The 53574-nt window shown below is 68.4% G+C and carries 61 protein-coding genes and 1 other RNA gene (1 of these 62 only partly in view); 34 read left to right on the top strand and 28 right to left on the bottom strand.

What is annotated here, in order from left to right; all coding sequences use genetic code 11:
• On the bottom strand, positions 1-376 hold the 5' portion of the coding sequence (locus tag ACOJTB_RS07405) for a BMP family lipoprotein (RefSeq protein ID WP_420101883.1). The gene continues 626 nt to the left of window position 1, outside the view; 376 of the gene's 1002 nt are visible here — the first part of the coding sequence; it begins with the start codon at positions 374-376; its stop codon lies off the left edge, out of view.
• Positions 377-512: 136 nt separating this feature from the next.
• On the opposite strand from ACOJTB_RS07405, the gene ACOJTB_RS07400 reads away from it, so the two are divergent.
• Complete coding sequence (locus ACOJTB_RS07400) at positions 513-1301, top strand: HesA/MoeB/ThiF family protein (RefSeq protein WP_420101882.1); 789 nt, start codon at positions 513-515, stop codon at positions 1299-1301.
• 9 nt (positions 1302-1310) lie between these two features.
• Entirely contained in the window at positions 1311-1901 is a 591-nt protein-coding gene (locus ACOJTB_RS07395) for a histidine phosphatase family protein (protein ID WP_420101881.1), read from the top strand.
• 146 nt (positions 1902-2047) lie between these two features.
• On the opposite strand, the gene gshB is transcribed toward ACOJTB_RS07395, so the two are convergent.
• From gshB to rsmI, 3 genes are all read right to left on the bottom strand, one after another.
• Entirely contained in the window at positions 2048-2992 is a 945-nt protein-coding gene (gene gshB, locus ACOJTB_RS07390) for a glutathione synthase (RefSeq protein ID WP_420101880.1), read from the bottom strand.
• A 72-nt stretch (positions 2993-3064) separates the two neighbouring features.
• The gene (locus ACOJTB_RS07385; protein WP_420101879.1) at positions 3065-3460 is read right to left on the bottom strand and encodes a YraN family protein; all 396 of its coding nucleotides are present in this window, start codon (positions 3458-3460) and stop codon (positions 3065-3067) included.
• On the bottom strand, positions 3457-4365 hold the full coding sequence (gene rsmI, locus ACOJTB_RS07380) for a 16S rRNA (cytidine(1402)-2'-O)-methyltransferase (protein ID WP_420101878.1): 909 nt from the start codon (positions 4363-4365) through the stop codon (positions 3457-3459). Before rsmI ends, ACOJTB_RS07385 begins: the two co-directional genes overlap by 4 nt.
• Positions 4366-4555: 190 nt before the next feature.
• On the opposite strand from rsmI, the gene ACOJTB_RS07375 reads away from it, so the two are divergent.
• Entirely contained in the window at positions 4556-5758 is a 1203-nt protein-coding gene (locus tag ACOJTB_RS07375) for a penicillin-binding protein activator (protein ID WP_420101877.1), read from the top strand.
• Positions 5759-5791: 33 nt separating this feature from the next.
• Here ACOJTB_RS07375 and ACOJTB_RS07370 read toward each other — a convergent pair whose 3' ends face one another.
• On the bottom strand, positions 5792-7996 hold the full coding sequence (locus ACOJTB_RS07370; RefSeq protein WP_420101876.1) for a protein-disulfide reductase DsbD family protein: 2205 nt from the start codon (positions 7994-7996) through the stop codon (positions 5792-5794).
• Positions 7997-8160: 164 nt separating this feature from the next.
• Between ACOJTB_RS07370 and ACOJTB_RS07365 the strand changes: the two genes are divergently transcribed.
• Positions 8161-9009 (top strand): SDR family NAD(P)-dependent oxidoreductase, encoded by an 849-nt coding sequence (locus ACOJTB_RS07365; protein WP_420101875.1) that lies wholly within the window; start codon positions 8161-8163, stop codon positions 9007-9009.
• Between the two features lie 56 nt (positions 9010-9065).
• Here ACOJTB_RS07365 and ACOJTB_RS07360 read toward each other — a convergent pair whose 3' ends face one another.
• Positions 9066-9443 (bottom strand): response regulator, encoded by a 378-nt coding sequence (locus ACOJTB_RS07360; protein WP_420101874.1) that lies wholly within the window; start codon positions 9441-9443, stop codon positions 9066-9068.
• A gap of 146 nt (positions 9444-9589) precedes the next feature.
• Entirely contained in the window at positions 9590-10090 is a 501-nt protein-coding gene (locus ACOJTB_RS07355; protein ID WP_420101873.1) for a DUF992 domain-containing protein, read from the bottom strand.
• 114 nt (positions 10091-10204) lie between these two features.
• Between ACOJTB_RS07355 and ACOJTB_RS07350 the strand changes: the two genes are divergently transcribed.
• The gene (locus ACOJTB_RS07350) at positions 10205-10447 is read left to right on the top strand and encodes a hypothetical protein (RefSeq protein ID WP_420101872.1); all 243 of its coding nucleotides are present in this window, start codon (positions 10205-10207) and stop codon (positions 10445-10447) included.
• A 21-nt stretch (positions 10448-10468) separates the two neighbouring features.
• Here the strand turns inward: ACOJTB_RS07350 and ACOJTB_RS07345 are convergent, their stop codons facing one another.
• A complete protein-coding gene (locus tag ACOJTB_RS07345; RefSeq protein WP_420101886.1) occupies positions 10469-11257 on the bottom strand; it encodes an extensin-like domain-containing protein in 789 nt (262 codons plus the stop codon).
• 332 nt (positions 11258-11589) lie between these two features.
• Positions 11590-12384: a response regulator gene (locus ACOJTB_RS07340; protein WP_420101871.1), complete on the bottom strand. Its 795-nt coding sequence runs from the start codon at positions 12382-12384 to the stop codon at positions 11590-11592.
• Between the two features lie 205 nt (positions 12385-12589).
• Between ACOJTB_RS07340 and ACOJTB_RS07335 the strand changes: the two genes are divergently transcribed.
• The 3 genes from ACOJTB_RS07335 to ACOJTB_RS07325 are packed head-to-tail and all read left to right on the top strand — an operon-like array spanning position 12590 to position 15010.
• Entirely contained in the window at positions 12590-12814 is a 225-nt protein-coding gene (locus ACOJTB_RS07335; protein ID WP_420101870.1) for a NepR family anti-sigma factor, read from the top strand.
• Positions 12801-13361, top strand: a complete 561-nt coding sequence (locus ACOJTB_RS07330; protein WP_420101869.1) for a sigma-70 family RNA polymerase sigma factor — start codon at positions 12801-12803, stop codon at positions 13359-13361. Before ACOJTB_RS07335 ends, ACOJTB_RS07330 begins: the two co-directional genes overlap by 14 nt.
• A complete protein-coding gene (locus ACOJTB_RS07325) occupies positions 13361-15010 on the top strand; it encodes a histidine kinase dimerization/phosphoacceptor domain -containing protein (RefSeq protein WP_420101868.1) in 1650 nt (549 codons plus the stop codon). The genes ACOJTB_RS07330 and ACOJTB_RS07325 overlap by 1 nt, the downstream gene beginning before the upstream one ends.
• A gap of 49 nt (positions 15011-15059) precedes the next feature.
• On the opposite strand, the gene ACOJTB_RS07320 is transcribed toward ACOJTB_RS07325, so the two are convergent.
• Together ACOJTB_RS07320 and ACOJTB_RS07315 are read right to left on the bottom strand one after the other, a co-directional pair.
• Entirely contained in the window at positions 15060-15971 is a 912-nt protein-coding gene (locus tag ACOJTB_RS07320) for a transglutaminase family protein (protein WP_420101867.1), read from the bottom strand.
• A gap of 126 nt (positions 15972-16097) precedes the next feature.
• A complete protein-coding gene (locus ACOJTB_RS07315) occupies positions 16098-16517 on the bottom strand; it encodes a hypothetical protein (RefSeq protein ID WP_420101866.1) in 420 nt (139 codons plus the stop codon).
• A 10-nt stretch (positions 16518-16527) separates the two neighbouring features.
• On the opposite strand from ACOJTB_RS07315, the gene ACOJTB_RS07310 reads away from it, so the two are divergent.
• The 3 genes from ACOJTB_RS07310 to ACOJTB_RS07300 all read left to right on the top strand — a co-directional run bounded on the left by ACOJTB_RS07310 (position 16528) and on the right by ACOJTB_RS07300 (position 19275).
• The gene (locus ACOJTB_RS07310) at positions 16528-17370 is read left to right on the top strand and encodes a Crp/Fnr family transcriptional regulator (protein ID WP_420101865.1); all 843 of its coding nucleotides are present in this window, start codon (positions 16528-16530) and stop codon (positions 17368-17370) included.
• Positions 17371-17487: 117 nt separating this feature from the next.
• Positions 17488-18282: a class I SAM-dependent methyltransferase gene (locus ACOJTB_RS07305; protein ID WP_420101864.1), complete on the top strand. Its 795-nt coding sequence runs from the start codon at positions 17488-17490 to the stop codon at positions 18280-18282.
• A 63-nt stretch (positions 18283-18345) separates the two neighbouring features.
• Complete coding sequence (locus ACOJTB_RS07300; protein WP_420101863.1) at positions 18346-19275, top strand: glutaminase; 930 nt, start codon at positions 18346-18348, stop codon at positions 19273-19275.
• 44 nt (positions 19276-19319) lie between these two features.
• Here the strand turns inward: ACOJTB_RS07300 and hemW are convergent, their stop codons facing one another.
• The 3 genes from hemW to rph form a co-directional block, all read right to left on the bottom strand.
• Complete coding sequence (gene hemW / locus ACOJTB_RS07295; RefSeq protein ID WP_420101862.1) at positions 19320-20519, bottom strand: radical SAM family heme chaperone HemW; 1200 nt, start codon at positions 20517-20519, stop codon at positions 19320-19322.
• Positions 20516-21166 carry an RdgB/HAM1 family non-canonical purine NTP pyrophosphatase gene (gene rdgB / locus ACOJTB_RS07290; protein WP_420101861.1) on the bottom strand — a complete coding sequence of 217 codons (651 nt, stop codon included), beginning with the start codon at positions 21164-21166 and terminating at the stop codon, positions 20516-20518. Before rdgB ends, hemW begins: the two co-directional genes overlap by 4 nt.
• A gap of 161 nt (positions 21167-21327) precedes the next feature.
• The gene (gene rph / locus ACOJTB_RS07285; protein WP_420101860.1) at positions 21328-22044 is read right to left on the bottom strand and encodes a ribonuclease PH; all 717 of its coding nucleotides are present in this window, start codon (positions 22042-22044) and stop codon (positions 21328-21330) included.
• Positions 22045-22188: 144 nt separating this feature from the next.
• On the opposite strand from rph, the gene hrcA reads away from it, so the two are divergent.
• The 3 genes from hrcA to ACOJTB_RS07270 all read left to right on the top strand — a co-directional run bounded on the left by hrcA (position 22189) and on the right by ACOJTB_RS07270 (position 24245).
• A complete protein-coding gene (hrcA, locus tag ACOJTB_RS07280) occupies positions 22189-23274 on the top strand; it encodes a heat-inducible transcriptional repressor HrcA (protein WP_420101859.1) in 1086 nt (361 codons plus the stop codon).
• Positions 23275-23309: 35 nt separating this feature from the next.
• Entirely contained in the window at positions 23310-23930 is a 621-nt protein-coding gene (locus ACOJTB_RS07275; RefSeq protein ID WP_420101858.1) for an ankyrin repeat domain-containing protein, read from the top strand.
• A 63-nt stretch (positions 23931-23993) separates the two neighbouring features.
• A complete protein-coding gene (locus ACOJTB_RS07270) occupies positions 23994-24245 on the top strand; it encodes a DUF3297 family protein (RefSeq protein ID WP_420101857.1) in 252 nt (83 codons plus the stop codon).
• 144 nt (positions 24246-24389) lie between these two features.
• Here the strand turns inward: ACOJTB_RS07270 and ACOJTB_RS07265 are convergent, their stop codons facing one another.
• Both ACOJTB_RS07265 and ACOJTB_RS07260 read right to left on the bottom strand, forming a co-directional pair.
• A complete protein-coding gene (locus ACOJTB_RS07265) occupies positions 24390-24914 on the bottom strand; it encodes a GNAT family N-acetyltransferase (RefSeq protein ID WP_420101856.1) in 525 nt (174 codons plus the stop codon).
• Positions 24911-25507 carry a helix-turn-helix domain-containing protein gene (locus ACOJTB_RS07260; RefSeq protein WP_420101855.1) on the bottom strand — a complete coding sequence of 199 codons (597 nt, stop codon included), beginning with the start codon at positions 25505-25507 and terminating at the stop codon, positions 24911-24913. The genes ACOJTB_RS07265 and ACOJTB_RS07260 overlap by 4 nt, the downstream gene beginning before the upstream one ends.
• 102 nt (positions 25508-25609) lie before the next feature.
• On the opposite strand from ACOJTB_RS07260, the gene lepA reads away from it, so the two are divergent.
• The 3 genes from lepA (at position 25610) to tam (ending at position 29099) form a co-directional block, all read left to right on the top strand.
• Complete coding sequence (gene lepA, locus ACOJTB_RS07255; RefSeq protein WP_420101854.1) at positions 25610-27415, top strand: translation elongation factor 4; 1806 nt, start codon at positions 25610-25612, stop codon at positions 27413-27415.
• Positions 27416-27481: 66 nt separating this feature from the next.
• Positions 27482-28240 carry an SDR family NAD(P)-dependent oxidoreductase gene (locus ACOJTB_RS07250; protein WP_420101853.1) on the top strand — a complete coding sequence of 253 codons (759 nt, stop codon included), beginning with the start codon at positions 27482-27484 and terminating at the stop codon, positions 28238-28240.
• 76 nt (positions 28241-28316) lie between these two features.
• Positions 28317-29099 carry a trans-aconitate 2-methyltransferase gene (gene tam, locus ACOJTB_RS07245; RefSeq protein ID WP_420101852.1) on the top strand — a complete coding sequence of 261 codons (783 nt, stop codon included), beginning with the start codon at positions 28317-28319 and terminating at the stop codon, positions 29097-29099.
• Here tam and ACOJTB_RS07240 read toward each other — a convergent pair.
• From ACOJTB_RS07240 to ACOJTB_RS07230, 3 genes are all read right to left on the bottom strand, one after another.
• Positions 29096-29872, bottom strand: a complete 777-nt coding sequence (locus tag ACOJTB_RS07240) for an ABC transporter ATP-binding protein (RefSeq protein ID WP_420101851.1) — start codon at positions 29870-29872, stop codon at positions 29096-29098. The genes tam and ACOJTB_RS07240 overlap by 4 nt on opposite strands.
• Positions 29848-30606, bottom strand: coding sequence for an ABC transporter permease (locus ACOJTB_RS07235; protein WP_420101850.1), 759 nt, complete (start codon positions 30604-30606; stop codon positions 29848-29850). Before ACOJTB_RS07235 ends, ACOJTB_RS07240 begins: the two co-directional genes overlap by 25 nt.
• Positions 30607-30773: 167 nt before the next feature.
• Positions 30774-31799 carry an ABC transporter substrate-binding protein gene (locus ACOJTB_RS07230; protein WP_420101849.1) on the bottom strand — a complete coding sequence of 342 codons (1026 nt, stop codon included), beginning with the start codon at positions 31797-31799 and terminating at the stop codon, positions 30774-30776.
• A gap of 161 nt (positions 31800-31960) precedes the next feature.
• On the opposite strand from ACOJTB_RS07230, the gene ACOJTB_RS07225 reads away from it, so the two are divergent.
• From ACOJTB_RS07225 to ACOJTB_RS07200, 6 genes are all read left to right on the top strand, one after another.
• Positions 31961-32428 (top strand): Lrp/AsnC family transcriptional regulator, encoded by a 468-nt coding sequence (locus ACOJTB_RS07225; protein ID WP_420101848.1) that lies wholly within the window; start codon positions 31961-31963, stop codon positions 32426-32428.
• Between the two features lie 71 nt (positions 32429-32499).
• Positions 32500-33786 carry a phosphopantothenoylcysteine decarboxylase domain-containing protein gene (locus ACOJTB_RS07220; protein WP_420101847.1) on the top strand — a complete coding sequence of 429 codons (1287 nt, stop codon included), beginning with the start codon at positions 32500-32502 and terminating at the stop codon, positions 33784-33786.
• Between the two features lie 4 nt (positions 33787-33790).
• Positions 33791-34264, top strand: a complete 474-nt coding sequence (gene dut / locus ACOJTB_RS07215) for a dUTP diphosphatase (protein WP_420101846.1) — start codon at positions 33791-33793, stop codon at positions 34262-34264.
• Complete coding sequence (locus ACOJTB_RS07210) at positions 34261-34707, top strand: RrF2 family transcriptional regulator (RefSeq protein ID WP_420101845.1); 447 nt, start codon at positions 34261-34263, stop codon at positions 34705-34707. Before dut ends, ACOJTB_RS07210 begins: the two co-directional genes overlap by 4 nt.
• Before the next feature lie 81 nt (positions 34708-34788).
• Positions 34789-35760 (top strand): cysteine synthase A, encoded by a 972-nt coding sequence (cysK, locus tag ACOJTB_RS07205; protein WP_420101844.1) that lies wholly within the window; start codon positions 34789-34791, stop codon positions 35758-35760.
• Positions 35757-36209 (top strand): GNAT family N-acetyltransferase, encoded by a 453-nt coding sequence (locus tag ACOJTB_RS07200; RefSeq protein ID WP_420101843.1) that lies wholly within the window; start codon positions 35757-35759, stop codon positions 36207-36209. Before cysK ends, ACOJTB_RS07200 begins: the two co-directional genes overlap by 4 nt.
• A 7-nt stretch (positions 36210-36216) precedes the next feature.
• Here the strand turns inward: ACOJTB_RS07200 and ACOJTB_RS07195 are convergent, their stop codons facing one another.
• The 3 genes from ACOJTB_RS07195 to ACOJTB_RS07185 all read right to left on the bottom strand — a co-directional run bounded on the left by ACOJTB_RS07195 (position 36217) and on the right by ACOJTB_RS07185 (position 39492).
• On the bottom strand, positions 36217-37083 hold the full coding sequence (locus tag ACOJTB_RS07195) for a VOC family protein (RefSeq protein ID WP_420101842.1): 867 nt from the start codon (positions 37081-37083) through the stop codon (positions 36217-36219).
• Between the two features lie 124 nt (positions 37084-37207).
• Positions 37208-38443, bottom strand: coding sequence for an NAD(P)/FAD-dependent oxidoreductase (locus ACOJTB_RS07190; protein ID WP_420101841.1), 1236 nt, complete (start codon positions 38441-38443; stop codon positions 37208-37210).
• Positions 38443-39492 carry a YihY/virulence factor BrkB family protein gene (locus ACOJTB_RS07185; RefSeq protein ID WP_420101840.1) on the bottom strand — a complete coding sequence of 350 codons (1050 nt, stop codon included), beginning with the start codon at positions 39490-39492 and terminating at the stop codon, positions 38443-38445. The genes ACOJTB_RS07190 and ACOJTB_RS07185 overlap by 1 nt, the downstream gene beginning before the upstream one ends.
• A 171-nt stretch (positions 39493-39663) precedes the next feature.
• Here ACOJTB_RS07185 and ACOJTB_RS07180 point away from each other — a divergent pair, with 171 nt between their 5' ends.
• Positions 39664-40365 carry an outer membrane protein gene (locus tag ACOJTB_RS07180; protein ID WP_420101839.1) on the top strand — a complete coding sequence of 234 codons (702 nt, stop codon included), beginning with the start codon at positions 39664-39666 and terminating at the stop codon, positions 40363-40365.
• Positions 40366-40484: 119 nt separating this feature from the next.
• Here the strand turns inward: ACOJTB_RS07180 and recR are convergent, their stop codons facing one another.
• The 6 genes from recR to ffs all read right to left on the bottom strand — a co-directional run bounded on the left by recR (position 40485) and on the right by ffs (position 44687).
• Entirely contained in the window at positions 40485-41090 is a 606-nt protein-coding gene (recR, locus tag ACOJTB_RS07175) for a recombination mediator RecR (protein WP_420101838.1), read from the bottom strand.
• Between the two features lie 152 nt (positions 41091-41242).
• Positions 41243-41563 carry a YbaB/EbfC family nucleoid-associated protein gene (locus tag ACOJTB_RS07170; RefSeq protein ID WP_420101837.1) on the bottom strand — a complete coding sequence of 107 codons (321 nt, stop codon included), beginning with the start codon at positions 41561-41563 and terminating at the stop codon, positions 41243-41245.
• An 18-nt stretch (positions 41564-41581) separates the two neighbouring features.
• Positions 41582-43453 (bottom strand): DNA polymerase III subunit gamma/tau, encoded by a 1872-nt coding sequence (locus ACOJTB_RS07165; RefSeq protein ID WP_420101836.1) that lies wholly within the window; start codon positions 43451-43453, stop codon positions 41582-41584.
• Positions 43454-43553: 100 nt separating this feature from the next.
• A complete protein-coding gene (locus tag ACOJTB_RS07160; RefSeq protein ID WP_420101835.1) occupies positions 43554-44024 on the bottom strand; it encodes a hypothetical protein in 471 nt (156 codons plus the stop codon).
• A 46-nt stretch (positions 44025-44070) separates the two neighbouring features.
• Positions 44071-44532: a hypothetical protein gene (locus ACOJTB_RS07155; protein WP_420101834.1), complete on the bottom strand. Its 462-nt coding sequence runs from the start codon at positions 44530-44532 to the stop codon at positions 44071-44073.
• A 58-nt stretch (positions 44533-44590) separates the two neighbouring features.
• An RNA gene (ffs, locus tag ACOJTB_RS07150) (signal recognition particle sRNA small type) lies at positions 44591-44687 on the bottom strand.
• Between the two features lie 244 nt (positions 44688-44931).
• Here ffs and rpmH point away from each other — a divergent pair.
• The 10 genes from rpmH to ACOJTB_RS07100 form a co-directional block, all read left to right on the top strand.
• Positions 44932-45066 (top strand): 50S ribosomal protein L34, encoded by a 135-nt coding sequence (gene rpmH, locus ACOJTB_RS07145; protein WP_038364779.1) that lies wholly within the window; start codon positions 44932-44934, stop codon positions 45064-45066.
• 54 nt (positions 45067-45120) lie between these two features.
• The gene (rnpA, locus tag ACOJTB_RS07140) at positions 45121-45552 is read left to right on the top strand and encodes a ribonuclease P protein component (RefSeq protein ID WP_420101833.1); all 432 of its coding nucleotides are present in this window, start codon (positions 45121-45123) and stop codon (positions 45550-45552) included.
• A 37-nt stretch (positions 45553-45589) separates the two neighbouring features.
• Entirely contained in the window at positions 45590-47500 is a 1911-nt protein-coding gene (yidC, locus tag ACOJTB_RS07135) for a membrane protein insertase YidC (RefSeq protein ID WP_420101885.1), read from the top strand.
• Between the two features lie 47 nt (positions 47501-47547).
• Positions 47548-48180, top strand: coding sequence for a CatB-related O-acetyltransferase (locus ACOJTB_RS07130; RefSeq protein WP_420101832.1), 633 nt, complete (start codon positions 47548-47550; stop codon positions 48178-48180).
• Between the two features lie 93 nt (positions 48181-48273).
• Positions 48274-48939 carry a ribosome biogenesis GTP-binding protein YihA/YsxC gene (gene yihA, locus ACOJTB_RS07125; RefSeq protein ID WP_420101831.1) on the top strand — a complete coding sequence of 222 codons (666 nt, stop codon included), beginning with the start codon at positions 48274-48276 and terminating at the stop codon, positions 48937-48939.
• Between the two features lie 59 nt (positions 48940-48998).
• Complete coding sequence (locus ACOJTB_RS07120) at positions 48999-50195, top strand: alpha/beta hydrolase family protein (protein WP_420101830.1); 1197 nt, start codon at positions 48999-49001, stop codon at positions 50193-50195.
• Positions 50196-50266: 71 nt separating this feature from the next.
• Positions 50267-50635, top strand: coding sequence for a DUF423 domain-containing protein (locus ACOJTB_RS07115; protein ID WP_420101829.1), 369 nt, complete (start codon positions 50267-50269; stop codon positions 50633-50635).
• Positions 50636-50741: 106 nt separating this feature from the next.
• Entirely contained in the window at positions 50742-51638 is an 897-nt protein-coding gene (argB, locus tag ACOJTB_RS07110) for an acetylglutamate kinase (protein WP_420101828.1), read from the top strand.
• A gap of 173 nt (positions 51639-51811) precedes the next feature.
• Positions 51812-52567: a pyrimidine 5'-nucleotidase gene (locus ACOJTB_RS07105; protein ID WP_420101827.1), complete on the top strand. Its 756-nt coding sequence runs from the start codon at positions 51812-51814 to the stop codon at positions 52565-52567.
• Positions 52568-52686: 119 nt separating this feature from the next.
• The coding region (locus ACOJTB_RS07100; RefSeq protein WP_420101826.1) for an aminotransferase class I/II-fold pyridoxal phosphate-dependent enzyme at positions 52687-53574 on the top strand (888 nt) is incomplete at its 3' end.

Raw genomic sequence — 53574 nt, 5'->3', positions numbered from 1 at the left:
CCACCGACTGCACGTTGGGCAGATCGACGACCATGTCGATGATCGTGAATTTCAGATTGGGAAATTCGGCCGCCACCTTCTGCAGCGCCGTCGCCTGGCTGAAGCCGACGGCGATGATCGGCGAGTTTCCGTCCCGCGCGAAGCGGCGCAGCGCCTGCTCGATCTGCGCGTCGTTGGTCGGCTCGAAATCGCGGAAATCGACGCCGGTTTCCTTCTTGAACTTCTCGGCGCCGATGAAGACGCCCTCGTTGAAGGATTTGTCGAATTTACCGCCCTTGTCATAGACGATCGCAGGCTTGATCGCCTGCTGGGCCAAGGCGCCCATGGCCGAGAGCGCCACGCCGGCGAGCGCCGCCGCAAAAGAAGCCAACCGCATGAAACCATTCCCCTGTTGCAGCGGGCGCCTGTTGCCGGCGCCTCCATGCCTTACGATGGCACGGGCGCGCGGCGCGGCCAAGACGTCGCGTCATGCTGCGATTGCCGCGCCCGCGGCGGGGGGCTAAACCCAGGTCATGAGCCTCAGCGATGACGAGATCGAGCGCTATGCCCGCCATATCGTCCTGCCCGAGATCGGCGGGCCGGGGCAGCAGAAGCTGAAGAACGCCCGCGTGCTGGTGGTCGGCGCCGGCGGGCTGGGGGCCCCGCTGATCCAGTATCTGGCGGCCGCCGGCATCGGCAAGATCGGCATCGTCGACGACGACGTGGTGTCGCTCTCCAATCTCCAGCGCCAGACGATCTTCACCACGCAGGATATCGGCGCGCACAAGGCGGTGGCGGCGGCGCGCTTCGTTCGCGATCTCAACCCCGAGGTGATCGTCGAGGAGCACGTCACCCGCATCGACGCGCATAATGCGCGGGCGATGGTCGCATTCTACGATGTGGTCGTGGAAGGGTCGGACAATTTCGAGACGCGCTATGCGGTTTCCGACGCCTGCTTCCACGAGAAAAAACCGGTGGTGATGGGAGCGCTCGGCCGCTTCGACGGCTCGCTCACCACGATCCGCGCCCATGAGACCGCCGCCGATGGCCGCCCCAACCCGAGCTGGCGCTGCCTGTTCCCGGAGGCTCCGCCGCCCGGCGCGATCCCCACCTGCGCGCAGGCTGGCGTGCTCGGCGCGCTGCCGGGGGTCGTCGGCTCGCTGATGGCGCTGGAGACGATCCGCGCGGTCACGGGCTTCGGCGAGCCGCTGGTCGGCAAGCTGCTGCTGATCGACGCGCTGACCCTTCGCTTCGAGACCCTGCGCTATGGCTGGGACGAGGAGAATCCGCTGAGCGGGCACGCCGCTCCCGCACCGACCTGAGAGCACGCGATGCGCGCGCTCTTCATCACCCATCCCGAAGTCGTCATCGACCCGCAGGTCCCGGTGCCGCAATGGCCGCTCTCGCCGCGCGGGCGCGAGCGGGTGGCGTTGATGGCGGGCAAGCTCGCCGCGGCCGGGGCGAGCGCCGTCTGGTCGAGCGACGAGCGCAAGGCGATGGACGGGGCCGAGATCCTGGCGGCGCAGCTGCGGCTGCCGCATCATGTCCTGCCCGAATTGGGCGAAAACGACCGCTCCGCGACGGGCTATATTCCGGAGCCCGAATTCAGCCGCGTCGCCGCGGAATTCTTCGCCAACCCGACCCGGAGTGTGCGCGGCTGGGCGACGGCGGCGGCCGAGCAGGAGCGGATCGTCGCGGCGATCCAGGCGGTGGCCGCGCGGGCCGATGAGGGGCTGCAGCTCATCGTCTCGCATGGCGGCGTCGGCCGGCTGCTCAGGGCGCGGCTGGAGGGCGTGCCGATCGGCGCGGAATCGAAGCCCGGCAATCCGCGCGGGGGCTGCTGCATGCTGCTGAGCGCGCCGCCTTTCGCCGCGCTCTCGCGCTGGATCGACATCGAGGAGTGGCCAGCGACGGCTAAATGAACGCCCGTCAAGGACGCACGGACCCGGCCCGTCATCCCGGGCTTGCCCCGGGATCCATCGAAGGGCACGGGAGCTTTACGATGGATCCCTGATCAGCGCGGCTTCGCCGCTCGTCCGAGATGACGGCGTGGCGGTGTGAAGAGCGTTCAACCCGCGCGCTTGGCCTCGATCACGTCGAAGAGCTGCGCCGCCAGATCCGGCCCGCCGAGCTTCTTGATCGCGCGCACGCCGGTGGGGGCGGTGACGTTGATCTCGGTCAGCTTGCCGTGGATCACGTCGATGCCGACGAGCAGCAGGCCGCGGCGGCTGAGCTCGGGGCCGATCGCCTCGCAAATTTCCAGCTCCTTCTTCGACAAATCGGTCGGGCGGGCCGCGCCGCCGCGCACCATATTGGCGCGCAGATCGCCCGCCGCCGGGACGCGGTTGACCGCGCCGGCCGCCTTGCCGTCGATCAGGATGATGCGCTTGTCGCCCTCCGAAACCTCCTTGATGAAGCCCTGCACCACCCAGGGCTCGCGGAAGAGGTTCGAGAACAGGTCGAACAGCGAGCCGAAATTCGGGTCGTCCTTGCCGGTCTTGAACACCGTCGCGCCGCCATGGCCGTAGAGCGGCTTCATCACGATCTCGCCGAACTCGTCGCGGAAGGCCTCGATCTCGGCCCGGTCGCGGGTGATCAGCGTCGGCGGCATCAGCTCCGGGAAATGGGTGACGAAGATCTTTTCGGGCGCGTTGCGCACCTCGGTGGGGTTGTTCACCACCAGCGTCTTGGGGTGGACCCGCTCCAGCATATGGGTGGTGGTGACATAGGCCATGTCGAAGGGCGGGTCCTGCCGCAGCAGCACGACATCGAGCGTCGAGAGGTCCACCTTCTCCTCGGTCCCGAGCGTGAAATGGTCGCCCTCGACATCGCGGACCGTCACCGGGCGCATGCGGGCCGTGACGGTGCCGTCGCGCAGCGAAAGCTTCTCGGGCGTATAGGTGTAGAGCGTATGGCCACGCTCCTGCGCCTCCAGCATCAGGGCGAAGCCGGTATCGCCGGCGATCCGGATGCGCTCGATCGGGTCCATCTGGATGGCGACGGAAAGGGTCATCGGCAGTCTTCCTGTTGCGGCCGGGCTCTTATCGGCCGGCCGGTGCGGACCCCGCAAGTGGGTGGCCCTGCGTCACAGGACAAGGTCGAAGGCGGCGGGCACATGGCGTGGCGCGCGCCAGGGGGCGAGGAACACCGCATCGGCCCGCAGATCATGGCCGACGGCCCAGGGATTGCGGGCGAGCCATTGCCGGACCCGCCGCTCGACCAGCCGCCGCTTTTCGGCGGTGACGGCCGCCATCGCATCCTCGATGCGGCTGCGCGCCTTGACCTCGACGAAGGCGATGGTGCGCCCGCGCCGCATCACGAGGTCGATCTCGCCGCCCTTGCCGCCGAAACGCCGGTCGAGCAGCCGGTAGCCCTTCGCCGAAAGCCAGAGAATCGCGAGCCATTCCGCCCGCCGGCCGGCGAGGCCGGAGCGCCGGGCCTGCCGGCTGCGGCGCGCCGAACGCTCGCCCGCCTCGCTCAAGGGGTCTCGCGGGTCAGCTCGAGCGCGCGGGCATACACCTTGCGGCGCGGCTGGCCGGTCTGGGCCGCGACCTGCGCCACCGCCTCCTTCAGCGACAGCCGGGCCATCGCATCCTTCAGCCGCTCGTCGATGACGTCACCGGCCGGCAGCAGCTCCTGCGCCCCCGGCGGGCCGATGATCACGACGATCTCGCCGCGCGGATCCTCCTCGCCGTCGTAATGGGCCGCGAGGTCCGGCAGTGTGCCGCGCTGGACCGTCTCGTGGAACTTGGTCAGTTCGCGCGCTACCGCCGCGGCGCGCGGTCCCAGCACGGCGGCGGCATCGGCCAGCATTTCGGCGAGGCGGCGCGGGGATTCGAAGAAGACCAGCGTGCCGGGGATCGCCGCCAGCTCCGTCAGCCGGGTCTTCCGCCCGGCCGATTTGGGCGGCAGGAAGCCCTCGAAGAAGAAGCGATCGGTCGGCAACCCCGCCAGCACCAAAGCCGCCAGCACAGCGGAGGGGCCGGGAATGCCGGTCACCGGCAGGCCTTCCGCCACCAGCTCGGCGACGAGCTTGTAGCCGGGGTCGGAGACGAGCGGCGTGCCGGCATCCGAGATCAAGGCGAGCTTGCCGCCCTCGCGCAGTTTGGCCAGCACCTTCGGCCGCATCTGCTCGGCGTTGTGCTCGTGATAGGGGTAGAGCGGCGTGGCGATGCCGTAATGCGCCAGAAGCGTCTTCGAGGTGCGGGTGTCCTCGGCCAGGATCGCGTCGGCCGCCGCCAGCGTCGCCAGGGCGCGGAAGGAGATGTCGCGCAGATTGCCGATGGGGGTCGCGACGATATGCAGCCCCGGCGCCAGCGGCTCGGCCTCGGCCTTGAGGCCGAAGGCGGTGTAGCTGGGCGCGCGGGTCGGGGCGTCGGTCGTCATGGTGCCACGCTGCCACAGGGCCGGGCGAAGCGCCACGCCGGGCGGCGTGCGACGCGGTTCAACCCATAGTTAACAACTTGAAAATACACTCCGGCACTGGCACGAGTCCCCCGGGGGGACGGCACTGGCCCGGCGAGGGCCGACATGCCGGCAGGCTGCGTCGCCCGCCGGCCAGAGTGGAGATGAGCCCGTGTTCGAGAATCGGACCGTCGCATCCTTCCGGCGCTACCGGGCGCATCTGCTCGCCGCCTCGGTGGCTCTGCTGCTGAGTGCCTGCGGCGGCGGTCCCGCCGGCGTGCCTGGCTTCGACAGTGGCAGCGCCGAGCCGGCGGCACCCTCCGGCCAGACCCTCGGCACCGGCAAGGTCAAGGTCGGTCTCATCCTGCCGCTCGGCGCCGAGGGGCAAGGCGGCGTGGTCGGCAACTCGCTGAAGAACGCCGCCGAGCTGGCGCTGGCCGAATTCCCCAATGCCGACCTCACCATCCTCGTCAAGGACGATCGCGGCACGGCCGAGGGCGCCCGCGCCGCCGCCCAGCAGGCCATCGGCGAAGGGGCGGAGCTGATCATCGGGCCGCTGTTCGCGCCCTCCGTCCAGGCGGTGGGGCAGGTCGCGAAAGCCGCCAACCGGCCGGTCATGGCCTTCTCCAGCGATTCCAACGTCGCCTCGCGCGGCGTCTATCTGCTCTCCTTCCCGCCCGAGAACGATGTCGAGCGCGTCATCGCCTTCGCGGCGCAGCAGGGCCGCAAATCCTTCGCCGCCCTTGTGCCGGACACCGCCTATGGCAAGGTGGTGGAGGCTGCGTTCCAGCAGACGGCGGCGGCGCGCGGCGTGCGCGTCGTCATCATCGAGCGCTTCGGCGCGGATGCTGCGGCGATGCAGGCCTCGGTGCAGCGGCTGATGCCGGCGCTGGCACAGGCCGATGCGCTGTTCGTGCCGGCCGGAGCCGACACCATGCCGGCCCTCGCGCAGGCGCTGCAGCAGGCCGGCTTCGATCCGCGCAAGGTCAAGCCGCTCGGCACCGGCGTATGGAACGACCAGAGCATGGCGCAGATCCCCGCGCTGAACGGCGGTTGGTTCGCCTCCCCCGACACGGCGGGGTTCAACGCCTTCGCGGCGCGCTACCAGCAGCGCTTCAACGCCACGCCGACGCGCACGGCCACGCTGGCCTATGACGCCGTCTCGCTGGCGGCGGCGCTGGCCCGCACGCAGGGCTCGCAGCGCTTCTCCGAAGCCGTGCTGACCAACGCCTCCGGCTTTGCCGGCGCGGATGGCGTCTTCCGCTTCCGCCCGGACGGGCAGGTCGAGCGCGGCCTCGCCGTCCTCGAAATGCGCAACGGCCAGATCGTCACCGTCAACGCCGCCCCGCGCGATCTCGGCGCGCGCACGCCGTAACCTCGACCGAGCCTCGCATACGGCGGCTGTGCGTCAGCGGGCCGAGGCCGCCCTTTCGGCCGCGGCGACGATCGTGTCGGGCGTCAGCAATTGCGGCAGGGTCTCGGGGGCGGCGTCCTTGCGGCCCGGATAGACCAGATAGAGCGGCACGCCCGCCCGTCCCTGCTCGGCCAGGGCCTGGGCGATGCGGGCGTCGCGATTGGTCCAGTCGCCCTTCAGATAGGTCACGCCGAGCCGGGCGAAGGCATCCTTCACCTCCTGCCGGGACAGCGCCACCCGCTCATTGGCGAGGCAGGTGATGCACCAGGCCGCGGTGAAATTGACGAAGACCGGCTTGCCCTGCGCCTGCAGCGCGGCGACGCGCTCGGGCGACCAGGGCTGCGTGTCGCCGGCCCGCGCCTCTCCGGCCGGGCCGGGCACGGCCGTCTCGACCGTGAACCAGCCCGCCGCCGAGAGCGCCGCGGCGGCGAGGGCCAGGCCTGCCAGGCGCCGGCCGGCAGGGCCGCGCGTGACACCCAGGATCCAGACGGCGAACCCCGCCGCCAGCACGGCGACGAGCGCGGCCAGCACGCCCTGTGGGCCTGTCTGCACCGCGGCGACCCAGATCAGCCAGATCGCGGTCGCGAACATCGGGAAGGCGAAGGCCTGTTTCAGCACCAGCATCCAGCGGCCCGGCTTCGGCAGCAGCCGTAACAGGCCCGGCGCGAAGGCGAGCGCGACCACCGGCAAGGCGAAGCCGAGGCCGAGCGCGAGGAAGACGGCGAGCGCGACCGGCGCGGCCTGCGTCACCGCATAGCCCATCGCCGCGCCCATGAAGGGCGCCGTGCAGGGCGTCGCCACCAGCACGGCGAGCACGCCGGTCATGAGCGCGCCGAGCCGCCCGCCGCGTCTGGCGAGGCCGTCGCCCGCTCCGGTGACCGAGCCGCCGATCTCATAAGCGCCCATCAGGTTGAGCCCGATCAGCACCATCACCACCGCGAGCGCGATCACCAGCGGCGGCGATTGCAGCTGAAAGCCCCAGCCGACCTGCGTGCCCAGCGCGCCGAGGCCGATGACGAGGGCGGCCAGCAGACAGAAGCTCGCCAGCACGCCGAGGAGGAACAGCAGGCCCTGCTCGCGGGTCTCGCTCCGGCTGCGATGCGCCAGCTGCGCGAAGCCCAGCGCCTTGATGAACAGCACGGGCAGCACGCAAGGCATCAGATTGAGCACCAGCCCCCCGGCGAAGGCGAGCGCGAGCGCCGCCAGCAGAGTCAGGTCGGAGCCCGGCGCCGGCAGCGGGATCGCGACCGGCTGCGGTGCCGGCGCTGATCCAGCGGCTGCGGCAGGGGCGCTCGCCGCCAAAGCCGGGTCGATCTCCGCCACCAGTTCCAGCGCGCGCGGCGTGCCGTTGTCGTCATAGGTCAGCACGCCATTCACCTCCGCCCCCGCCAGGGCGAAGGAGCCGGAGCGCGCCAGCGTGAGGGTCGGAACGGGCCCCGGCACCAGGCTCTGCCCGGCCGCGTGCTCGATCAGCGAATCGGAAACGGGGAAGAACCGCACATCGCGCGCCCCGGCCGGCAGGCCCGGCAGGGCGAGCTCGAGCTGCGCGCCCTCGCCCGAAAGGCGGCCCCGGAAGCCGGCCGGCTTGGGAAGCGCGGCGAGCGCCGCGTCGATGGTGCGGGTCGCCGCCTCGTCGCCGATGCCGCTGGCGGCGACCGGCAGGTCGAGCGCGAAGAACCCTTCCTCCGGAATGCAGACCTTCTCGCAGACCAGCCAGGTCGCGCGCGCGGAGATGGGGAAGCGGTCGCCCGGCCTCGCATTGCGCGGGACCGTGATTTCCACCGGCAGGACGACCGTGCCCTCGAAACCGAAATTGACCAGCGGCTCAACGCGGATGGCCTTCGGCACGGGCCAGGCGATGGGGCCGGCCTCGGCGCCCGGCGGCAAGGTCCATTCGATCCGGGTCGGCTCGCCCGAATCGCCGGGGTTCTGCCAATAGCTGTGCCAGTGCGGGGCCAGCTTCTGCACCAGCGCGACGCGGACGGTCTCGCCGGGAGCGACGGCATCGCGGTTCGCGATCAGCGTCGCGGTGACGCGCGGGGACCCCACCGGCGCGCTTTCCGCAGCCGCCGCGAGCGAGGGCAGCAGCGCCAGCCCCAGCCCGGCCGCGAGCCCCGTCGCGGCAGGACGGAGGCGGCGCGACTTGCGCATCCATGCGGCTGCGGCAGCCGCCATGAGGCTCGTCAGGGTCGTCGGCATGGCGTCCTCATGCCGCATGCGCGCCGCCAAGGCCAATGACAAGGCGGTGACCCTGACGAGCGCCGGATGCGGGGAGCGGCCCGGCCGCCGGGGCCGGCAGCGCCATCATCTCGCCGCGAGGCGCGGTTCATCTCCGCCGCGTCCCACAGCCAGACGAGATTTCCATGACGCCTCATCCCGCTCTCATCGCCGCCCATGTCGCCGTCGTGACCGGCGGGGCCTCCGGCATCGGCTTCGCCGCGGCCCGTGCCTTCGCCGAACTCGGCCTCAAGGTGGTGATCGCCGACCATGACGGCGAGGCGCTGAAGGCCGCAGGTCAGGTGCTGGCGACGCTGGCTGGTCACGACAACGTGCTGGCGCAGCAGGTGGACGTGGCCCGCCGCGAGGAGGTCGCGGCCTTGCAGGAGGCGGTGCTCGCCCGCTTCGGCCGGGTGCATGTGCTGATGAACAATGCCGGCATTCAGCGCGAAAGCAGCATCTTCGGCTCCGACCCCGTCTGGCGGGACACGCTCGCCATCAATCTAGGCGGTGTCGTCAACGGCACGCAGCTCTTCGGGCCCGGCATGGTCGCCCATGGCGAGCCGGCGGTGATCATCAATACCGGGTCGAAGCAGGGAATCACCACGCCGCCGGGCAACCCGGCCTACAACGTTGCTAAAGCCGGCGTGAAGGTGTTCACCGAGGCGCTGCAGCACGAATTGCGCAACACGCCCGGCTGCAGGGTTTCGGCGCATCTGCTCATCCCAGGCTTCGTCTTCACGCCCCTGACCGCGCGAGGGCGGATCGAGAAGCCAGACGGCGCATGGACGCCGGAGCAGACCGTCGACTTCATGCTGGAGAGGGTCGCCGCCGGAGATTTCTACATTCTCTGCCCGGACGGCGAGACCAGCCGCGCGACCGATGAAAAGCGCATGGAATGGGCGATGGGCGATATCATCGAGAACCGCCCGCCCTTGTCGCGCTGGCATGAGGGCTATGGCGAAGCGTTCAAGCGCTTCGTGGCGGGCGCATAGGGTCAAGAGGTCGCCCAGGCGAGGGCGCCCGGCTGCAGCCGGCGCCACCCGCCCGGTCAGACCGGGCTCTTGGCCAAAGGACCGCCGATCGCGGCGACCACGAAGGCCGCGACCTCTCGGGTCGAGAACGGCTTGCGCAGAAAATGGGCGGAGCGCAGGGGCGTCGGCACCTCGTGCGGGGCCGAGCCGGAGACGAAGGCGAAGGGCGTGCCGGTCTGCTGCAGCTCCGTGGCCACCTCAAAGGTCTTGCCGTCGATCACGTCGATGTCCAGCAGCGCGCAGGCGAGACGGTCCGCCGCCGCCTTGCGCGCGGCCGCCACCGACTCCACCACAATCAGCTCCACCCCATCGCCGAGCTGCTCAGCCACCGCGGACTCGATGTCCATGGCGATGAACGGATCGTCTTCGACGATGAGAACGCGGATATCAGCCATGACGACAGATTTCCCACTCACCAAGCACGGGTCCGCCACGAGAACGCGGCAGCAATCGCTATGTTCCTCGCCAGCCGAGGGGCGATCGCATCGATTTGAGTCAAGTGTGCGCCGAGGGTCTTAGGAAATGGTAACGCGCGGCGTCCTCAGCGCCGGCGCCGCGGCGGGTTGAGCGCGAGCTCCAGCTCCGAAACGCCGATCGCGATATTGACGCCGCGCAGGCTCTGCACCGCGAGCGAGCGCAGCGAGACCCGTCCGGACTTGCCGCCGACCAGAATCGGGGCGCCGACAGATCCGTCGGGGCCCGGCCGGCCACCGCCCGCCTGATAAGGCCCGCTCAGCGCACCCAGCGGCGCGCGCGCATAGGGACCGAAGACGCGCCAGCTCATCCGCGTGCCGCGCATGGCGCCGAGATCCATGCCGAATTTGCGCACGGTCGCGGTGTAGTACTGGATGGGGCCGCGGCGCGGGTGGTAGCGGCACGCCATCGGCCGCTGTCCTGCGGTGACCGCGGCCGCATTGGGGCCGATGGTGCAGGAGAGCCGGCCCGAGGGCGGGCCGGACTGCGCGAAAGCCGTCGTCGCCGAGGCCAGGAGCCAGGCCAGCGCCGCCACCGCAAGCCCGCCGCGGACATGCCCAATGCTCATTTCGATGCTCCTGACGAAAACGGGAGTGAACGCCCTAACTTGCCCACAGTTCCTCCCCATTGGAACCACGGATTCCCTATTGCGTTGAACCCGCATCTTGGCATGGGGAAGGCAATGTCGGGGAATTCACTGCAATCGACGAGCAGGATCGTCGCTTCCGGCGATGTGGCCGATAAGCCTGTGCCGCCCTTCTGGGAACTGGAAGACCTCCTGACGGCCGGCGTGGACCGCGAGGCGGCGCTGGTCGTGATGGCGAGCCGCCGCCGGCGCCCGACCCTCGCCCCCAATGGCAAGGGACGGCCAGCCGGGCGTATAGGCCCGCGTTTCGGAGCATCGCTGCGCATCGTCAGGGCCTGACCGCCGATTGCGGCGGCTGCCTTACTGGCAGAAGCGAGAAGCCGCTTGGCGACGCTGCTGAATATCGACATGCAGATGGTCGGCATGCGCCGCATCCGACCCCGGGCCGAGAGCGGTCGCAAAGGCGCCGCAGGCCGATTGTCGGATCCCCTCCAAAAAGCGCGATTCGGCAGCCGATCTGGGGGCGGCGACGCTGATCTCGCGGCTATCCGTGCCGCTGCCGATGCGGAAGCCCGCGATATCGAGCGCCTTGCCGGTGGCGTGCTCGCTGAGCGGGCCGGTAGCAGCACGGTTGCGGCGGCGGCATTCCAGGCCTCCGCCGACACGCAGACTGGTCAGCTCGACGCCGAAAGAGCCCCGCGCCAGCGGCGCGGCACTGGCATCCAGCCAATGCGCGACCGCCCTCGCCATGGCGCAGGCGAGCACGGGAGGCGGATCGAGGCGGACGGAGGTTCCCGGCGTACCCTGCAGGCCGAGCGCCTCGACGACGACAGGCTGCTCGACCTGGCAGGCGGCGTCGGCCTGCGCGCCGATGGGAGCCGGTTTCACGCGAGTGCCCGTGACGGCGCCGAGGGCGGCGAGGCAGTTATCCGAGGCACGCGACGCGGCGGTGGGCGGGTTTTGGACCGGTGTGCCCGGCGACGTGGAAGCTGGCGGGACGGGCTCGTCCGAAGGCTTGGCCGGAGCCTCTCGCGCGCCGGGCAGATCGAGCGGCCTCGCCGGCGGCAGCGGCGTCGCGGTTTGGGCTTCCCGCGAGCCCGCGTCACCGGGGCCGGCGAAGGACGGCGTCGCGGCCAGTGCGAATGCCACACCGGCCGACAGGGCGATCAGGAGGCGCCTCAGCTGTCGAGCGCCACGGCGCTGACCACGGCGAGCGCCGTCAGGCCCGCCAGAACGAGAGACAGCATCTGCCCGCCCATGGCGTCCACCGGGACCGCCCCTGTCACAAGGGCGGCCGCTATCGAGCTCGCGCCGATGATCGCTGCGATACATGTCGCCGCCATTGTCCATACCCTCCCCGGTTGCGAAAGCCGTCGCTGACACGCGAACGTCTCCGGAGCTCTCGGGTTCCGGCCCTGAACGTGCGAAACCCGCGGAGATCCGCGGGTTTCGGGAAGGGTCCAAAACGGACGCTGGATCGGTCAGGCGGCCTTGCGGCCGGCGCGCCGATCGAAGAAGAGCGCTTGGCTGATGGCGGCCTTCACGGCCTCGGGCTGGAACGGCTTGGTGATCAGGAAGGCCGGCTCCGGCCGGTCGCCCGTGAGCAGACGCTCCGGATAGGCGGTGATGAAGATCACCGGCACGTCGATCGAGGAGAGGATCTCGTTGACCGCATCGAGGCCGGAGCTGCCATCGGCGAGCTGGATATCGGCGAGCACGAGACCCGGGCGCTTCTTCGCCACCAGGGCGATCGCCTCGCGCTGGGTGCGGGCGACGCCGGTGACCGAATGGCCGAGCTCTTCCACCATCGTCTCGATATCGAGGGCGATGATCGGCTCGTCCTCGATGATGAGGACATCCGTCGCCACCTGCTCGGCGATCTCCTGACCCGCAGTCTGGATCAGCGCGGCGGCATCCGCCGACGAGACGTTCATGATCGCGCCGACCTCGTCGATCGAAAAGCCCTCGACCGTGCGCAGCAGGAAGGCCTGGCGCGGGCGCGGCGTCAGCGCCTCCAGATTGCGCTCGGCGGGGGCGCGCCCCAGTTCGACCACCGGCTCGCTGGCGTCGATCCCGGTCGAAGACCAGAGCTTCAGGAAGATGCGGTAAAGGCCGATGCGCGGATCGAGGTCGCGCGGAAAGCCGGAGGGATCGGCGACGAGCGCCTCGAGCATCGCGACGACATGCGCGTCCCCGCTCGCCTGGGTTCCGCTGAGCGCGCGCGCGAAGCGGCGCAGATAGGGCAGATGCGGCGCAATTTCCTTGGCAATCGACATGAATGCGTCCTTTTTATCGTTCTGCGATAATGGCTTGCACGCAGCGAGAGACAAGGAATTTATTTTTTCTTTCGGCCGGAACCTTTTGGCGAAACCCCTGTTAATAGGGCGCATTGGTGTTGCCATCCGCGCCTTCGATCGGCTGCATCATGGAAGGCTGTCCGAGACCCGCTGAATAAGGCGGGCGCGGCGTGCGAGGGCTGTGATGACGAATACGGATTCAGCAATGTCGGAACCCGGAGCGGGCGATAATGACGATCTCGACATGATTCTGGATCCGAAAGTTCAGGAATCCATCGGTCGCTCCCTGAAGGCCCATTACGACGACATCATCAACGCGCCGGTGCCGGACAAATTCCTCGTGCTGCTGGCGCAGCTGGAAGCGACCGAGCAGCGCGCATCGGGAGTGTCGTCCGATGAGCGCGAATGACTTCAAGGACGGCCTCATCAAGGAGATCCCGAATCTGCGCGCCTTCGCCGCGTCGCTGTCGGGCTCGATGCAGCTCGCCGACGATCTGGTGCAGGACACCCTGCTGAAGGCCTGGGGGAATTCGGACAAGTTCGAGCCCGGCACCAGCCTGCGCGCCTGGCTCTTCACCATTCTGCGCAACACCTATTATTCGCTCTACCGCAAGCGCGGCCGTGAGGTGCAGGACAGCGAGGGCACCTATGCCGAGCGGATGGCGACGCATGGCAACCAGGAAAGCCATCTCGACCTCGCCGATTTCCGCAAGGCGCTCGCCAAGCTGCCGGAGGAGCAGCGCGAAGTGCTGATCATGGTCGGCGCGACCGGTCTTTCCTACGAGGAAGCGGCCGAGATCTGCGGCGTCGCGATCGGCACCATCAAGAGCCGCGTCAACCGCGCCCGCACCAAGCTCGCCGAGCTGCTGTCGATCGGCAGCGTGGACGATCTCGGGCCCGACCGCACCAGCGCCGCCGCCATGCAGAGAATGGGCTCCGAAACCATCGGATCTTGATGCGCCTTGCTCGCTTCAGCACCGTCAGGGGCCGGCTTCTCGCGCTCCTGATCGCCATCGCGCTGCCGATTGCATGCGTGACGGCTCTGGCTGCGGCGACCGCCTATCGTTCCATCACCGATGCGATCGCTGCCTCTCAGGTCCAGGCGGCGGATGATTTCGCGGTTCGCACCCGCATCTGGTATCGCGGAGCGCTGCGTTCGCTCCTGTCCTTCGGGGCGGGCATGCCGGCTGCCCAGATCCAGCCCGAGCTCTGCCGGCGCGCCGCTCTGGCCATGCTGGCGGAGGTCCGCGGCTACGAGGCGGTGCTGCTGCGAACCGCAGATGGCCGCAGTTGCGCCGCCAGCCGCGACGGCTCGATCCCGACCGAATCTCTGCAGCAGACCGCGGATCGGCTGCGACAGGCTCCGCCGGTCGCCAACTGGGGCGGGGTCGAGCTCGCCCAGGCGCATTACGGCGACGTTTCGGTGGGCGGACGGCGCCTTCTGGCCGTCCACGCCATGAATGCCGATCCGGAGCCGGGGGAATTGCGCGACGGGCTGCTGCTGGTCGATCCGCAGATTCTCGACAGCGTCTTCGATCTCGGCCATGCCGGGGCCGGGATGAGCGTCGCGCTGCTCTCGCGGGGCGGGGGCGTGGTCGCCAGCCGGGGCGAGTTCAAGCCGGGCTGGCTGCCGGCCGACGAAGCGATCCCGGATCAGGGGGGCCGCTGGACGGGGCGCAGCCGCGACGGCACCGAGCGGGTCTTCGCGGCCCGGCTGGTGGCCGAACCCGGATTCTACGTCATCGCCGGCTTCGACGACACGCGCGGCCGGGCCGCGCGCCTGCAATTCGCCGTGCTTCTGCTCGCGCCGCTGCTGACGCTCGCTTTGCTCGGCGCGGTCTATCTGCGCGCGCTCGACAAGCATTGCCTGCGCTGGCTGCGCGGCATCGAGAGCGCGGCCCGCTCGCGCGGCTCGAGCCGCGAGGCGCGGGCGGCCGTGGGAGACGACATGCCCAGCGACATCCGGAGCGTGGCCGAAGCCTTCAACACGATGGTCTCCGAGCAGGAGGTGCGCCAGCGCCGCCTGCAGACGGCGCTGGACGACAACCGCTTCCTCGTCCGAGAGCTGCACCACCGGGTGAAAAATAGCCTGCAGGTGGTGCAGAGCTATATCGGGCTGAGCAAGCGCGACTATCACAGCGAGGCGAGGCTGGCCCTGGCTGATGCCGAGTGCCGCGTGCATGTGCTCTCGGCCGCTTATCGCTTCACTCTCGCCGATGGCGAGATGCAGCCGGTCCGCGTCGACCTGTTCCTGGAAGACGTCGTGACGATGATCTCGAACCTGATCGCGACCCGCGAGCAATCGGTCACGGTGCGGATCGAGACAGAGGCGGTGCTGTCGGTCGACCGCATCATTCCGCTGGGATTCGTCGTGGCGGATGTGGCCTCGCGCGTGCTGCGCAGCAGCCCGATCGTCGCCATCAGCGTGTCGGTCGTCGATATCGACGCCGAGACGATCGACATTCACCTGGAAGCCGATCGCGAGATCGCGCATCGCGAGCCGCCGCGTCTCTTCGCGGGGCTGCTGTCGCAGATCCAGGCTGTGCAGAGTGCCAGGCCGCAGGGCCGCGATCTCGGCCGCTGGCGCGTGCGGCACGACGCCTGAGTCCGGCAAACGCGGAGGCGGCGCCGATCGTCCGGAATGACCGAGAGGCTCAGGCGGCCGTGGGCGCGGCGAGAAGCGGCTGCTCGTCGGGCGCCGGGACGGGGTCGATGGTGACGCCGACGCTGAGGCCGATGAAGGACCCGGTCAGCCCGATGAAGCTGCCGGAGATCGGCGAGGCGTCCTCCGGCACGCGCGCCACCGCAACCCGCAGCAACTGCCGATCGGCCACCAGATCATTGGTGGGATCGAACTCGATCCAGCCATCGCCCGGGATGAACACATCGGCCCAGGCATGAGTCAGACCGACGGGGGAGACGAGCCCCGCCGCATCGGGCGTGACGTCCTGGATATAGCCGGTGACGAAGCGCGCGGCGAAGCCGAGTCGCCGCGCCAGCTCGATGAAGAGCCAGGCATAGTCGCGGCAGGACCCATGGCCGAGCAGCAGCGTATCGGCCGGGTGCTGGGTGCCCTCGTCATAGCGAACGGCATAGCTCAGCCCGGCATAGATGGCGTGAGAGAGGTCGCGCAGGGGATGGCCGGTGTCCGCCTGCGGCCGCGCATGGAAATCGGCGAGCCAGCGCTCGAGCACCCCATCGGCATCGGCGGCGGCAGGCTCGAAATAGGGCGAGAGCACCGCCCGCTCACTGTCGCTATAGGCGATGCCGGAGAACACCGCTTCCGGGGCGAGCCGGCTGTGAGGCACAGCCGGGCCGAATCGTTCCAGCGTCAATTCGCTGACGATGTCCAACGTGTCCGACATCTCGCTGAATTCCGCGATCGCAACCGGATTGCCATAGGCGTCGTGCAGCCAGCGCAGATCCGCCTGCGGGGTGATCGTCAGCGCCGTGTCGACGACGCGCAGATCGAAGCTGTCGCGCGGGCGTAGCATCAGCCGATGCGGGCCGAACTGGACGGGCTGCGTGTAGCGATAGGTCGTGGCGTGGCGGATGCGCAGATACATCGGGTTTCCGCGGGTTTGGCTGTCGCAGGCGCTGGAAAAAAACAAGCCGCCTTTCAGGCGGCTTAGAAGTTTAGCGCGAGGGTGCGCACCGTGATAACGCGGCAGGAGGCCGCCGGTTCCATGCCGTCAGCGCAAAAACGTCGCGCTGTCGGCGGTCTGCCTGTCGGCCTGGGCCAACGCCTGGCGCGTCGAGGACTGGATGGCGCGCTGCGCCGCGTTCTCGCTGCGCTCGGAGCGGTCGACCGCGGCCATGCGGGTCTTGCCCGCCGGCTCGGCGCCACGCATCGCGGCGATGGTCGTCGAACTCTGATCGCTCGGAATCTGCAGGCCGGACCCGAAGGTAAGACCGCCGACGACGAGGCCCATGCAACCGAAGAAGACCAGGGCACGCTTGGCGGGGGCGAAGCTGTCCTTCAGCATCTTGATCTCCCAAAGCCCACCGGCCTCCTGGCCGGCCTTTCTGGCAGGGAAAACGCAGGAAATCCTGCGAAGGTTCCCGAAAGCGGTGATCCCCCCGAAAGTTGCAAGCCACCGGCGAGCGGCCACAGACCCTCTCGTGGACGAAAACGGGACGTGGTATGCGTCACCCTCGCACCGCTTCGCGCTTCGTCTGCGCCTGCGGATGGAGGAATTGCGCGACGTGATCAGCCAGACCATGAGGCCGGGGCGTATGGGCACGCCCTGTCTGGCCTGCCCCTTGCGCCTGAAACCTGCCTTCAAAGACAAGACGGACGACGAGATCCGCTTCATCCAGGGCATGAAGGTCGATCACCGCGTGGTGCCGGCCGGGAGCGACATCATCCATCCCGGCCAGGAGGATGCCGAGCTCTACACGCTCTTTTCAGGCTGGGCCTTCCGCTACAAATCGCTGCCGGACGGGCGCAGGCAGATTCTCAACATCCTCCTGCCGGGGGATCTGGTGGGCCTGCAGGCCTCGCTGCTGGCCGCTGCCGAACACGGCATCGAGGCACTGACCGAGGTCGAGCTTTGCGTCTTCCCGCGCAAGCGCGTCTGGGATCTGTTCGTGAAGATGCCGAGCCTCGCCTATGAACTTTCCTGGCTGGGCTCGCGCGAGGAATGCATGGTCGACGACAATCTGACGTCGGTCGGCCAGCGCAATGCCGGCGAGCGCATCGCGGCGCTGATCATCACACTCTATCACCGCGCCGATGCGCTCGGCCTCGTCGTCGACGGCAGTTTCGAGTTCCCGCTGTCGCAGCAGCAGCTGGCCGATGCGCTGGGGCTTTCTCTGGTCCACACCAGCAAGACCTGGTCGCGCCTGCGCAAGGCGGGGCTGTTTACGCTCGCCAGCGGGCGGCTGACGCTGCTGAACCCGCGCCTGACCGCCCATATGGCCGCGATCTACGACCAGTCGAGCGCACCGCGCCCGCTGATCTGATCGCGGCTTTGCGGGCGGCGCAGCATCGAATTCTCTTGGCGCGGCGGGTGACTTGACCCCATAAGCGGGGCGATTAACGTCTCGTTGCGCCGGCGTCCCCGTGCGTTAAGGATTGGCATGGCTTCCACGACACGACAGCGTCCCCCGCGCGCGATCTCCATCGCGGCCCGCCTGGGCCAGACGCGCGTCGCCAGCCGGCTGGAGGGCGAGGTTCGCGTCACGGCCGCCGATCTGGTCGACAGCGTGGCGGAGGCCAAGCTGAAGGTCGCCGCCGTCCGCTTCAAGGTCGAGAGCGAGATGCGCAGCAAGACCGAGAAGCTGCGCAACCGCGTCACCGAGGCCAAGCTCAAGCTCGGCGACGAGGCGCGCTTCATCAAATCCTGGATCGACGATCCCGGCCGCACCGGCTCGGTAACGCCTTCAAGCCCGGCACTGGCGCGGCGCATGGCCTCCTTCGTGGATCCGGCCCAACCCGGTCCCGTCATCGAGATCGGCCCCGGCACGGGCCCGGTGACCGAAGCGCTGATCGAACGCGGCATCGACGAAAGCCGGCTGGTTCTGGTCGAATACAGCCCGGAATTCTGCGAGTTGCTGCGCAAGCGCTTTCCCCGCGCCACGGTGGTGCAGGGTGACGCCTATGCGCTGACGCAGACGCTCGCCGGCCATCTCGGCGAGAAGGCGGTCGCGCTGGTGTCGAGCCTGCCGCTGTTCAACCGCCCGCCGGCAGCGCGCACGGCGCTGGCGAAAGAGGTGTTTCCCCTCCTTGTCGAAGGCGCGCCCTTCATCCAGTTCACCTATTCGGTGATCTCGCCGATCCCGCGCCGCGGCTCGGGGCTGAAGGCCTTCGTCTCCGAATGGGTGCTGCGCAACATTCCGCCCGCGCGCGTCTGGGTCTACCGCCAGGCCTCCTGATCGCGCTGCCGGCATGCGCCGCCGGCTGGTGCTTTCGGCGCGGGGCCGCGGGGGGCGGTAGCGATGACGGATATTGCGAGGCTCGTCAGCGAGATCGCGCAGGAGATGCGCGGCGCCGCCGAGCGCGGCACGGTCGCGAGCTATATCCCGCCGCTCGCCGCCATCGATCCTGGCCGCTTCGGCCTGTGCGTCACGCTGGCCGATGGCAGCGTCCATCTGGCGGGGGACGCCGACGAGCCGTTCTCGATCCAGAGCGTCTCCAAGGTCTTCGCGCTGACGCAGGCGCTGGGCAAGGTCGGCGATTCGCTGTGGCGGCGCGTCGGCCGCGAGCCTTCGGGCACGCCGTTCAACTCGATCGTGCAGCTGGAGCGCGAGGAGGGCGTGCCGCGCAACCCCTTCATCAATGCCGGCGCGATCGTGGTCTGCGACGTCAACCTCGCCGGCCACGAACCGCGTGTGTCGATCGGCGAATTGCTGCGCTTCGTGCGCCATCTCGCCGACGACGAGAGCATCGCGATCGACGAGGCGGTGGCGCGGGCCGAGCAGACGACCGGCTTTCGCAACATCGCGCTGGCCAACTACATGAAGGCCTTCGGCAACCTCACCCATGCGCCGGAGCTGACGCTGGGCGTCTACTTCCATCAATGCGCCATCGCGATGAGCTGCCGCCAGCTCGCCGCGGCGGGGCGCTTCCTGATGCATGGCGGCTCATCGCAGCCCGGAGCGCCGCGCGTCGTCTCGGCCCAGCGCGCCCGGCGGATCAATGCGCTGATGCTGACCTGCGGCCATTACGACGCCTCGGGCGATTTCGCCTTCCGCGTCGGCCTTCCGGGAAAATCGGGCGTCGGCGGCGGCATCCTCGCCATCGCTCCCGGCCAGGCCTCGATCGCGGTGTGGTCGCCGGGGCTCAACGCCAATGGCAACTCGCTGCTCGGCACGCTAGCGCTGGAGCGGCTGACCGAGGCGACGGGCTGGTCGATCTTCGCGGCGTGAAGCGAGGCGCGGGGCCTTCCCGCACGACCGCACTTCGGGATGGCTCAGGCCGCGAGATCGGCGACGAGCGCGTCCAGCAGCAGGGCGCCATCCGGCGTGGCGGCGAGCCGGCCATCGGCGAGGCGGCGCAGCAGCTTCTCCTCGATCAGATTGGCGATCCGCGTCGCGTTCAGCGTCCGGCCCGCCAAGGCCTCGAACACGGCCGGGTCGATGCCCTCGACGAGGCGCAGGCCCATAAGCAGATATTCGTCGCCCTGCGCCTCGGCATCGAGCCGCTCATCCTCGATCAGGGCATGGCCCTCGGCCTCGACCCGGTCCAGCCAGATTTCCGGGCGCTTCTCGGTGGATTGCGCCATGCGGCCCTGCGCCGTCACCAGCCGGCCATGTGCGCCGGGCCCGATGCCGGCATATTCGCCATAGTGCCAGTAGACGAGATTGTGCCGGCACTCGGCGCCGGGACGGGCATGGTTCGAGATCTCGTAGACCGGCAGGCCGTGCCGGGCCGTGATCTCCTGCGTGATCTCGTAGAGCGCCGCGCCCGCCTCGTGGTCCGGAATCGCGAGCTTGCCGGCGCGGAACAGGCGCTCGAAGGCGGTGCCGGGCTCGATGGTGAGCTGGTAGAGCGAGAGATGCTCGGCCGCATGGCTGATCGCCAGCTCCAGCTCGGCGCGCCAGAGCGCCGGGGTCTGGTTCGGGGAGCGTGCATAGATGAGGTCGAAGGAATGACGCTCGAAATAGCGGCGTGCGATCGCGACGGCGGCGAGCGCCTCCTCGGCCGAATGCATCCGGCCCAGCGCCTTGAGATCGGCATCGTTCAGCGCCTGCACGCCGAGCGAGACGCGGTTGACGCCGGCGGCGCGGAAATCGGCGAAGCGCCCGGCCTCGACGCTGGTCGGATTGGCCTCCAGCGAGACCTCGCAGTTCGGGTCGACCGCCCAATGCTCGCCGATGGCATCGAGAATGGCGCCGACCGTGCGCCCTTCCATCAGCGAGGGCGTGCCGCCGCCGAAGAAGATCGAGGAGACCGTCCGGCCCGGCGCCAGCGCCGCCCGATGCGCGATCTCGCGGCGGAAGGCGGCGATGTAGCGGGCCTGATCCGGCGGCTGCAGCCGGACATGGGAGTTGAAGTCGCAATAGGGACATTTGGCCAGGCAGAAGGGCCAATGCACATAGACGGCGAAGCCCGCATCCGCGGTGGGATGCGCGGCAGGCGGCCGCTCAGTGAGGGCGGCCGGGGCGGTCACGCCGGCTTCCGGAGGCAGGCGGCGGCGAGTTCGGCGAAGGCGCGGGCGCGGTGCGAGAGGGCGCCGTCGCGGGTGCCCCAATCGGTGCCGTGCTTCTCCTCGTTGCTCATCTCGCCGAAGGTGCGCTCATGCCCGTCCGGCTGGAAGATCGGATCGTAGCCGAAGCCGGCCGGCCCGCGCGGGCGTTCGGCGACGGTGCCGAAGACCCGGCCCTCGAACAGCTCCTGATGGCCGTCAGGCCAGGCGATGACCAGCGCCGAGACGAAATGCGCGCGGCGCTGGTCGGGCGCCAGCGCGCCACGCTTGGCGAGCTCCATCTGGACGCGGGCGATGGCTGGGGCGAAATCCTTGCCCGGCCCGGCCCAGTTGGCCGAGAACAGGCCGGGCGCGCCGTCCAGCGCATCGATGCAGATGCCGGAATCGTCCGACAGCGCCGGCAGGCCGCTCGCTTTCGTGGCCGCGACCGCCTTGATGGCCGCGTTCTCGGAGAACATCATCCCGTCCTCCGCCGGCTCGGGCAGGCCGAGTTCGCCGGCCGAAACCAGCTCGATGCCATAGGGCGCCAACAGCTCGCGCATCTCGCGCAGCTTGCCCTGGTTATGGGTCGCGATCACGACCTTGCCGGTGAGGAGGCGATGCTCGGCCATTGCAGTTTTCCATCCGTCTCGAACGTGCTCGGTCATCCCGGGCGACCGAAGGGAGACCCGGGATCCATGCCGGAACAGATCAGGCATGGATCCCGGATCGGCGCCGCTCACGCGGCTTGTCCGGGATGACCCGAGCAGATGAAACCAGGCAAGCGATCCAATTAGGCCACCGCCGCCTTCTGGAGAGCGACGAGCTTGCTCACCCCGCCCTTGGCGAGCTTGAGCAGGGCCATCAGCTCGTCCTCGGAGAAGGGCGCGCCCTCGGCCGTGCCCTGCACCTCGACGAGGCCGCCGGAGCCGGTGATGACGAAATTCGCATCGGTCTGGGCGCCGGAATCCTCGACATAGTCGAGATCGATCACGGGATTGCCGGCGACGATGCCGCAGGAGACGGCGGCGACATGGTCCTTGAGGGGGTTCGTCCCCTTGAGCAGGTTGCGGCCTTCCATCCATTTCAGCGCGTCGTGCAGTGCCACCCAGGCGCCGGTGATCGAGGCGGTGCGGGTGCCGCCATCGGCCTGGATGACGTCGCAATCGACGACGATCTGGCGCTCGCCGATCGCGGTGAGATCGACCACGGCGCGCAAGCTACGGCCGACGAGGCGCTGGATTTCCTGGGTGCGGCCGGACGGCTTGCCGGAGGTGACCTCGCGGCGGGTACGCTCATGGGTAGCGCGCGGCAGCATGGAATATTCGGCGGTGACCCAGCCCTTGCCGGTGCCGCGCAGCCAGGGCGGCCCCTTTTCCTCGACGGTGGCGGCGCAGAGCACCTTGGTCTCGCCGAAGGTGACCATGCAGGAGCCTTCCGCATAGCGCACGACGCCGCGTTCGAGCGTGACCTTGCGCATCTCGTCGGCGGCGCGTTTGGAGGGTCGCATGGGTCGGTCCTGATCTTTCTGAGAAGCGCGGCTTTTAGGCGCTCCCACCCGGCGGGGCAAGGCTGGCGGCGGCAACGCCCCTTGATTGCCACCCGCAGCATGACGACAATACGTCCTGATCCGGATTTCGCCCGCACAAGGCCGATGAGCGCACATACGCCCCGCCCCGAGACGATGAGCAGCCTGATCGAGACCGATCAGCGCTCGCGCGAGATCTTCCGCCAGATCGTCGACGGCTATCTGACGACCGGCGAGCCGGTGGGCTCGCGCAACATCGCCCGCCTGCTGCCGATGACCCTGTCGCCCGCCACGGTGCGCAACGTCATGACCGATCTGGAGCTGGCGGGGCTGATCTATGCGCCCCACACCTCCGCCGGGCGCCTGCCGACCGAGCGGGGCCTGCGCTTCTTCGTCGATGCGATGATGGAGGTCGGCAATCTCACCTCCGACGAACGCGGCCGCATCGAAGCGCAGATCAAGGCCGCCGCCGGCCATCGCAGCCTCGACCAGACGCTGGGCGAGGCTTCGGCGCTGCTCTCCGGCCTCTCGCGCGGGGCCGGCGTGGTGGTGACGACCAAGGCCGATCCCCGGCTGAAGCACATCGAATTCGTCCGGCTCGACCCCTCGCGCGCGCTGGTGGTGCTGGTGTCGGAGGACGGCGCGGTCGAAAACCGCCTGCTGGCCCTGCCGCCCGGCCTGCCGGCCTCGGCACTGACGGAGGCGGCGAATTTTCTCAATGCCCGCGCGCTCGGCAAGACGCTCGGCGAATTGCGCGGCGAGATCGCGGCACTGCGCGCCTCGATGGAGCGAGAGCTGGATGCGCTGACGGCGCGGCTCGTCGAAAGCGGCATCGCCACCTCGGCCGGGCCGGGCAGCGACCGGCACCTCATCGTGCGCGGCCAGGCCAATCTGCTGGAAGACCTGCGCGCTCAGGAGGATCTGGAGCGCATCCGCATGCTCTTCGGCGATCTGGAGACGCAGACCGACGTCATCGACCTGCTGACCCGGGCCGAGGAGGGCGACGGGGTGCGGATCTTCATCGGCTCGGAGAACAAGCTGTTCTCGATGTCGGGTTCCTCGATGGTGGCCGCTCCCTTCCGCGATGCCGAGCAGCGCATCGTCGGCGTGGTCGGTATCATCGGGCCGAGGCGGCTGAACTATGCCCGGATCGTGCCGATGGTCGACTACACCGCCAAGGTGGTCGGGCGGCTGCTGGACGGCAGCCGGTGAGGCGACCGGGCGCGGCGCTTCTGGGAGTTCTGTTGATGACGGCGACGATGGCCGAGGCCGCTCCTGCCCTGCTCGCGGCGGCGGAAAGCGGCCGGACGGCGGAGGTCGAGCGGCTGATCGCCTCCGGCGCCGATCTCGAGGCAAGGGATGCGCAGGGGCGTACCGCGCTGCTCCTGGCCGTGGCGGGCAACCATGTCGCCATGGCGAAGGCGCTGCTCGCGGGCAGTGCCAGTCCCAACACGCAGGCCGCCAATCGCGACACACCCTGGCTTCTGGCCGGCGCGTCGGGCCGCACGGAGATCGTCGCGGCGATGCTGCCGCTGAAGCCGGATCTCTCGCTGCGCAACCGCTATGGCGGCAATGCGCTGATTCCGGCCTGCGAGCGGGCGCATGTCGAGACGGTGAAACTGCTCCTGACCAGCGGTATCGACGTCAACCACGTCAATGATCTCGGCTGGACCTGCCTTCTGGAGATCGTGATCCTCGGCGATGGCGGGCCGCGTCATCAGGAGGTAGCGAAGCTCGTGCTGGCGGCCGGGGCCGATCCCAGCCTCGCCGACAAGGACGGCGTCACGCCGCTTGCCCATGCCCGCGCGCGCCGACAAGATGCCGTCGCGGCCCTGATCGAAGCGGCGGGCGGGCGGATGAAGCGCTGAGTTGGCTTTGAAGGCGGAAGCGGCTATCGAGCGGCAGATTTCCCTCGCATCCAGGCCAGACCGATGTCCGACCAGCTTCCCGACCGGCTTTCCGTCAATCCCGACAGCCCCTTCTACAATGAGGAGGTGCTCTCGCGGGACATCGGCATCCGCTTCAAGGGCGTCGAGAAGACCAATGTCGAGGAATATTGCGTTTCCGAAGGCTGGGTGAAGGTCGCGGCCGGCGCCGCCAAGGATCGCTTCGGCCGGCCGATGACGATCACGCTCAAGGGCCCGGTGGAGCCTTATGTGCGCGGCGAGGCGAAGGAAGGCTGAGGCGGGCTCGTCATTCCGGGGCTTCGCACAGCGAAGAACCTGGAACCCATGACAGGGTGAAAGCCTGCAACGGTCCAGGACGGCTCGCCCGGTCGTGGGTTCCGGGTTCGCGCCTGCGGCGCGCCCCGGAATGACAGCGATGCATCACGCCAGGTCCTTGTAGAAAAACGTCGAGCCGCAGAAGGCGCCGTCCGGCATCAGCGCGTAGCGGGGAATGGTGCCCAGTTCCGTCCAGCCGAGCCTTGCGTAAAGCCGGCGTGCCGCGCCCGCTTCATCGGTATCCAGCACCAGCAGATCGCGGCCCTTCTCGCGCGCCACCGCCTCGGCCTTGCGCATCAGCGCCTCGCCGAGGCCCTGCCGGCGAGCGCGGGAATGGACCAGAACCTTGGCGATCTCGGCGCGGTGCGGCTGGTTCGGCTTGCCGATGAGGTGAAGCTGGGCCGTCCCGACGAGCCCGTCGGCGCTGCGGGCGCCCAGCAGCACGATCTGGCCGCCGGCGACGCCGGCGATCACGTCCCGCCAGTAGCGATCGTAATCGGCGGCGCCGTTCCAGTTCATGAAGCCGACCGAAGCACCGCCCGCGACGCAATCGCTCAGGATCTCGGTCAGATCGGCGATGGCCGCCGAAGCGGCGGCGGCATCGAGTTCGATGATGGCGATGGCGGTCATGGCCTTGTCCTGTTCCAGTCATCGGCGGCCGTGAGCACGACCGCATAGCGCGCCGGCACCGCGCCGGGATTATGAAAGCTGATCGGCCCATCCAGCAGCATGGCGAGGCAATCGCCCGGCGTCAGGCGCTGCTCGGTCGCACCGAGCCCGAGGATCAATTCGCCCTCCAGAAGCCAGATCTGCTGGTCGAGACGGAAGCCGGCGCGCGGCGCTTCCAGCAGCACGCGGGCCCCGGCCGGCATTTCGACCTCGACGATCTCGAGCCGGGAGCCCGTGCCTGCCGGCGAGACCGTCCGGCGCAGATAGCCGCTGGCCGGATCGGTCCAGACCGGCTGTGCGGCACGAGGCGAGAACGGCCCGGAGCCGCGCTCCTCGTGAAACAGGGCCGAGATCAGGATGCCGAGGCCGGCGCAGAGCCGGTCCAGGAGGGCCGCGGTCGGGCTCGAGTCGCCGCGTTCCACGCGAGAGATCATGGCGCGGCTCACGCCGGAGCGGCGGGCGAGATCGTCCAGCGTGAGGTCGCGGGCCTGCCGGAGCGCCTTGAGGCGCCGGCCGATGCGCGTATCGAGTTCCAGGCTGTCAATCGATTCCATGATGGTAGATAAAATCCACCATCTGTGAATTCGTCAAGCCTGCCCTCGTCCTCGGATGGTGTCGCGCTTGGCGCCACGCGGCTTCACTGCTATGGCGCGCGCATGAGCACCCGCAGCATCGACAATATCCGCAACTTTTCGATCGTCGCGCATATCGACCACGGCAAGTCCACGCTGGCCGACCGGCTGATCCAGCAGACCGGCACGGTCGCGGCGCGCGATATGTCCGAGCAGATCCTCGACTCGATGGATATCGAGAAGGAACGCGGCATCACGATCAAAGCCCAGACGGTGCGGCTGGACTACAAGGCCAAGGACGGCAAGTCCTACATCCTGAACCTGATGGACACGCCCGGGCATGTCGACTTCGCCTATGAGGTGTCGCGCTCGCTGGCGGCCTGCGAGGGCTCGCTGCTGGTGGTGGATGCCTCGCAGGGCGTCGAGGCGCAGACGCTCGCCAACGTGTATCAGGCGCTCGACGCCAACCACGAAATCGTCACCGTCCTCAACAAGATCGACCTACCGGCGGCCGAGCCCGACCGCATCAAGCAGCAGATCGAGGATGTGATCGGGCTCGACGCCTCCGAGGCCGTGCCGATCTCGGCCAAGACCGGCCTCAACATCGAGGGCGTGCTCGAAGCGATCGTCGAGAAGCTGCCGGCGCCCAAGGGGGACCCGGACGCCCCGCTGAAGGCGATGCTGGTCGACAGCTGGTACGACACCTATCTCGGCGTCGTCGTGCTCGTGCGCATCATCGACGGCGTGCTGAAGAAGGGCATGACGATCCGCATGATGCGGGCCAACGCCTCCTATGGCGTCGACCGCGTCGGCGTGTTCAAGCCCAAGATGCTGGAGGTGAAGGAGCTGGGGCCCGGCGAGGTCGGCTTCTTCACCGCCTCGATCAAGGAAGTCGCCGACACCGCCGTCGGCGATACCATCACCGACGAGAAGAAGCCGATCGCCGAGCCGCTGCCGGGCTTCAAGCCCGTCGTGCCGGTGGTGTTCTGCGGCATCTTCCCGGTCGACGCCGCCGATTTCGAGGATCTGCGCGGTGCGATGGCCAAGCTGCGCCTGAACGACGCCAGCTTCTCCTATGAGATGGAAACCTCGGCCGCGCTCGGCTTCGGCTTCCGCTGCGGCTTCCTGGGCCTGCTCCATCTGGAGATCATCCAGGAGCGGCTGGAGCGCGAGTTCAACCTCAACCTGATCTCGACGGCCCCCTCGGTCGTCTACCGGCTGAAGCTGCGCGACGGCTCGACGCTGGAGCTGCACAACCCGGCCGACATGCCGGATGTGATGAAGATCGAGGCGATCGAGGAGCCCTGGATCCGCGCCACGATCTTCACGCCGGACGAATATCTCGGCTCGGTGCTGAAGCTCTGCCAGGATCGGCGCGGGCTGCAGATCGATCTCGGCTATGTCGGCTCGCGCGCCAAGGTGGTCTACGATCTGCCGCTGAACGAGGTGGTGTTCGATTTCTACGACCGGCTGAAGTCGATCTCGAAGGGCTATGCCTCCTTCGACTACCAGATCACCGATTACCGCGAGGGCGACCTCGTGCGCATGTCGGTGCTGGTCAATGCCGAGGCGGTCGACGCGCTCTCGATGCTGGTCCACCGCAGCCGGGCCGAATCGCGCGGGCGCGCCATGTGCGAGAAGCTCAAGGAGCTGATCCCGCCGCATATGTTCCAGATCCCCGTGCAGGCGGCGATCGGCGGCAAGATTATCGCCCGCGAGACCATCCGCGCGCTGCGCAAGGACGTGACCGCCAAGTGCTATGGCGGCGACGCGACCCGCAAGCGCAAGCTTCTGGAGAAGCAGAAGGAAGGCAAGAAGAAGATGCGGCAGTTCGGCAAGGTCGAAATCCCGCAGGAAGCCTTCATCGCCGCGCTCAAGATGGACGATTGAGCGGCCCTTCCGCCTTATGGATCGACGGCGCTTGATCCCCGCCGCGATCGCGCCGAAGCTCGGCCGATGACAACGGCATGGTTCGACGACCTCGAAGGCAGGAGCGCGCTGGTGACCGGCGCCTCCGGCGGGCTGGGGCTGCATTTCGCCCGGCTGCTCGCGAACCATGGCGTGAGCGTCACCCTCGCGGCGCGGCGGCTGGCGGCGCTCGAAAGTGCCTGCTCCGAGATCGCAGCGGCAGGCGGACAGGCCGATGCGCTGGCGCTCGACGTCGCGGATGCGGCCTCGGTCGGGGCGGCTCTGGCTGGCAGATCCTTCGACATCCTGGTCAACAATGCCGGCATCAGCGGCGCCGGGCGCGCTGCCGATCTCGCGGAAGCCGATTGGGACGCGGTGGTCGACACCAATCTCAAAGGCGTCTTCCTGGTGGCGCAGGCGGCCGCTCGCGGCATGCGCGAGGCCGGCAAGGGTGGCGCGATCGTCAACATCGCCTCCATTCTAGGCGAGCGCGTCGCCGGCGGCGTGGCGGCTTACGCGGCGTCGAAAGCGGGCGTCATCCAGCTGACGAAGGCGCTGGCGCTCGAATGGGCGCGCGACGGCATTCGGGTCAACGCGCTCTGCCCCGGCTATATCGAGACCGACATCAACCGCGATTTCTTCTCCACGGAACCGGGACAGCAATTGATCCGGCGCATTCCGCAACGCCGGCTCGGCCGGGCCGAGGAGCTGGATGGCGCCCTGCTGCTGCTCGCCTCGCAGGCCGGCAGCTACATCACGGGCGCCTCGCTCGCCGTCGATGGCGGGCATCTGGTCTCCTCGCTCTGAGACGAGCCCTTGCGGTGATCGGCCATCGGGCCTATCGCGCGGCGGAACCGGCGAAAGCCGCCGGGAGGAGAGCGCCATGGCCACCGCCCCCGACTGGAACGCCGCCCAGTATCTGCGCTTCGAGGATGAGCGGACGCGCCCCTCGATCGACCTTCTCGCCCGCGTCCCGCTCTCCGATCCCGCACGCTGCATCGATCTGGGCTGCGGGCCGGGCAACAGCACCGAGCTGGTCGCGGCGCGCTTTCCGCAAGCGCAGGTCGAGGGCCTCGATTCCTCGCCTGACATGCTGGAGAAGGCCCGCAAGCGCCTGCCGCAGCTGTCCTTCACGCTCGGCGATGTCGGCAGCTGGGTCGTCGAGGGCGGCTACGACCTGATCTTCGCCAATGCGGTTCTGCAGTGGCTGCCCGACCATGCCAGCCTGTTTCCGAAGCTCGTACGCTCGCTCAAGCCCGGCGGCTGTCTCGCCGTGCAGATGCCGGATAATCTCGATCGCCCATCCCATGTCGCTATGCGCGAAGTGGCGATGGAGCAACCCTGGGCCGACCAGCTCGCGCCGTCCCTCGCGGCACGGACGAAAATCGGTTCTTTCGGCGATTACCGGCGCTGGCTGACCGCGGCCGGCTGCCGTGTCGATCTCTGGCAGACGACCTATGTTCACGAACTCCAGGGACTCGGCGCCATCGCAGACTGGTTCAGGAGCACGGGGTTGAAGCCATTTCTGGACCGGCTCCACGCGGATGAGCAGGAGGCCTATCTCGCGCGCTACCTCGCCCGCATCGCGCCGTCCTATCCGGTCGAGAGCGACGGCAAGGTGCTGCTGCCCTTTCCGCGGCTGTTCATCGTCGCTACCAAGAGCTAGATCGCGGCGCCATCCGCCACGATATCGGCGCCGAGCCCCTGCCTGACCGCCCTGACGATCTCGGCCTCGGCCGCCGCGCCGCGCTTGCGCGGTCGGGCCGCATCGATGCGGTGCTCGGCGATGATCTGGCCGGGCGCGCCGGACAGGATCACCACGCGATCGGCGAGATAGGCGGCTTCGTCGATATCATGGGTGACGAAGAGCACCGTCTTGCCCGTTCGCTGCCAGACGCGGATCAGCTCGTCCTGCAGATGCTCGCGCGTCAGCGCGTCCAGCGCCGAGAACGGCTCGTCCATCAGCAGGATCTCGGGCTCGACCGCCAGCGCCCGCGCCAGCGAGACGCGCTGGCGCTGCCCGCCGGAGAGCTGATGCGGCCAGCGCTGCGCCAGCTGGCCGAGGCCGACCAGATCGAGCATCTCCTGCGCCTTGGCGAGGCGCTGCGCGTGCGGGCTGCGGCCTTCGAGGCCGAAGCCGACATTGGACACCACCTTGCGCCAGGGCAGCAGGCGGGAATCCTGGAAGACCAGCGCCACAGGACGGCGCGTGCCGTCTTTTGCATGAATCGCGACCTCGCCGCCGCTGGGCTTGGCGAGACCGGCGATGACCCGCAGCAGCGTCGATTTGCCGACGCCGGAAGGGCCGACGATGGCGAGGAACTCGCCCCGGCCGACCGAAAGGTCGAGCTGGCGCAGCACCTCGGTCTCCTCCCCGTCGCGGGTGAAGGTGAGCGAGAGCTTGCGGATATCGATCACGCTTTCCAACGCAGCACCCATTTCTGGAAGGCGACGAAGGCGGTGTCGAGCAGGCCGTAGAGCCCCGCCATCGTCAGCATGTAGACCACGACGATGTCGGTCGCGAGCAGGCTCGAAGCCTGCATCATGCGCTGGCCGACACCGGCGACGCCGAAGATCTCGGCCGCGACCACCGCCATCCAGGCCTGGCCGAGCGCCGTGCGAAAGCCGACGAGAATGCCCGGCATCGCCGCCGGAAGCAGGATCTTGAACAGCTTGGCCCAGGGCGAGCGGAAGCCGAAGGCCTCCGCCACCTCGATCAGATCGCGATCGACCCCGCGCACCGCGCCCTGCGCCGCGAAGAAGGAAATCCAGAACACGCCGACGGCGATGATGAACACCGCCGCGCCGGGCGTAACGCCGAACCAGATGATCGCGAAGGGCACCCAGGCGAGGCCGGGAATCGGCCGCAGCACGCGCACGACCCAGGCGGTCGCCTCCTCGGCGATACGCGACATGCCGACCAGCACGCCGAGCGCGATGCCCAGCCCCGCTCCGACGAAGAGGCCGACGAAATAGTGCCAGAGCGAGCCCAGAATGGCCGCGACCCAGGCGCCGGACTGCATCTCGCGCAGAAACGCCTTCGGCAGCGCGCTGGGCGGCGGCAGGAAAGCCGGGTTGACCCAGCCGAGAAAAGGAGCCGCCTCCCAGAGCAGCAGGAAGGCGGCGAGGCCCAGAAAAGCGAGGGCCGGAGCCCGCAACGACTGAAGGGTCAAATCTCTTGGCCTCACTTCGGAAAGTCGGCGTCGTTCCGGGCGACCAGGGGAAGGCCCGCGATCCGATCCGGACCTTATCCGATCAACGCTGCGAAATGGATCCCGGATCTCCGCTTCGCTCCATCCGGGATGACGCGCGCCGAGACGCAGGCACGATCAGGCCGGTATCAACCGCCCGCCTTGGCGGCGCGCTCGTAATACTGCGTCTCGAACAGGCCGTCGAAGGGCAGTTCCTTGTCGAGCGAGCCGAGCTTGACCTGGTAGGCCTGCATCGCGCGGGCCGGCTCGATGATCTTGCGCGGGTCGATCTCGAAGACGCTGGCGGGCGAGACCAGCGCCTTGCGGATCAGATCGGGATCGACGATGCCCTTGCCGAGCGCCGCGCCGATATGAGGTGCGGCCTTGTCCGGGTTCGCCTTGATCAGCGCGGCGGCCTTGACCAGCCCGTCGACGATCGCCTGCACCGCCTGCGGATTTTTCGTCGCGAAGGCGCCGGAGACAGCGACGACCGTGCCGGGCTGGCCCGGAAACACCTCTTCGCCGGCCGCGACGAGCTTGATCGCGCTGTTGCGGCTCTGCAGGATCGTCAGCGCCGGCTCGCGCACGCTGCCGCCATCGACCGCGCCGGCGAGGATCGCCTGCTGCGTCGCATCGATTCCCATCGGCACGATCTCGACATCCGCCTTGTCGATCTTGGCGACCTCCCACAGCCAGTATTGCAGCGTCGTGTTCGGCACCGAGCCGGCGGGTTGGGTGGCGAGGCGCGCCGCCTTGCCGTTTGCCGTGCGGAAGGCCTTGAAGGCCGCCGCTGGCGCGACGCCGGCCGTGAAGAACTTCGACAGGGACGGCGCTGCAACGACGACGTTCTCGCCGATCGCGGTCGAGGCCACGACGCGCACGTCGATGCCGCGCGAGCGGGCGACGGCCAGAGGCGCGACCCCGGCGACATAGACGTCCAGCGTGCCGGAGGCCAGCGCCTGGATCATGTTGGGGCCGGATTCGAACACCGTCACGGCAGGCTCGACGCCAGCCTGCTTCAGCCAGCCTTCGCCCTGCGCGACGAAGAAGGGCGCGGTGCCGACCACCGGAATGTAGCCGACGCGCGCGGCGACGGGCTGGCCCTGCGCCCTGGCCGCCAGCGGCGCGAAGGCGGCAAAACCCGAGGCGAGGGCGAGAAAACGGCGGCGATCCATGAGGTCGATGTCCTGTCCGAAAGAGCGGCGCGCAAGCACGCCATTGACAGGTTGAGAAAAGGATTTTCTATCATACCGCAAGGGATGAAGCGCAAAAAGAGATTTATCCTACTAAACCTAGTTTGAGAAGATCGTTCTTCTCTCAGATCGGATGACCGGAGATGGATGCCATCGACCGCAAGATTCTCACCGTGCTCCAGGCCGACGCCAACATCTCGATCGCGGAGCTGGCGGACCGCGTGGGGCTCTCGCAAACCCCCTGCTGGAAGCGCATCCAGAAGCTGGAGCAGGCCGGAATCATCCTCAAGCGCGTGGCGCTGGTCGCGCCGGAGAAAATCGGTCTCGGCCTCACCGTCTTCGTGCAGATCGAGACCGCCGACCATTCCGGCCCCTGGCTCTCGACCTTCGCAGACACGGTCTCGGCCATGCCGGAGGTGATGGAGTTCTACCGGATGGCCGGCGATGTCGATTACATGCTGCGCGTCGTCGTCGCCGACATGGCCGCCTATGACGCCTTCTACAAGAAGCTGATCGAGACGATTCCGCTGAAAAACGTGACCTCCCGCTTCGCGATGGAGCGGATCAAGGCGACCACGGCCTACAAGGTGCCGGACGCGCCGCGGGTCTGAGGGTGCGGCCATGACAGGCCGGCGCGGAGGATGCTAGGAAGCACCACCCGCGCCTTTCCCGAGGAGCCGCCTTGTCCGCTTCCCGCTCCATCCTGCTGATCATCGGCGGCGGCATCGCCGCCTATAAATGCCTGGAGCTGATCCGCAGGCTCAAGGATCGCGGCATCGCCGCGCGCTGCATCCTGACCAAGGCGGGCGAGCAGTTCGTGACGCCGCTCGCCGTCTCGGCCCTGGCGGGAGAGCGCTGCTTCACCGATCTGTTCTCGCTGACGGACGAGGCCGATATCGGCCATATCCAGCTCTCGCGCTCGACCGACCTCGTGGTCGTCGCCCCCGCCACGGCCGATCTCATCGCCAAGATGGCGACGGGGCAGGCGGGCGACCTCGCCACCACCGCGCTGCTCGCCACCGACAAGCGCGTGCTGATCGCGCCCGCGATGAACCCGCGCATGTGGCAGCACCCGGCGACGCGCCGGAACATGGCCCAGCTCGAGAAGGACGGCATTCTCGTTGTCGGCCCCAATAGCGGCGCGATGGCCGAGCGGGGCGAGAGCGGGATCGGCCGCATGGCCGAACCGATGGAAATTCTCGCCGCGATCGAACTCGCCTTGGCAGGCGAGAAGCCGGCGGCCCAGCGCGCAATCGGCTTTCTCGGCCGGCTGCCGGGGGCCGATGCCGCACAGGCCCGGCCGGCGGCAGGCGCGCTCGCCGGGCGCCATGTGCTGATCACTTCCGGCCCGACGCATGAGCCGATCGACCCGGTTCGCTATATCGCCAACCGCTCCTCCGGCAAGCAGGGCCACGCCATCGCGGCGGCGGCGGCGGCGGCGGGGGCGCAGGTGACGCTGATCAGCGGGCCGGTCTCGATCCCGGACCCCGAGGGCGTCCGGACGGTGCATGTCGAATCCGCCCGCGAGATGCTCGCGGCGGTGGAGGCGGCGCTTCCGGCGGATCTCGCCATCTTCGCCGCGGCCGTCGCCGACTGGCGCGTCGCCGATGCCGCGCCCGAGAAGATGAAGAAGGATGGCGGAGCGCTGGCGCCTCTCTCGCTGGTCGAGAACCCCGACATCCTGGCGAGCATCGCGCATCGCGAGGCGGGCAGGCCCGGCCTCGTCGTCGGCTTCGCCGCAGAGACGCAGAACGTCGTCGCCTATGCCAGGGCCAAGCTCGCCAAAAAGGGCTGCGACCTCATCGTCGCGAACGATGTCGGCGGCACCGGCGTGATGGGCGGCGACGACAACACCGTCCATCTGGTGACGAAGCAAGGAGTCGAGACCTGGCCGACGCTCGCCAAGGAGGAGGTCGCGCGGCGGCTGGTGGCACATCTGGCGACGCTGCTGCCGGCCCGGACGGTCTGAGCGCATGGTCACGGTTCCGATCCGGCGCCTGCCGCATGGCGCGGACCTTCCCTTGCCGGCTTACGAAACCGCCGGGGCGGCGGGGCTCGATCTCAGGGCCGCGATCGCCGAGCCGCTGACCGTGCCGCCGGGCCGGCGGCAGCTGGTGCCGACGGGCCTTGCCCTGCAACTGCCCGAGGGATTCGAAGCGCAGGTGCGGCCGCGTTCGGGGCTGGCGCTGCGCCATGGCGTCACCGTCCTCAACAGCCCCGGCACGGTGGATCGCGATTATCGCGGCGAGGTGTCGGTCGTGCTGATCAATCACGGCGAGGAGCCGTTCAGGATCGCGCGCGGGGACAGGATCGCGCAATTGGTGATCGCGCCGGTGACGCAGGCGAGGCTGGTCGAGGTCGATATGCTGGACGAAACCGAGCGGGGCGCCGGAGGCTATGGCTCCACCGGCGTCGCGCAAGGCAAGACGGGGGAGGCGGCGCGATGAACCTGCTCTCCCGACGCAGCCTTCTCGCCATCGCGGCGGTGGTCGATATCGCCTTGCATGCCCGCCCCTCGCCCGTCCCGGCCAAGCTGCTGGTCGGCCGGCTCGGCCTGCCGCCGCGCCATCTGGAAACGCTGCTGCAGGCGCTGGTGCATGCCGGCATCCTCAAGAGCGTGCGCGGGCCGCGGGGCGGCTATGAGCTGGCGCGCGAGCGCCGCCGCATCACGGCCGGGGACATCACCCGCGCGGCGATGAGCGACGCGGCTGAGGATTTGGGGCCGCCGCCGCAATCGGCGCTCGTCGATACGGTCGTTGCCCCTGAGGTGGCCGCGGCCTCCGCCGCCTTCCTCACCGTGCTGGACGGGGTGACGGTCGAGGATCTGTGCCGGCGCGCCCTCGACGGCGATGTCGGGATCCAGCTGCCGGAAGTTAATTTCACAATATAGAATGTGATTTATCTGATTATTCGACAGAACTTGTAAATTGAACTAGCGTTGTCGTCCTGACCGCTTTTCGAGGAGTGACCGATGGCTGAAGCGCAGAACGCCACCAAGGCCCCGGGCCGTGGCCGCATCTACAACTCCATCACCGACACGATCGGCGACACGCCGCTGGTGAAGCTCAACCGCCTGCCGACCGAGCGCGGCGTGCAGGCGACGATCCTGGCCAAGCTGGAGTTCTTCAACCCGATCTCGAGCGTCAAGGACCGGATCGGCGTCAACATGATCGACGCGCTGGAAGCCTCGGGCGCGCTGCAGCCGGGCGGCACGCTGATCGAGCCGACGTCCGGCAATACCGGCATCGCGCTCGCCTTCGTCGCCGCCGCGCGCGGCTATCGCCTGATCCTGGTGATGCCCGAGACGATGTCGCTGGAGCGCCGCAAGATGCTGGCGCTGCTGGGCGCCGAGCTGGTGCTGACGCCCGGCCCCGGCGGCATGCGCGGCGCGGTCGCCAAGGCCGAGGAGCTGAAGAACGAGATCCCGGGCGCGATCATTCCCCAGCAGTTCGAAAACCCGCACAATCCGGAAATCCACCGCAGGACGACCGCCGAGGAGATCTGGAACGACACGCAGGGCGCGGTCGACATCATCGTCTCGGGCGTCGGCACCGGCGGCACCATCACCGGCATCGGCCAGGTGCTGAAGGCCCGCAAGCCCGGCCTGAAGATGGTCGCGGTGGAGCCCGAGGATTCGCCCGTGCTCTCCGGCGGCCAGCCCGGCCCACACAAGATTCAGGGCATCGGGGCCGGCTTCGTGCCCGGCGTGCTCGACCGCGGCGTGATCGACGAGGTGGTCACCGTCGGCAACCAGACCGCCTTCGAGACGGCCCGCGCGCTGGCCAAGCTGGAAGGCATCCCGACCGGCATCTCGTCGGGCGCCGCGGTGGCGGCGGCGCTGGAAGTGGCCGCCAAGCCGGAGAACGCCGGCAAGACGATCGTGGTGATCATTCCTTCCTTCGCGGAGCGCTACATCTCCAGCGCCCTGTTCGAAGGGCTGTGAGCGAAGGCTCCGTCCAGATCGTCCGGCTCGCCGAGGCGCTGCCGGACGATATCGGGGATCTGCAGGCGGAGGCGGCCGGCGAGGCCTATCGTTTCGTCGAGAGCCTGTTGAGCGAGTGGCAGGAAGGCCATTATGCCGCAGGCGATGACCGCTTCGCGGTCTTCGCCGCGTTCCGTGATGGGGAACTTGCCGGCATCGGCGCACTGACGCCCGATCCCTATGATCCCGCTCCGGACCTGCTGCGAATCCGGCATGTCTATGTGCGGTCGGCGCATCGCGGCACGGGTGTCGGGCGGGTTCTCGCGACGGCGCTGATCCAGCAGGGCCTGGAGCTCGCGCCACGCCTCTCGCTGCGAGCGGCCGACGAGAAGGCGGCCCGTTTCTGGGAGGCGGCCGGCTTCTCACCGACGATGAGCGGCACGCGCCGCTCGCATCTGTTGACGCGGTAGGCCGCGCTCAGCTTACCAGCACGAGGCGGTTGTTCCACGGATCGGCGATCGAAGGGCCGTCCTGCGCATCGCGGCCACCTGCGGCGAGGATGCGCTCGCGCATCGCGGCGAAATCGGCCTCGTCCCGGGCGACGATCTCGAAGCTCTCCAGCCCCGCCTCGCCCGGCTGGCGAGCGCCCGCGCCGCGGCTGCCCCAGATGTTGCCGGCGATATGGTGGTGATAGCCGCCGCTGGCGAGGAAGCTGGCACCAGGATAACGAACCATCAGGTCGAAGCCGAGCAGATCGCGATAGAAGGTCTCGGCCTCGGCCGTATCGCCGACGCGCAGGTGGATATGCCCCATGGCGGTGCCGGCCGGCATGCCGGCATAGGGCGCCGTCCCGGCGTCGGAGAGCAGGCGGTCGAGATCGAGGCGCTCGGTCGCCATGGCGATGCCTCCATCGGGCCGGCGCGGCCAGTCGGAGCGCTTGCGGTCGCGATAGATCTCGATTCCGTTGCCCTCCGGATCGGAGAGATAGAGCGCCTCGCTCACCAGATGGTCGGAGGCACCCTCCAGCCGCAGCCCGGTCGTGGCGGCATGACGCAGCCAGTTCGCCAGCGCCTGGCGTGACGGCAACAGGATGGCGAGGTGGAAGAGGCCGGTGGCGGCCGTCGGGCGGGTCGCGCCCGCCTGCAGGCGAACCAGCGCCTTGCCATCGATGCCGAGTTCGGCCTGCTCCGGGCTTTCGCGGATCAACGCAAGACCGATCGCATCGCGGTAGAAGGCGTTGAGCCGCGGCAGGTCTGCGACGCGCAGGGTCACGGCGCCGATGTGAAAAGGCGCGTCGTGAGCTTCCAGAAGCGCCGGCGTGGCCGGCTCGGCGGTGGCGAGCATGGTTCAGGTCCTTTCGCAGGCGGCAGGCCGAACGCCGCCACGCCTTGAAGATGGCGCGATCCGACGCCCTTGTCGCTGCCGCAGGCGGAAAGAACGAGATTGCAGATCCGCAATCCGATCGGCGTCACGCCGGGTTCGGGCGGTCGATGGCGAAATGGCGGAACCAGCTTTCCTCCCGCCCCTCGATCAGGGCGCCGAGCATGCGCGATGCCAGGAAACTGAAGGTGATGCCGTTGCCGCCATAGCCATAGGCGGCCAGCAGGCGCGGATGGCCGGGCACGCGGCCGATCAGCGGCAGGCCGTCCTCCGTCTGGCCGAAGGCGCCGGACCAGCTATGGCTGAAATCGAGCCGCGCTTTCGGCAACAGCGCATGGAGACGCCGGCGCAGCGCCTCAGTCTTGGCCTCGTCGAGCTCCTCCCGCGCTTCCGGCTGCTCGATCTCCTCGTCCTCGCCGCCGAAGACGATCCGGCCATCGGTAGTGGTGCGGCAATAGCAGTAATCCTCCGACGCCTCCCAGACGAGGGCGCGGCCCGGCCACAGGGCCTCGGGCGCCTGCGGCACGGTCGCAACGGCCCAGCTCGAGGCGACGCGATGCAGATCGTCCTGGACGCAATCGGGCATGACATAGCCGGTGGCGAGCACGATCGCGCCGGCCTCGACGACGCGCCCGCTCTTCAAGGTCACGGCGGCGGTGGCACCACTGCCGTCATAGCTCACGGCCTCCTCGCGCAGCAGGCGGGCGCCACGCTTGGTCGCCATCGCGATCAACCCATGGCAGAGGCTCAAGGGGTCGGCCTCGGCCGAGCCGGGGGAGACGATGGCGGCGGCCCTGTCGAAGCCGAAGCGGCCGAGCAGGTCGGCATGCTCCACGAAATCGCCGGGAAGCCCGGCGCGGCGGCGCGCCTCATGCTCGGCGAGCAGTTCCCGCGGTCCGACCTCGCCGGCGGCGAGATAGACCGTCGGGCGCGGGGAAAATCCGCAGGGGATCGCCAATTGGCCGACGAGCTCGCCCAGCTGCTCCACCGCCTTGAAGCTCATCCGGTAGATCTCGGCCGCCGCCTCGAAGCCATAGAGAGCTGCGAGCTCGGAGATTTGCAGGTCGATCTCCCATTGCAGCATGGCCGTGGAGGCAGCGGTGCTGCCGAAGCCCTCGCGCTCGCGGTCGATCAGGACCACGTCCTTGCCCATGGCGGTGAGGTGCTCGGCCATCAGCGCTCCGGTGATGCCGGCCCCGACCACGACGACGTCGCAGCGCGTATCGGCGGCCAGCGTACGGCCGGGCGGGCGGGCGATTCCGGGCAACCAAGGGCCCTGGCCGTGGCGGAGGTCGTCGTGGCGGATCGTCTGGGGGTCGAGCATCAATCCGCCTTTGCCGGGCCGACCCGGTCAGCCATCGTCGCACCGCGCTGCCCGAGGGGTTTCGGGTTGCCGGTCGTGGTGTCGTGCGCGGTCTGGTGTTCCAGCTCGGCGTTGAGCTCGGCCCCGGCCAGCACGATCATGGCCGAGATCCAGAGCCAGGTCATGAAGACGACGACCGTCGCCAGCGAGCCATAGGCCGCCGTGTAGTTGCCGAGCGTGCTGACATACCAGGAGAAGACATAGGAGGCGCCGGCCCAGAGCAGCGCGGCGACCACCGCGCCCGGCATCACCCAGACGAAGCGGGCGCGCTCGCGGCTGGGGCCGATCCAGTAGAGGGCCGCGATGGACAACGTGCCGAGCACCAGGAAGGTCGGCCACCGGACGGCGCTGATCAGCTCCTCCAGCTCGGAGTGGAACGGGAACAGAGCCGTCACCAGCGGCAGGCTGGCGATGACGATCAGCGCCGTGGTGACCAGCAGCACGCCGCCGACCGTGGTGAAGAGCGAGACGAGGTTCAGCTTCACGAAGCTGCGCTTCTCGGTTTCGCGGTAGATGATGTTCAGCGCGTCGAAGATCGCCTTCACCGCCGCATTCGACGACCAGGCCGCGACGAGGAAGCTGATCAGGAAAGTCAGCGACAGGCTGGCGCCGGATTGGCTGGAGAGGCGGATCGCCTGTTCGTGAATGAGGTCGCGCGCCGCCTGCGGGAACATCGTCGTCACCGCGTCGAGCTGCTCGGCGATCGTCACCGGATCGGTGAAATAACGATAGACCGTGACCAGCAGCGAGAGCGCCGGCACCAGCGAGAGCAATGTGAAGAAGGCTACGGCGCCGGCGAGCGAGGAGATGCGGTTGTCGATGACGTTGCCGATGAAGCGCAGCAGCACGTCCTTCCAGCCCAGCCACGGCATCTGCCAGGGGGTCCGCGCCATCCGGCCGCGGCGCTGCGCGCTGCGCTTGCGATCACGGCGGCTGGTCAGCGCGCCTGAAACATAGCCGAGCGCGACACCGAGCCCGGCCACCCCGGTCATGCGTTTCAGGTCAGCCATCGATGGTTCGGTCCCCATTGCCGTGCGCCAGCTTGGCCGCAACAGGGGGCGGCGGCAAATGTTCCGCGCCGGGCCCTGCCGCGCGCGGCCTTAGGCGATTGTTAACCTTAATGCTTCGTTATCGGCGATGCCGCCCCTCGCATCGGGCGGCGTCTGGCATGGACGTGTCCGATGGCGAATTCGATCAAGGCGGGGCTCTGCGGCCTCGCGATGCTCTGGGCCGGAGCGGCAGGCGCAGCCGATCTGCGCTCCGTCGCGCTGCCGCCGGCGCCCGAGCTTCCCGCCTTCTATTCCTGGAGCGGCGTCTATGCCGGCGTGCAGGGCGGCTATTCCTGGGGCAGCAACCGTGTGCGGATCGGCTCGGCGACCGGCGCCTTCGCGCCTTTGCGCTTCCATGCCGGCGAGGATTTCGGATTCGGCGGCGCGCATGCCGGCTTCAATTATCAGAGCGGCGGCGTCGTTCTGGGCCTGGAGGGGGATATCGAGGCGCTCGGCAATCGCAGCCGCTTCGACGGCGTCGGCTTTTCCGGACGCACCAGCCAGGATTGGCAGGCGGCGGCGCGCGCACGCCTCGGCTATGCCTTCGACCGGCTGATGGTCTATGCGGCGGGCGGCGCCTCCTTTACCGAATATGAGCGGCGGGTCTATGGCGCGGGCGGCTCCGGCGAGCGGCTGACCAGCGCGCGCACGGGCTGGAATGTCGGGGCGGGCGTCAATTTCGCCTTTACCGATCACCTCATCCTCGGGGCGGAATATCGCTACACCGATTTCGGCCGCAACCGCTTCGCCTCGTCCGGCGCCTTTCCGGGCCTCACCGGCGATCAGGAGCTGACGACCCACAGCGCCCGGGCGAGCATGGCCTACAAGTTCTGAGGGATCACGCCGTCATTGCGAGGAGCCGAGCGACGAAGCAATCCAGGAACATTGGGTGAAACCTTCAACCCGGTCCTCACGGATGGCTTCGCTCCGCTCGCCATGACGCAGGACCGCGCTCAGAACCCCGTGCGCTGGCGGATCGCCGCGGCGAGCGTCCCGTCGTCGAGATAGTCGAGCTCGCCGCCCACCGGCACGCCATGAGCGAGCCTGGTGACCTTCACCGGCAGATGGCCCAGCAGATCGGTGATGAAATGGGCCGTGGTCTGGCCGTCCACGGTGGCGCTGAGCGCCAGGATGATCTCCTTGACCCGCGGATCGGAGGCGCGGGCGACCAGCGCATCGAGCGAGAGGTGCTCGGGCCGCACGCCATCCAGCGCCGACAGCACGCCGCCCAGCACATGGTAGCGGCCGGAGACGGCGCCGGAGCGCTCCAGCGCCCACAGATCGGAGATATCGGCGACGACGACGATCAGGCCGTCGTCGCGGCGCGGATCGCTGCAGAGCCCGCAGGGGTCGCTGGTGTCGACATTGCCGCAGGTCGTGCAGACGAGGATTCGCTCGCGCGCGACGCTCATCGCCTCCGAAAGCGGGCCGAGCAACTGCTCACGCTTCTTGACCAGATGCAGCGCGGCGCGGCGGGCCGAGCGCGGCCCGAGCCCCGGCAATTTCGCCAGGAGCTGGATCAGGCGCTCGATTTCGGGGCCGGCGATGGGGCGGGGCATATGGCGCTACCCTGTCATCCCGGGGCATGGCGCAGCCATGAACCCGGACCCCACGAACGGGTGAGTCCGGTCGTACCGATGCATTCGATGGCGCTCGCCCGGTCGTGGGGTCCGGGTTCGGCCTGCGGCCACCCCGGAATGACACTGGTTCGTCAAAACAGCTTCATGCCCGGCGGGATCGGCAGGCCCTTGGTGATCTCGCCCATGCGCTCCTGCATCACGCGCTCCGAGCGGGTGCGGGCGTCGGCGCAGGCGGCGACAATCAGATCTTCGAGGATCTCGCGCTCGTCCGGCACCATCAGGCCGGGGTCGATCCTGATGCCCTTCAGCGCGCCCTTGGCCGTCATCGTGACCGCCACCATGCCGCCGCCGGCCGTTCCCTCGACCTCGACCGTGTCGAGCTCGGCCTGGAGATCGGCCATCTTCTGCTGCATCTGCTGCGCCTGCTTCATCAGGCCCATCATGTCGCGCATCGTCTCACCTTCCTCGCATCAGAAATCGACGCCGTCGAAATCGGGCTCGGCATCGTCGAACAGGGGCTCGTCGCCATCCGGCAGATAGTCATCGCCGGTCGATGCCGCCATCCCGGCCTGCGCCGCCTCCGCGGCACGAGGGTCGCGGACATCGACGATGCGGGCGCCGGGAAAGCGCTCGAGAACGGCCTTGACCGAGGGGTGAGCGGCCGCATCGCTTTCGCGGCGGTCCTTGGCCTGGGAGACCTGCTCACGCAGGGTCGCCCCGCCCTCCGCATTGACGACGGCGACCATCCAGGTCTGCCCGGTCCAGTCCTTGAGCTTGCGCGAGAGATCCTGTGCCAGCGTTCGCGACGCGCCTTCCGCCAGCGAGAACTCGATGCGGCCCGGCTCGAAGCGCACGGGCCGCACATCGCGCTCCAGCGCGACCTTGAGGCCGATCTCGCGATGCTGGGAGGCCAGCGCCACCACATCCTCCAGCGAGGCGACGATCGCCTGCGGCGCGGCGAGCGCGCGAGGAGACGCAATCGGCGCGGGATTGGCGCTGGCCAGGACGGGGCGCGCGGCGAGCGCGGTGTTGCCGCCGCCGGAAGGCGGGCGCGGAGCGCCGCCGCCATTGCCGCTGCCGGACGGCACGGCGCCCATGCCGTCGCGCAGCATCTTGAGCGCTTCGTCCGGCGTCGGCAGGTCGGCGGCATGAGCGAGGCGCACCAGCACCATCTCGGCCGCCATCACCGGCCGGTCGGCCTGCTTCACCTCTCCGATGCCCTTGAGCAGCATCTGCCAGGTGCGGGCGAGCACGCGAACCGAGAGACGCTGGGCGAAATCGCCGCCGCGCACCCGCTCGGCCTGAGCGAGGGTGGCGTCCTTCACCGCATCGGGAACGAGCTTCAGGCGCGTGACCAGATGGGTGAATTCGGCAAGGTCCGTCAGCACCACCACGGGATCGGCGCCGGCATCGTATTGCGCGCGCAGCTCGCCGAGGGCGGAGGCGATGTCGCCCTTCATCACGGACTCGAACAGGTCGATGACGCGGGCCCGGTCGGCGAGGCCGAGCATGGAGCGGATATCGTCGAGCGTGATGCGGCCGGCCGCATGCGCGATGGCCTGGTCGAGGATCGACAGGGAATCGCGCACCGAGCCCTCGGCCGCGCGCGCGACGGCTGCGAGCGCCTCCGGCTCGGCATCGACCCCTTCGCGCGCGCAGATGCCGGCGAGATGGCCGACCAGCACATCCGCCTCGACGCGGCGCAGATCGAAGCGCTGGCAGCGCGAGAGCACCGTGATCGGCACCTTGCGGATCTCGGTCGTCGCGAAGATGAACTTGGCGTGGGCCGGCGGCTCCTCCAGCGTCTTGAGCAGCGCGTTGAACGCGGCCGTCGACATCATATGCACTTCGTCGACGATGTAGACCTTGTAGCGGCCGGAGACCGGGGCGTACTGGATGCCCTCGATCAGCTGGCGGACATTCTCGACGCCGTTGTTGGAGGCGGCGTCCAGCTCCATCACGTCGATATGCCGGCCCTCGATGATGTCGCGGCAATGGATGCCGAACTCCCGAAGGTCGGTGGTCGGTGCGCCGCCGCCATCGGCCGTCTGGTAGTTGAGCCCGCGGGCGAGGATGCGGGCTGTCGTGGTCTTGCCGACGCCGCGCACGCCGGTCAGCATCCAGGCTTGGGGGATGCGCCCGGCGGTGAAGGCGTTGGTGAGCGTGCGCACCATCGCATCCTGGCCGATCAGGTCTCCGAAATGGGCGGGGCGGTATTTGCGGGCCAGGACGCGATAGGGCGCAGGCGCCGCGCCCGCGGCCGGCACCGGCACGGGCGGCGGATCGAAGCCGGCGAAGCCGGGCTCGTCAGCAGAAGCAGCCGCCTTGATCTCGTCGTTCATCGCGTTGCTTTCGCGGATCGCCAGGCGGGCGTCAATGCTGCGATGGGTGCGGCACGGCCGCCGATCGGCGCTGCCGGGCCGCAAACACGGCCATGACCCCTCACCTCACCGCGAGCCGATACTCATAACGGTATTCGGCCCGGCCGTCCGACGATGTGTTGATGATCATCAGGTCGTCGAACCCGCGATAGTCCGGATTCGATTGGTAATGGACCGATATGACGAGCGTATCCTTCCCTTGGCATTTTTCCACGAAGGAGGCCGTCTTTCGCGACTTCGCTCCGGAGATCCAGCCCGGCCCTATCGTGGCGTGATTTTTCTCCAGCCGGACTTCGCCGTGTTTCGGCATTCGCTCGACCCTGACATTGAACCCGGTCTTGATCGAGCAATCCTCGTTCAGGCCCCAGAAGAAGAAGATCCGGGCGCTTTTCCCGCTGTCGACGAAGACCGAACGCGCAGGCTCGTCGATGCGCCGGACCTGGGCGGAGGCCGACGTATGAACCACGGTGAAAAGACCGATGGCGGCGCCAAAGGCCGCTGCGTGGTTCGAGAGATGGCCATAGGCCCGCATGGTCGCATTCCCCCTCCGCACAGGGTGTCACCCGCCGCCGCCGACGTTACTCGACCGATAGCTGGAATTCACGGCGGATCTCGGCCAGCCCGGATGGCGTCGTCTTGATGACCAGCAGGTCGTCGGGGCCGGCATAGCCGGCTTTCGCGCGGTAGAAGACGGCGATGACCGGCACTTCCACGCCAAGGCACTGGCTCGCGTTCCGGCTCGCCCGGCGGGTTCCCGCCCGCTCCGCCCAACGCGGATCGACCTGCTCGGTCGTTTTCTCCAGCCAGACCTCGCCATGCCGCGGCTTGCGTTCGACGCGCACGTTGAAGCCCCGCTGGACCGAGCAATCCGGATTGAGGCCCCAGAAATAGGCGATGCGCCTGGTTTCGCCGGCATGAACGCGGCGGGATCGCTGCCCCTCGTCGATCCGCAGGGGCTGCGCCGTGGCATGCCCGCCGGCGAGAACGGCCGCAGCGATGCCGATGATCGCGATCCGCAGGACAGGAGGGGCGATCGGCACTTCGGCGCAACCCCGCATTCCGCCAAGGCCCGCGAGGCGGGCCTCGACCCCGAGAGACGGTGGGAGGCTGGACGAAGACCCGTTCGGTCTCGTTAGGGCTGCTTCCTTCCGGACCTGACCCGGTTGGCGAGTGAGACGTCCCTCGCCAACCTCCCGAGCGCTATATCGGGGATGTCGGGCCGAAGCGCAAGCCGGCTCGGCACCGCGCGCACAGCCTGCCGCCACGCTTCGCCGCGGCTGCGGTTTCCGCATTGACTTGCCATCATCGATCCGTCATAAGCCCGCCACCTGCGCAGCCGAGAGGCGGCGCCGAACCCTATCGCATGACAGGCTCGGTTGGTCCTGCTTCCCTCGGGAGGCGGCGGCCGGCGCGCTTCAAGAAGGCCCCGGAGACGGACCGTGAAAAGAACCTATCAACCCAGCAAGCTGGTTCGCAAGCGCCGCCACGGCTACCGCGCCCGCATGGCGACCAAGGGTGGCCGCAAGGTCATCGCCGCCCGCCGCGCGCACGGCCGCAAGCGCCTGTCGGCCTGACGCCGACCGGCGCGTGACCACGACGCGCCCGTTCCGGAAGACAGGCCAATCGCCATGCGCCTCGCCCGTCTGACGCAACGCAAGGAATTTCTGGCGGCGGCCGATCACGGCCGCCGCTTTCGTTCGTCCGCCTTCCTCGTACAGGTGCGCGACGCCGCGCCCGAGGAAGAGCGCGACGGGCTGAAGGTCGGGCTGACCGCCTCACGCAAGACCGGGAACGCCGTGAAGCGCAACCGGATTCGCCGCCGGCTGCGGGCCGCCGCGGCCCTCGCCCTGCGCGACCAGGCCGACCGCCGCTGCGACGTCGTGATCGTCGCCCGCGCCGAGACCATCGGCGCCGACTTCCAAACGCTCGTCGCCGATCTTTCGGTTGCCATCGACCGGGCGAGGCCGCAAAAGCCTCAGGCGCATCGACGCGGCTCCGGGAGCGCTGCCAAGCCTTCTTCGAAGATTTCTCCGAAGCCATCCTCCGTCTCACCCGCCTGACCCGGCCGGACGCAAGCGAGATCCGTTTCCCGTCATGATGAAAGAAGACAACCGCAATCTGCTGCTGGCGATCACGCTGTCCGTCGTCATCCTGCTCGGCTGGCAGTATTTCTACGCGCAGCCGCAGCTGGAGAAGCAGCAGGAGATCGCGCGGCAGAACCAGCAGACCAAGACGCAGGCGGCGCCTGCCGGCACGAGCAACCCGGCCGCGACGGCCGCGCCGCCCGGCCAGCTGCCCGGCTCGGCCGCGCCCGGCGCCTCGACGCCCGGCGCCACTCCCGGCGCCGCTGCCGCCCTGGTCTCCGGCACGCGCGAGCAGGCGCTGGCGGCCAGCCCGCGCATCAAGATTGACACCCCCAAGATCGCCGGCTCGATCGCGCTGGCGGGCGGGCGCGTCGACGACGTCTCGCTCAAGGCCTATCGCGAGACCGTCGACCCCAAGAGCCCGATCATCGTCCTGCTCTCGCCGGCCGGCGGCCCCAACGCCTATTATTCCGATTTCGGCTGGGTCGCGGCGCCGGGCAGCAACACGCCCGTGCCGAACGCGACCACGCTGTGGACAGCCGACAAGCCCGTGCTGACTCCCGGCCAGCCGGTGACGCTGAGCTGGGACAACGGCCAGGGCCTGACCTTCAAGCGCATCGTCTCGGTCGACGACAATGCGATGTTCCAGATCCGCGACGAGGTCGAGAACAAGGGCGGCAGCGCCGTGACCCTGTTCCCCTATGGCCAGGTCGTGCGCCAGGGCAAGCCGCATACGCTGGGCTATTATGTGCTGCACGAAGGCCTCGTCGGCTATCTCGGCGAGCAGAACGGCCTGCAGGAATGGACCTACGACAAGCTCGACAAGGAAGGCGCTCTCGCGCCCGGAACGGTCGGCAAGATCTGGAAGGATTCGGTCGGCGGCTGGGTCGGCATCACCGACAAATACTGGGCCGCAGCCGTCATTCCCGACCAGCAGCGCAAGTTCGAAGGCCGCTTCTCCTCGGTGCAGACCGGCTCGGAGCGGACCTACCAGGCCGACTTCCTCGGCGAAGCCGTCTCGGTCGCGCCCGGCGCCTCGACCGCGACGCAGTCCCGCCTCTTCGCCGGCGCCAAGGAAGTGGCGACGATCAACGGCTATGAGGACAGTCAGCATATCAAGCGCTTCGATCTGCTGATCGACTGGGGCTGGTTCTATTTCTTCACCAAGCCGCTCTTCGTGGTGCTCGACTGGATCTACAAGCATGTCGGCAATTTCGGCGTGGCGATCCTGCTCGTCACGGTGCTGCTGAAGGGCCTGTTCTTCCCGCTCGCCAACAAATCCTACGCCTCGATGGCGAAGATGAAGGCGCTGCAGCCGGAGATGACGGCCATCCGCGAACGCTACGCGGACGACAAGATGAAGCAGCAGCAGGCTCTGATGGAGCTCTACAAGACGCAGAAGATCAATCCGGTCGCCGGCTGCTGGCCGGTGCTGCTGCAGATCCCAGTGTTCTTCGCGCTCTACAAGATCCTGTTCATCACCATCGAGATGCGGCATGCGCCGTTCTTCGGCTGGATCCACGATCTGGCGGCGCCGGACCCGACCAACCTGTTCAACCTGTTCGGGCTGATCCCCTATACGCCGCCGAGCTTCCTGCATCTGGGCCTGTGGCCGATCATCATGGGCGTAACGATGTTCATCCAGATGAAGATGAACCCGGAGCCGCCGGACACGGTGCAGAAGATGATGTTCACCTGGATGCCGGTGTTCTTCACCTTCCTGCTCGGCTCGTTCCCGGCCGGCCTGGTGATCTACTGGAGCTGGAACAACCTGCTCTCGGTGCTCCAGCAGGGCTATATCATGCGCAAGAACGGGGTGAAGATCGAACTCTTCGACAACCTCAAGGGCATGTTCGGCAAGAAGCCACCTCCGGCCACAGCGGTCGCAGCGCCGGGCAAGCCCGCCAATACGAACAAGAAGTGACGGCGAGGGGCGGGGCAACCCGCCCCTTCCACATTCGGAAGACTGCCATGCCGCTGCCCGACCCGCAGACGCGCCACCCCATCGCAGGCTGGAAGGGCACGGCCTTCCTCAAAGCCGTGGTCGACCACCCCCTGATCGAGGTGGGCGATTACAGCTATTATGACGACTCGCGCGGGCCAGAGCATTTCGTCGCCCGCTGCGTGCGCTATCATTTCGATTTCATCGGCGACCGGCTGATCATCGGCAAGTTCGTCGCGATCGCGCAGGCGGCGCAGTTCGTGATGAACGGCGCCAACCACCCGCTCGGCGGTTTTTCGACCTTCCCTTTTCAGATGTTCGGCCTCGGCGATGCCGAGGAGCTGAAGCGCCCCGGCCCGAACAACCGCGGCGACATGGTGATCGGCAACGATGTCTGGATCGGCCGCGAGGCGGTGATCATGCCGGGCATGCGCATCGGCGACGGCGCGATCATCGGCACCCGCGCGCAGGTCACCAAGGACGTGCCGCCCTATGCGGTAATCGCCGGAAATCCGGGGCGGATCGTCAAGATGCGGTTTGCGCCGGAGGTGATCGCGGCGCTGCTGGCGATCCGCTGGTGGGACTGGGACGCGGATAAGATCGCCCGCAACGTCACTGCCATCCAGGGCGCCGACATCGACGCCCTGCGCGCGGCGGTGTAAAAGCCCGCTTCATGCTCAGCCCTCACCTTGAGGAGCAGGCCTGCGGCTCGCTCCTCGGGGTGAGGGCTTCTGATTTTCCGAAGAACGGACGCCATGACGACCGCGACCACCAAACCCTATGACGCCGAGGAGATCGAGGCGGCCCGCAAGCTCTTCGAGGGGCCGTGGGATTTCGTCTGGGCTTCGACGAAGATCGACGACCTGCCGCCCATGGTCGGGCAGGAGATCGCCTTCGCCGGCCGCTCCAATGTGGGCAAGTCGAGCCTCATCAACGCGCTGACGCGGCGCAACGCGCTGGCGCGGACCTCGCACACGCCCGGGCGCACCCAGCAACTCAACTTCTTTCGGCAGGTCGACCATGACGAGCGGCTCACCATCGTTGACATGCCCGGCTACGGCTATGCCGCCGTCGGCAAGGAGAAGGTCGCGGCCTGGACGCGGCTGATCCACGATTATCTGCGCGGCCGCTCCAATCTGATGCGCGTCTATGTGCTGATCGACGCCCGCCACGGCATCAAGGATGTCGACGGGGCGGTGCTGGAGACGCTCGACAAGGCCGCCGTGTCCTATCAGGTGGTCCTCACCAAGGGCGACGCACTGAAAGCCGCCGACCAGACCTTCATGACCGAAGCGACCTATGACGAGATCAAGCGTCGGCCTGCTGCCTTCCCGGAAGTGCTGCTGACCTCGAGCGAGAAGGGCCTCGGCATCCCCGAATTCCGCGCTGCGATCGGCCGTGTGCTCGGCGAGCATGGCTGAGGACAATCGAATCTTTACCTGACGCAGCGATAGTGCGGCGCCTCAACCGAGACCGCGCCATGTTCCTGCTCCGCCTTCTGGCCTTCCTCGCCGCCCTGCTCTGGCAGGGCCTGCCCGCCTCCGCACAGCAGGGCGCCGTGCCGGTTTCCGCCGGCGTCAGCTACGAGCTGATCGGGCGGTGGGATGTCGATAAGCTCAACCGCATCCTGACCACGGACACGCCCGCCTTCTTCGGCGTGCCGGTGACCTACACCCCCGCCCGAAACGCAGTGAAGCTCTATCGCGTGCGCTACACCTCGGTGGTGCCGGAGCGCGGCAACCGGCCGATCCTGACCAGCGGGCTCGTCGCGGTGCCCGATACGGCCGAGACCTCGTTCCCGATGGTCTCCTACCAGCACGGCACGGTCTACGGGAAAGAGCAGGTTCCCTCCTTCCCCGACCAGTCGGCCGAGACCCAGCTGATGATCGCCCAGTTCGCCGGGCAGGGTTATGCCGTGATCGGCGCCGATTATTTCGGCATGGGCGATTCCAAGGAGCCGGAAGGCTATCTGGTCAAGGCCAGCCAGCAGCAGGCGCCGGCCGACATGATCTCCGCCGGCCGCGCGGTTCTGGCCGCCCTCAAGCTCAAGGACACCAAGCTGTTTCTCGCGGGCTGGTCGCAGGGCGGCTATGTCACGATGGCGCTGCTCGAAAAGCTGGAAGCGGACGGCGTGCCGGTGAAGGCGGCCGTAACCGCCAGCGCGCCGACCGATGCTTTCGCGGCCTTCTACGGCTTCCTCGGTTTTCCGCGAAAGATCGACGCAGCATGGATCCCGACGATCTTCATCCTCGCCGCCTTCTCCTATGAGAATTATTACGGCATCCCCGGTCTGGCGAAGGCCCTGCTGACCGAAGAGACCTACGAGAACGCGCGCAAGGCCTATCTGCGCGAACCCTTCGACGTCTCCGCCATCCCGACCGATCTGCACAAGCTGATCAAGCCCGAGTATTTCGATGCGCGAACCTTCACCGAATCCGCCTTCGGCCGCCTCGCCGCGCAGAACCAGGCCTATCGCTGGGTCGTGAAGACCCCGGTGCGCAATTATTACGGCCTCACCGACGAGGCGATCCGCATCGAGATCGGCAAGCTGCCGATGACCTGGCAGCAGGCGCTCGGCAACGACAAGGTCGAGGCGGTCCCGACCGGCGATACCAGCCATCGCGGCACCTTCGCCACCGCCGTGCCGCAGTGGAAGGTCTGGTTCGACGCGCAGTGAGATGCGACAGGGCCGCGTCTTGACCCTTTCGGGCCGCTGAGGCTTGGTCCGGCGATCGCCGGAGAGCCTCGATGACCGCAACCCGAATCCACCTCGCCCTCGCCGGGTTGATGGGCCTCGCCGGAGTCGCCCTGCTCGCCGCGGCGGCCCATGTCACCGGCACGGCCAATGTCCAGACGGCCGGGCAGATGCTGCTGTTCCACGCCTCCGTCGTGTTCGGCGCGACGGTGGCCCGCAAAAGCGGGTTTCTGCATGACGGGCTGGCGCGGATCGCGCTCTCGGCGATCATCTTCGGAGCCGCGCTCTTCGCGGCCGATCTCTCCCGCCGGGGCTTCGCCGGCGAAGCGCTGTTTCCCCGCGCCGCGCCGATCGGCGGCTGGTTCATGCTGGGCGGCTGGCTGGGCCTTGCGGTCGCGGCGGTCGTGACGAAGCGCGGCTGATCGCTCCCGCGCATCGAGCGGCCGCGAAAACCGCATTTCCCTTTTCGGGCCGATGCTCTAGAAGCGCCCCCGCATCCCTGTCGCGGCCGTGCGGAGCTTGAGCCGAATGACCGATCTGCCCCAACTCACGCCGTCGCAGTCGGCCGATCTGCTGGTTCAGGCGCTGCCGCATATGCAGCGCTACGACCAGGAAATCATCGTCATCAAATATGGCGGCAACGCCATGGGCGACGCCGCCACCGCCGAGGATTTCGCCGAGGACATCGTGCTGCTCGAGCAGTCGGGTCTGAAGCCGGTGGTCTGCCATGGCGGCGGCCCGCAGATCGCGGCGATGCTGAAGAAGCTCGGCATCCAGTCCGAATTCAAGCAGGGCCTGCGCGTCACCGACGAGGCCACCGTCGACGTGGTCGAGATGGTTCTGGCCGGCGCGGTCAACAAGGAGATCGTCGGCTACATCTCGCGCGAGGGCGGCCGCGCCATCGGGCTGTGCGGCAAGGACGGCAATATGGTCACGGCGCGCAAGGTGACGCGCACCGTCGTCGATCCGGATTCGAAGATCGAGGAGGTGCTGGATCTCGGCTTCGTCGGCGAGCCGGCGACGGTAAACACCACCGTGCTCGACGCGGTGCTGAAGGCCGAGCTGATCCCGGTTCTGGCACCGGTCTGCGCCGCCGAGGACGGCCAGACCTACAATGTCAACGCCGACACCTTCGCCGGCGCGATCGCGGGCGCGCTCAACGCCAAGCGCCTGCTGCTGCTGACCGACGTGCCCGGCGTGCTGAACAAGGACAAGCAGCTCATCCCGGAGCTGACGGTGGAGCAGTGCCGCCGGCTCATCGCCGATGGAACGATCTCCGGCGGCATGATCCCCAAGATCGAGACCTGCATCTACGCGCTGGAAAAGGGCGTCGAAGCGGTCGTGATCCTCGACGGCAAGGTGCCGCATGCGGTGCTGATCGAGCTGTTCACCGACACCGGCCACGGCACGATCATCCGGCGGTGACGACAGGCGGCATTCTCGGGCGACGCATCGCGTCGACCCGAGAATCGCAGGACCGGAAGGCACTGGTCAAGGAGATGGTCGGGTCAAGCCCGACCATGACGGGCACTCCCGTTCATTAAACCTCCGCGAACGACTTGCGCGGCAGAATCGGGCTCGCCACATCTGCAGGTCCGATGACCCACCCTTCCCAAACCATCCTCGCCGCCGCGCCCGCCGCCACGCCACCCCTCACGGCGGAGGCGTTCGCCCATGTCGACCATTGGGTGTTCGACCTCGACAACACCCTCTATTCGCATGAAAGCCGGGTCTGGCCGCAGGTGAACGAGCGGATCACGCTCTTCCTGCAGGAGCTGTTCGGGCTCGACGGGATGTCGTCCCACGCGCTGCGGCAGTATTACTACCATCGCTACGGCACGACGCTGAACGGGCTGATGGAGGAGCATCAGGTCGATCCCGACCGCTTCCTCGACTTCGCCCATGACATCGACCTGTCCTTGCTGGAGCCCGACCCCGAGCTGGGCGCGGCGATCGGCGCGCTGCCCGGCCGCAAGCTGATCCTCACCAACGGCTCGGTCGGCCATGCGAAGAACGTCGCCGGCAAGCTCGGCATCCTCGACCATTTCGAGGACATCTTCGACATCGTCCATGCCGGCTTCCTGCCGAAGCCCGAGCGGGCGACCTATGAGAATTTCCTCGCCAAGCACAGCGTCGATCCCGGGCGGGCGGCGATGTTCGAGGATATCGAGAAGAACCTCGTCGTGCCTAGCGCGCTGGGGATGAAGACGGTGCTGATCATCCCCAAGACACCGGACCCGTTCCGCGAGGCCTGGGAGCAGGCTGCGATCGAAGCGGGCCACGTCCACCATGTCACGGCGGATCTCGCCGGCTTCCTGAAGCCGCTCGGACGACCGGCCGAACGGCCGGCCTGAGCAAGGCCTGCCATGTCCGCGCAAAAGTCTTTGGAAAAGGAAATTCTGTTCTTCTTTACGAACGCGGGAGGAGATGCTACTGGCGTTGTCCGGTAAAAAGAACGAACCGGACGTCTCCCATGTCGGCACATGATCTCGACGCGGCCAAGCTGCATCCCGAAACCCGCCTCGTCCATGCCGGCACGATGCGCTCGCAATTCGGCGAGACCTCCGAAGCGCTGTTCCTGACGCAGGGCCATGTCTACGACAATGCCGCGCAGGCCGAAGGTCGCTTCCTGAACACCGATCCCGGCTTCCAGTATGGGCGCCTCGGCAATCCGACCACGGCGATGCTGGAAGCGCGCATGGCGGCCTTCGAAGGCGCCGAGACCTGCCGCGCCACGGCGACCGGCATGGCTGCGGTCACCGCCGCGCTGATGGCCCCCGTACGGGCCGGCGACCATGTCGTCGCGGCAAGTGCGCTCTTCGGCTCCTGCCGCTACATCGTCGAGGACCACCTGCCGCGCTACGGCGTCGAGACGACGCTGGTCGAGGGCACCGATCTCGAGGCCTGGCGCAAGGCGGTGCGGCCCAACACCAAGCTGTTCTTCCTGGAATCCCCGTCGAACCCGACGCTGGAGGTGCTCGACATCGCGGCCATCGCGGCCATCGCGAAGGAGGCGGGGGCCAGGCTCGTGGTCGACAACGTCTTCGCGACACCGCTCTTCCAGCGCCCGCTGGCGCTCGGCGCCGACATCGTCGTCTATTCGGCGACCAAGCATATCGACGGGCAGGGCCGCTGCCTCGGCGGCCTCATTCTCGGCGCCAAGGCTTTGCTGGAGGGCGATATCCAGCAATATCTGCGGCAGACCGGCCCGGTTCTCTCCCCCTTCAACGCCTGGGTGATGCTGAAATCGCTGGAGACGCTGCCGCTGCGCGTCGCCAAGCAGGCCGAGAACGCCGGCAAGGTCGCCGACTGGCTGGCGGCGCAGTCCCGGCTGCCGAAGGTGATCTTCCCGGGGCATGCC

Source organism: Allobosea sp. (genome assembly GCF_048595345.1).
Classification (GTDB): domain Bacteria; phylum Pseudomonadota; class Alphaproteobacteria; order Rhizobiales; family Beijerinckiaceae; genus Allobosea.
The sequence above is the reverse complement of the archived record's forward strand: the minus strand, read 5'-3'. Positions and strand labels throughout refer to the sequence as shown.

What these genes read in the sequence shown, in the direction of transcription:
- yidC (WP_420101885.1), top strand. Translation starts at nt 45,590, where the DNA reads ATGAAAGAAGACAACCGCAATCTGCTGCTGGCGATCACGCTGTCCGTC.
- lepA (WP_420101854.1), top strand. Translation starts at nt 25,610, where the DNA reads ATGAGCACCCGCAGCATCGACAATATCCGCAACTTTTCGATCGTCGCG.
- rdgB (WP_420101861.1), bottom strand. Translation starts at nt 21,166, where the DNA reads ATGGCCGAGCATCGCCTCCTCACCGGCAAGGTCGTGATCGCGACCCAT.
- ACOJTB_RS07350 (WP_420101872.1), top strand. Translation starts at nt 10,205, where the DNA reads ATGTCGGGGAATTCACTGCAATCGACGAGCAGGATCGTCGCTTCCGGC.
- ACOJTB_RS07180 (WP_420101839.1), top strand. Translation starts at nt 39,664, where the DNA reads ATGGCGAATTCGATCAAGGCGGGGCTCTGCGGCCTCGCGATGCTCTGG.
- ACOJTB_RS07115 (WP_420101829.1), top strand. Translation starts at nt 50,267, where the DNA reads ATGACCGCAACCCGAATCCACCTCGCCCTCGCCGGGTTGATGGGCCTC.
- ACOJTB_RS07335 (WP_420101870.1), top strand. Translation starts at nt 12,590, where the DNA reads ATGACGAATACGGATTCAGCAATGTCGGAACCCGGAGCGGGCGATAAT.
- tam (WP_420101852.1), top strand. Translation starts at nt 28,317, where the DNA reads ATGGCCACCGCCCCCGACTGGAACGCCGCCCAGTATCTGCGCTTCGAG.
- rsmI (WP_420101878.1), bottom strand. Translation starts at nt 4,365, where the DNA reads ATGACGACCGACGCCCCGACCCGCGCGCCCAGCTACACCGCCTTCGGC.
- ACOJTB_RS07265 (WP_420101856.1), bottom strand. Translation starts at nt 24,914, where the DNA reads ATGACCGCCATCGCCATCATCGAACTCGATGCCGCCGCCGCTTCGGCG.
- ACOJTB_RS07370 (WP_420101876.1), bottom strand. Translation starts at nt 7,996, where the DNA reads ATGCCGACGACCCTGACGAGCCTCATGGCGGCTGCCGCAGCCGCATGG.
- ACOJTB_RS07250 (WP_420101853.1), top strand. Translation starts at nt 27,482, where the DNA reads ATGACAACGGCATGGTTCGACGACCTCGAAGGCAGGAGCGCGCTGGTG.
- ACOJTB_RS07210 (WP_420101845.1), top strand. Translation starts at nt 34,261, where the DNA reads ATGAACCTGCTCTCCCGACGCAGCCTTCTCGCCATCGCGGCGGTGGTC.
- ACOJTB_RS07260 (WP_420101855.1), bottom strand. Translation starts at nt 25,507, where the DNA reads ATGGAATCGATTGACAGCCTGGAACTCGATACGCGCATCGGCCGGCGC.
- ACOJTB_RS07185 (WP_420101840.1), bottom strand. Translation starts at nt 39,492, where the DNA reads ATGGCTGACCTGAAACGCATGACCGGGGTGGCCGGGCTCGGTGTCGCG.
- rnpA (WP_420101833.1), top strand. Translation starts at nt 45,121, where the DNA reads ATGCGCCTCGCCCGTCTGACGCAACGCAAGGAATTTCTGGCGGCGGCC.
- ACOJTB_RS07275 (WP_420101858.1), top strand. Translation starts at nt 23,310, where the DNA reads ATGACGGCGACGATGGCCGAGGCCGCTCCTGCCCTGCTCGCGGCGGCG.
- yihA (WP_420101831.1), top strand. Translation starts at nt 48,274, where the DNA reads ATGACGACCGCGACCACCAAACCCTATGACGCCGAGGAGATCGAGGCG.
- ACOJTB_RS07320 (WP_420101867.1), bottom strand. Translation starts at nt 15,971, where the DNA reads ATGTATCTGCGCATCCGCCACGCCACGACCTATCGCTACACGCAGCCC.
- ACOJTB_RS07170 (WP_420101837.1), bottom strand. Translation starts at nt 41,563, where the DNA reads ATGCGCGACATGATGGGCCTGATGAAGCAGGCGCAGCAGATGCAGCAG.
- ACOJTB_RS07395 (WP_420101881.1), top strand. Translation starts at nt 1,311, where the DNA reads ATGCGCGCGCTCTTCATCACCCATCCCGAAGTCGTCATCGACCCGCAG.
- ACOJTB_RS07130 (WP_420101832.1), top strand. Translation starts at nt 47,548, where the DNA reads ATGCCGCTGCCCGACCCGCAGACGCGCCACCCCATCGCAGGCTGGAAG.
- ACOJTB_RS07160 (WP_420101835.1), bottom strand. Translation starts at nt 44,024, where the DNA reads ATGCGGGCCTATGGCCATCTCTCGAACCACGCAGCGGCCTTTGGCGCC.
- ACOJTB_RS07365 (WP_420101875.1), top strand. Translation starts at nt 8,161, where the DNA reads ATGACGCCTCATCCCGCTCTCATCGCCGCCCATGTCGCCGTCGTGACC.
- ACOJTB_RS07225 (WP_420101848.1), top strand. Translation starts at nt 31,961, where the DNA reads ATGGATGCCATCGACCGCAAGATTCTCACCGTGCTCCAGGCCGACGCC.
- ACOJTB_RS07400 (WP_420101882.1), top strand. Translation starts at nt 513, where the DNA reads ATGAGCCTCAGCGATGACGAGATCGAGCGCTATGCCCGCCATATCGTC.
- ACOJTB_RS07305 (WP_420101864.1), top strand. Translation starts at nt 17,488, where the DNA reads ATGGCTTCCACGACACGACAGCGTCCCCCGCGCGCGATCTCCATCGCG.
- ACOJTB_RS07195 (WP_420101842.1), bottom strand. Translation starts at nt 37,083, where the DNA reads ATGCTCGCCACCGCCGAGCCGGCCACGCCGGCGCTTCTGGAAGCTCAC.
- ACOJTB_RS07240 (WP_420101851.1), bottom strand. Translation starts at nt 29,872, where the DNA reads ATGGGTGCTGCGTTGGAAAGCGTGATCGATATCCGCAAGCTCTCGCTC.
- ACOJTB_RS07330 (WP_420101869.1), top strand. Translation starts at nt 12,801, where the DNA reads ATGAGCGCGAATGACTTCAAGGACGGCCTCATCAAGGAGATCCCGAAT.
- ACOJTB_RS07270 (WP_420101857.1), top strand. Translation starts at nt 23,994, where the DNA reads ATGTCCGACCAGCTTCCCGACCGGCTTTCCGTCAATCCCGACAGCCCC.
- recR (WP_420101838.1), bottom strand. Translation starts at nt 41,090, where the DNA reads ATGCCCCGCCCCATCGCCGGCCCCGAAATCGAGCGCCTGATCCAGCTC.
- ACOJTB_RS07325 (WP_420101868.1), top strand. Translation starts at nt 13,361, where the DNA reads ATGCGCCTTGCTCGCTTCAGCACCGTCAGGGGCCGGCTTCTCGCGCTC.
- ACOJTB_RS07230 (WP_420101849.1), bottom strand. Translation starts at nt 31,799, where the DNA reads ATGGATCGCCGCCGTTTTCTCGCCCTCGCCTCGGGTTTTGCCGCCTTC.
- ACOJTB_RS07340 (WP_420101871.1), bottom strand. Translation starts at nt 12,384, where the DNA reads ATGTCGATTGCCAAGGAAATTGCGCCGCATCTGCCCTATCTGCGCCGC.
- ACOJTB_RS07165 (WP_420101836.1), bottom strand. Translation starts at nt 43,453, where the DNA reads ATGAACGACGAGATCAAGGCGGCTGCTTCTGCTGACGAGCCCGGCTTC.
- ACOJTB_RS07300 (WP_420101863.1), top strand. Translation starts at nt 18,346, where the DNA reads ATGACGGATATTGCGAGGCTCGTCAGCGAGATCGCGCAGGAGATGCGC.
- cysK (WP_420101844.1), top strand. Translation starts at nt 34,789, where the DNA reads ATGGCTGAAGCGCAGAACGCCACCAAGGCCCCGGGCCGTGGCCGCATC.
- argB (WP_420101828.1), top strand. Translation starts at nt 50,742, where the DNA reads ATGACCGATCTGCCCCAACTCACGCCGTCGCAGTCGGCCGATCTGCTG.
- ACOJTB_RS07360 (WP_420101874.1), bottom strand. Translation starts at nt 9,443, where the DNA reads ATGGCTGATATCCGCGTTCTCATCGTCGAAGACGATCCGTTCATCGCC.
- hrcA (WP_420101859.1), top strand. Translation starts at nt 22,189, where the DNA reads ATGAGCGCACATACGCCCCGCCCCGAGACGATGAGCAGCCTGATCGAG.
- dut (WP_420101846.1), top strand. Translation starts at nt 33,791, where the DNA reads ATGGTCACGGTTCCGATCCGGCGCCTGCCGCATGGCGCGGACCTTCCC.
- rph (WP_420101860.1), bottom strand. Translation starts at nt 22,044, where the DNA reads ATGCGACCCTCCAAACGCGCCGCCGACGAGATGCGCAAGGTCACGCTC.
- ACOJTB_RS07190 (WP_420101841.1), bottom strand. Translation starts at nt 38,443, where the DNA reads ATGCTCGACCCCCAGACGATCCGCCACGACGACCTCCGCCACGGCCAG.
- gshB (WP_420101880.1), bottom strand. Translation starts at nt 2,992, where the DNA reads ATGACCCTTTCCGTCGCCATCCAGATGGACCCGATCGAGCGCATCCGG.
- ACOJTB_RS07105 (WP_420101827.1), top strand. Translation starts at nt 51,812, where the DNA reads ATGACCCACCCTTCCCAAACCATCCTCGCCGCCGCGCCCGCCGCCACG.
- ACOJTB_RS07355 (WP_420101873.1), bottom strand. Translation starts at nt 10,090, where the DNA reads ATGAGCATTGGGCATGTCCGCGGCGGGCTTGCGGTGGCGGCGCTGGCC.
- ACOJTB_RS07120 (WP_420101830.1), top strand. Translation starts at nt 48,999, where the DNA reads ATGTTCCTGCTCCGCCTTCTGGCCTTCCTCGCCGCCCTGCTCTGGCAG.